This window comes from Actinomadura sp. KC216, assembly GCF_004348535.1.
Lineage (GTDB): Bacteria > Actinomycetota > Actinomycetes > Streptosporangiales > Streptosporangiaceae > Spirillospora.
Map to the genome: position 1 here is coordinate 1 of NZ_SMJX01000008.1, position 57671 is coordinate 57671.

54 protein-coding genes and 3 pseudogenes are annotated in these 57671 nt (G+C 65.6%); 9 read left to right on the forward strand and 48 right to left on the reverse strand.

The window, feature by feature from the left end; all coding sequences use genetic code 11:
* Positions 1 to 110 precede the first annotated feature (110 nt).
* Entirely contained in the window at positions 111 to 1898 is a 1788-nt protein-coding gene (locus tag E1264_RS02425) for a BTAD domain-containing putative transcriptional regulator (RefSeq protein ID WP_132169090.1), read from the forward strand.
* Positions 1899 to 1988: 90 nt separating this feature from the next.
* On the opposite strand, the gene E1264_RS02430 is transcribed toward E1264_RS02425, so the two are convergent.
* The 4 genes and pseudogenes from E1264_RS02430 to E1264_RS02445 form a co-directional block, all read right to left on the reverse strand.
* On the reverse strand, positions 1989 to 2486 hold the full coding sequence (locus E1264_RS02430) for a hypothetical protein (protein WP_132169092.1): 498 nt from the start codon (positions 2484 to 2486) through the stop codon (positions 1989 to 1991).
* A 1143-nt stretch (positions 2487 to 3629) separates the two neighbouring features.
* A complete protein-coding gene (locus E1264_RS02435) occupies positions 3630 to 4106 on the reverse strand; it encodes a hypothetical protein (RefSeq protein WP_132169094.1) in 477 nt (158 codons plus the stop codon).
* 14 nt (positions 4107 to 4120) lie between these two features.
* A complete protein-coding gene (locus tag E1264_RS02440) occupies positions 4121 to 5014 on the reverse strand; it encodes a phosphoadenosine phosphosulfate reductase family protein (protein WP_132169096.1) in 894 nt (297 codons plus the stop codon).
* Between the two features lie 572 nt (positions 5015 to 5586).
* Positions 5587 to 5985, reverse strand: a pseudogene (locus tag E1264_RS02445) (transposase family protein); the annotation flags it as partial.
* An 84-nt stretch (positions 5986 to 6069) separates the two neighbouring features.
* On the opposite strand from E1264_RS02445, the gene E1264_RS02450 reads away from it, so the two are divergent.
* Positions 6070 to 7296 carry an IS30 family transposase gene (locus tag E1264_RS02450; protein ID WP_132169100.1) on the forward strand — a complete coding sequence of 409 codons (1227 nt, stop codon included), beginning with the start codon at positions 6070 to 6072 and terminating at the stop codon, positions 7294 to 7296.
* A 138-nt stretch (positions 7297 to 7434) separates the two neighbouring features.
* Here the strand turns inward: E1264_RS02450 and E1264_RS45050 are convergent.
* The 14 genes and pseudogenes from E1264_RS45050 to E1264_RS02520 form a co-directional block, all read right to left on the reverse strand.
* Positions 7435 to 7761: pseudogene (locus E1264_RS45050) on the reverse strand (transposase family protein); the annotation flags it as partial.
* A gap of 532 nt (positions 7762 to 8293) precedes the next feature.
* On the reverse strand, positions 8294 to 9040 hold the full coding sequence (locus E1264_RS02460; RefSeq protein ID WP_243710704.1) for an alpha/beta hydrolase: 747 nt from the start codon (positions 9038 to 9040) through the stop codon (positions 8294 to 8296).
* Between the two features lie 407 nt (positions 9041 to 9447).
* Positions 9448 to 10491 (reverse strand): 3-oxoacyl-[acyl-carrier-protein] synthase III C-terminal domain-containing protein, encoded by a 1044-nt coding sequence (locus tag E1264_RS02465; RefSeq protein WP_132169106.1) that lies wholly within the window; start codon positions 10489 to 10491, stop codon positions 9448 to 9450.
* Positions 10492 to 10516: 25 nt separating this feature from the next.
* Positions 10517 to 11590, reverse strand: coding sequence for an alcohol dehydrogenase catalytic domain-containing protein (locus E1264_RS02470; protein WP_207935673.1), 1074 nt, complete (start codon positions 11588 to 11590; stop codon positions 10517 to 10519).
* Positions 11591 to 11687: 97 nt separating this feature from the next.
* Complete coding sequence (locus E1264_RS02475; protein ID WP_132169108.1) at positions 11688 to 12473, reverse strand: SDR family oxidoreductase; 786 nt, start codon at positions 12471 to 12473, stop codon at positions 11688 to 11690.
* A complete protein-coding gene (locus tag E1264_RS02480; protein ID WP_207935674.1) occupies positions 12470 to 13726 on the reverse strand; it encodes a beta-ketoacyl-[acyl-carrier-protein] synthase family protein in 1257 nt (418 codons plus the stop codon). The genes E1264_RS02475 and E1264_RS02480 overlap by 4 nt, the downstream gene beginning before the upstream one ends.
* Positions 13726 to 13986 carry an acyl carrier protein gene (locus E1264_RS02485; protein ID WP_132169112.1) on the reverse strand — a complete coding sequence of 87 codons (261 nt, stop codon included), beginning with the start codon at positions 13984 to 13986 and terminating at the stop codon, positions 13726 to 13728. The genes E1264_RS02480 and E1264_RS02485 overlap by 1 nt, the downstream gene beginning before the upstream one ends.
* Before the next feature lie 11 nt (positions 13987 to 13997).
* Entirely contained in the window at positions 13998 to 14738 is a 741-nt protein-coding gene (gene fabG, locus E1264_RS02490; protein WP_132169114.1) for a 3-oxoacyl-ACP reductase FabG, read from the reverse strand.
* A gap of 79 nt (positions 14739 to 14817) precedes the next feature.
* Entirely contained in the window at positions 14818 to 15816 is a 999-nt protein-coding gene (locus tag E1264_RS02495) for an ACP S-malonyltransferase (protein ID WP_132169116.1), read from the reverse strand.
* Positions 15813 to 16055, reverse strand: coding sequence for a DUF5988 family protein (locus tag E1264_RS02500; protein ID WP_132169118.1), 243 nt, complete (start codon positions 16053 to 16055; stop codon positions 15813 to 15815). Before E1264_RS02500 ends, E1264_RS02495 begins: the two co-directional genes overlap by 4 nt.
* Entirely contained in the window at positions 16052 to 17155 is a 1104-nt protein-coding gene (locus E1264_RS02505) for a hypothetical protein (RefSeq protein WP_132169120.1), read from the reverse strand. Before E1264_RS02505 ends, E1264_RS02500 begins: the two co-directional genes overlap by 4 nt.
* A 369-nt stretch (positions 17156 to 17524) precedes the next feature.
* Positions 17525 to 17782, reverse strand: a complete 258-nt coding sequence (locus tag E1264_RS02510; protein ID WP_132169122.1) for a hypothetical protein — start codon at positions 17780 to 17782, stop codon at positions 17525 to 17527.
* 145 nt (positions 17783 to 17927) lie between these two features.
* Positions 17928 to 18872, reverse strand: coding sequence for an aminotransferase class V-fold PLP-dependent enzyme (locus E1264_RS02515; protein ID WP_132169124.1), 945 nt, complete (start codon positions 18870 to 18872; stop codon positions 17928 to 17930).
* Between the two features lie 22 nt (positions 18873 to 18894).
* Positions 18895 to 19665: an AfsR/SARP family transcriptional regulator gene (locus tag E1264_RS02520; RefSeq protein ID WP_165963925.1), complete on the reverse strand. Its 771-nt coding sequence runs from the start codon at positions 19663 to 19665 to the stop codon at positions 18895 to 18897.
* Positions 19666 to 20078: 413 nt separating this feature from the next.
* Here E1264_RS02520 and E1264_RS02525 point away from each other — a divergent pair.
* Positions 20079 to 20848: pseudogene (locus E1264_RS02525) on the forward strand (transposase family protein).
* Between the two features lie 898 nt (positions 20849 to 21746).
* On the opposite strand, the gene E1264_RS02530 reads toward E1264_RS02525, so the two are convergent.
* From E1264_RS02530 to E1264_RS02600, 14 genes are all read right to left on the reverse strand, one after another.
* Positions 21747 to 22040: a hypothetical protein gene (locus tag E1264_RS02530; RefSeq protein ID WP_132169130.1), complete on the reverse strand. Its 294-nt coding sequence runs from the start codon at positions 22038 to 22040 to the stop codon at positions 21747 to 21749.
* 469 nt (positions 22041 to 22509) lie between these two features.
* Positions 22510 to 23025 (reverse strand): DUF4192 family protein, encoded by a 516-nt coding sequence (locus E1264_RS02540; RefSeq protein WP_165963927.1) that lies wholly within the window; start codon positions 23023 to 23025, stop codon positions 22510 to 22512.
* 73 nt (positions 23026 to 23098) lie between these two features.
* Complete coding sequence (locus E1264_RS02545; protein WP_132169134.1) at positions 23099 to 23752, reverse strand: hypothetical protein; 654 nt, start codon at positions 23750 to 23752, stop codon at positions 23099 to 23101.
* 468 nt (positions 23753 to 24220) lie between these two features.
* Complete coding sequence (locus tag E1264_RS02550) at positions 24221 to 24832, reverse strand: hypothetical protein (RefSeq protein ID WP_132169136.1); 612 nt, start codon at positions 24830 to 24832, stop codon at positions 24221 to 24223.
* A 178-nt stretch (positions 24833 to 25010) separates the two neighbouring features.
* Complete coding sequence (locus tag E1264_RS02555) at positions 25011 to 26570, reverse strand: YifB family Mg chelatase-like AAA ATPase (RefSeq protein WP_132169138.1); 1560 nt, start codon at positions 26568 to 26570, stop codon at positions 25011 to 25013.
* Between the two features lie 197 nt (positions 26571 to 26767).
* Positions 26768 to 27745, reverse strand: coding sequence for a DUF3560 domain-containing protein (locus E1264_RS02560; RefSeq protein ID WP_165963928.1), 978 nt, complete (start codon positions 27743 to 27745; stop codon positions 26768 to 26770).
* Between the two features lie 348 nt (positions 27746 to 28093).
* Positions 28094 to 28576: a DUF3085 domain-containing protein gene (locus E1264_RS02565; protein ID WP_132169142.1), complete on the reverse strand. Its 483-nt coding sequence runs from the start codon at positions 28574 to 28576 to the stop codon at positions 28094 to 28096.
* A 755-nt stretch (positions 28577 to 29331) separates the two neighbouring features.
* Complete coding sequence (locus tag E1264_RS02570) at positions 29332 to 29982, reverse strand: hypothetical protein (RefSeq protein ID WP_132169144.1); 651 nt, start codon at positions 29980 to 29982, stop codon at positions 29332 to 29334.
* 283 nt (positions 29983 to 30265) lie between these two features.
* Positions 30266 to 30712, reverse strand: a complete 447-nt coding sequence (locus E1264_RS02575; protein ID WP_132169146.1) for a hypothetical protein — start codon at positions 30710 to 30712, stop codon at positions 30266 to 30268.
* A gap of 204 nt (positions 30713 to 30916) precedes the next feature.
* On the reverse strand, positions 30917 to 31192 hold the full coding sequence (locus E1264_RS02580; RefSeq protein ID WP_132169148.1) for a hypothetical protein: 276 nt from the start codon (positions 31190 to 31192) through the stop codon (positions 30917 to 30919).
* 1 nt (position 31193) lies between these two features.
* Positions 31194 to 31598 (reverse strand): hypothetical protein, encoded by a 405-nt coding sequence (locus E1264_RS02585; protein WP_132169150.1) that lies wholly within the window; start codon positions 31596 to 31598, stop codon positions 31194 to 31196.
* A 111-nt stretch (positions 31599 to 31709) separates the two neighbouring features.
* A complete protein-coding gene (locus tag E1264_RS02590; protein ID WP_132169152.1) occupies positions 31710 to 32159 on the reverse strand; it encodes a hypothetical protein in 450 nt (149 codons plus the stop codon).
* A gap of 507 nt (positions 32160 to 32666) precedes the next feature.
* Positions 32667 to 32894, reverse strand: coding sequence for a hypothetical protein (locus tag E1264_RS02595; protein ID WP_117404327.1), 228 nt, complete (start codon positions 32892 to 32894; stop codon positions 32667 to 32669).
* A 41-nt stretch (positions 32895 to 32935) separates the two neighbouring features.
* The gene (locus tag E1264_RS02600) at positions 32936 to 33538 is read right to left on the reverse strand and encodes a hypothetical protein (protein WP_132169154.1); all 603 of its coding nucleotides are present in this window, start codon (positions 33536 to 33538) and stop codon (positions 32936 to 32938) included.
* Positions 33539 to 33690: 152 nt separating this feature from the next.
* Between E1264_RS02600 and E1264_RS02605 the strand changes: the two genes are divergently transcribed.
* From E1264_RS02605 to E1264_RS02615, 3 genes are all read left to right on the forward strand, one after another.
* Positions 33691 to 34824, forward strand: coding sequence for a tyrosine-type recombinase/integrase (locus E1264_RS02605; RefSeq protein WP_132169156.1), 1134 nt, complete (start codon positions 33691 to 33693; stop codon positions 34822 to 34824).
* Positions 34821 to 36908, forward strand: coding sequence for a tyrosine-type recombinase/integrase (locus E1264_RS02610; protein ID WP_132169158.1), 2088 nt, complete (start codon positions 34821 to 34823; stop codon positions 36906 to 36908). The genes E1264_RS02605 and E1264_RS02610 overlap by 4 nt, the downstream gene beginning before the upstream one ends.
* A 289-nt stretch (positions 36909 to 37197) precedes the next feature.
* Positions 37198 to 38784, forward strand: coding sequence for an RNA-guided endonuclease TnpB family protein (locus E1264_RS02615; RefSeq protein WP_165963929.1), 1587 nt, complete (start codon positions 37198 to 37200; stop codon positions 38782 to 38784).
* On the opposite strand, the gene E1264_RS02620 is transcribed toward E1264_RS02615, so the two are convergent.
* Together E1264_RS02620 and E1264_RS45835 are read right to left on the reverse strand one after the other, a co-directional pair.
* On the reverse strand, positions 38767 to 39279 hold the full coding sequence (locus E1264_RS02620; RefSeq protein ID WP_165963930.1) for a DNA cytosine methyltransferase: 513 nt from the start codon (positions 39277 to 39279) through the stop codon (positions 38767 to 38769). The genes E1264_RS02615 and E1264_RS02620 overlap by 18 nt on opposite strands.
* A 46-nt stretch (positions 39280 to 39325) precedes the next feature.
* Positions 39326 to 39451, reverse strand: a complete 126-nt coding sequence (locus E1264_RS45835; protein WP_279489600.1) for a hypothetical protein — start codon at positions 39449 to 39451, stop codon at positions 39326 to 39328.
* 193 nt (positions 39452 to 39644) lie between these two features.
* Here E1264_RS45835 and E1264_RS02625 point away from each other — a divergent pair, with 193 nt between their 5' ends.
* Positions 39645 to 42791 (forward strand): tetratricopeptide repeat protein, encoded by a 3147-nt coding sequence (locus E1264_RS02625; protein ID WP_207935675.1) that lies wholly within the window; start codon positions 39645 to 39647, stop codon positions 42789 to 42791.
* On the opposite strand, the gene E1264_RS02630 is transcribed toward E1264_RS02625, so the two are convergent.
* From E1264_RS02630 to E1264_RS42945, 6 genes are all read right to left on the reverse strand, one after another.
* The gene (locus E1264_RS02630) at positions 42753 to 42902 is read right to left on the reverse strand and encodes a hypothetical protein (RefSeq protein WP_207935676.1); all 150 of its coding nucleotides are present in this window, start codon (positions 42900 to 42902) and stop codon (positions 42753 to 42755) included. The genes E1264_RS02625 and E1264_RS02630 overlap by 39 nt on opposite strands.
* A 206-nt stretch (positions 42903 to 43108) precedes the next feature.
* Complete coding sequence (locus tag E1264_RS02635) at positions 43109 to 45535, reverse strand: site-specific integrase (protein WP_207935677.1); 2427 nt, start codon at positions 45533 to 45535, stop codon at positions 43109 to 43111.
* Positions 45528 to 46724, reverse strand: a complete 1197-nt coding sequence (locus E1264_RS02640) for a tyrosine-type recombinase/integrase (RefSeq protein WP_132169164.1) — start codon at positions 46722 to 46724, stop codon at positions 45528 to 45530. The genes E1264_RS02635 and E1264_RS02640 overlap by 8 nt, the downstream gene beginning before the upstream one ends.
* Before the next feature lie 58 nt (positions 46725 to 46782).
* Entirely contained in the window at positions 46783 to 46911 is a 129-nt protein-coding gene (locus tag E1264_RS45840) for a hypothetical protein (RefSeq protein ID WP_279489602.1), read from the reverse strand.
* Positions 46912 to 47110: 199 nt separating this feature from the next.
* Positions 47111 to 47377 carry a hypothetical protein gene (locus E1264_RS02645; RefSeq protein ID WP_132169166.1) on the reverse strand — a complete coding sequence of 89 codons (267 nt, stop codon included), beginning with the start codon at positions 47375 to 47377 and terminating at the stop codon, positions 47111 to 47113.
* 67 nt (positions 47378 to 47444) lie between these two features.
* Positions 47445 to 47621: a hypothetical protein gene (locus tag E1264_RS42945; protein ID WP_165963931.1), complete on the reverse strand. Its 177-nt coding sequence runs from the start codon at positions 47619 to 47621 to the stop codon at positions 47445 to 47447.
* Between the two features lie 627 nt (positions 47622 to 48248).
* Here E1264_RS42945 and E1264_RS02650 point away from each other — a divergent pair.
* Both E1264_RS02650 and E1264_RS02655 read left to right on the forward strand, forming a co-directional pair.
* Positions 48249 to 49856, forward strand: coding sequence for an SDR family NAD(P)-dependent oxidoreductase (locus E1264_RS02650; RefSeq protein ID WP_132169168.1), 1608 nt, complete (start codon positions 48249 to 48251; stop codon positions 49854 to 49856).
* Between the two features lie 49 nt (positions 49857 to 49905).
* Positions 49906 to 51411 carry a pyridoxal-dependent decarboxylase gene (locus tag E1264_RS02655; RefSeq protein ID WP_132169171.1) on the forward strand — a complete coding sequence of 502 codons (1506 nt, stop codon included), beginning with the start codon at positions 49906 to 49908 and terminating at the stop codon, positions 51409 to 51411.
* A gap of 266 nt (positions 51412 to 51677) precedes the next feature.
* Here E1264_RS02655 and E1264_RS02660 read toward each other — a convergent pair whose 3' ends face one another.
* The 8 genes from E1264_RS02660 to E1264_RS02695 all read right to left on the reverse strand — a co-directional run bounded on the left by E1264_RS02660 (position 51678) and on the right by E1264_RS02695 (position 57667).
* Complete coding sequence (locus E1264_RS02660; protein ID WP_132169173.1) at positions 51678 to 51929, reverse strand: hypothetical protein; 252 nt, start codon at positions 51927 to 51929, stop codon at positions 51678 to 51680.
* Between the two features lie 175 nt (positions 51930 to 52104).
* On the reverse strand, positions 52105 to 52623 hold the full coding sequence (locus tag E1264_RS02665; RefSeq protein WP_132169175.1) for a hypothetical protein: 519 nt from the start codon (positions 52621 to 52623) through the stop codon (positions 52105 to 52107).
* A 243-nt stretch (positions 52624 to 52866) separates the two neighbouring features.
* Positions 52867 to 53958, reverse strand: coding sequence for a DUF932 domain-containing protein (locus E1264_RS02670; RefSeq protein WP_132169177.1), 1092 nt, complete (start codon positions 53956 to 53958; stop codon positions 52867 to 52869).
* A gap of 213 nt (positions 53959 to 54171) precedes the next feature.
* Positions 54172 to 54960 (reverse strand): hypothetical protein, encoded by a 789-nt coding sequence (locus E1264_RS02675; RefSeq protein WP_132169179.1) that lies wholly within the window; start codon positions 54958 to 54960, stop codon positions 54172 to 54174.
* A gap of 90 nt (positions 54961 to 55050) precedes the next feature.
* Entirely contained in the window at positions 55051 to 55527 is a 477-nt protein-coding gene (locus E1264_RS02680) for a hypothetical protein (RefSeq protein WP_132169181.1), read from the reverse strand.
* 54 nt (positions 55528 to 55581) lie between these two features.
* A complete protein-coding gene (locus E1264_RS02685) occupies positions 55582 to 55932 on the reverse strand; it encodes a ParB N-terminal domain-containing protein (protein ID WP_132169183.1) in 351 nt (116 codons plus the stop codon).
* A 121-nt stretch (positions 55933 to 56053) separates the two neighbouring features.
* Positions 56054 to 56572, reverse strand: a complete 519-nt coding sequence (locus tag E1264_RS02690; protein WP_132169185.1) for a hypothetical protein — start codon at positions 56570 to 56572, stop codon at positions 56054 to 56056.
* Between the two features lie 474 nt (positions 56573 to 57046).
* On the reverse strand, positions 57047 to 57667 hold the full coding sequence (locus E1264_RS02695; RefSeq protein ID WP_132169188.1) for a hypothetical protein: 621 nt from the start codon (positions 57665 to 57667) through the stop codon (positions 57047 to 57049).
* Between the last annotated feature and the right edge of the window lie 4 nt (positions 57668 to 57671).

Genomic DNA, 57671 nt, shown 5'->3' on the forward strand with positions numbered 1-57671 from the left:
CTCCAACCCCTTCGGAAACGGCGACATCATCTGGAACTCCGTCCGCATCGGCCCCATCGCAAGACTCGCCTCCCACGAGCCCGCCCGCCTCCACAGATCACCCATTCACGGTGGATCTCCCGTCCGGTGCCGTCGTCGGACTCTCGTTCGCCGCCGGTGTCGGCTCCGCGCTCGTGATCACCCGGCTGCACCGGCGCCGTCGGCATCGCACACCCGCCACCGGCCCTGATCTGGCCCGGAGCGAACCGCCACCGTCGCCGACCATACGACGACTACGGCGCGTCGACCTCGGCCGCGAGGCCTCAAGGCCCGATCCTCAACAGCCGCCCGATGAGCCCACCCGGCTCCACCTGTTTCCGCTGCCATCCAGCGGTCGGATCGTCCTGGGAGTACGTGACGACCAAGAGATCACGGTTCCGATCGGCGGACTCGTCGTCGGACTGAAAGGGCCCGGCGGGATCGCGACCGCCCGAGCACTGCTGCTGACGCTCCTGATGCACGCGGGCGACCACGATGTGGAGATCATCATCCCCCGCAGCGACGCTACCCAGGTGCTCGCACTCAACCCCGACCAGGTCGACGAGCTCACCCAGTACGCCCGGGCCCTGCACGTCACCGCTGACCTGAGCGCGGCACTGCGGCTGCTGGAGTCCGAGCGCATCCATCGTGCCCGTCTGCTCGACACCGCACCCGACAACCAGGACCTGGCGGCGGTCCGCCAGGCCGACCCGACCGAGCCCCTGCCCCACCTGGTGTTGCTCGCTACCTCCGCCCCGGAGCAGCAGCGCCGCTTGGAAACCGTAACGGTGGCTGCCTCCGACTACGACATAGCCATCATCACACTCGGCGAGCACCCCGCCGGCCCCACTGTGAATCTCGACAACGCGGCGCAGGTCACCTCCTCAACCGGTGCTGGCAGCGACATCTGGGACGGGCTACGCCTGTTCCACGTCGAGCAACAGGATGCCGACCAGGTCCTCGAACTGATCCGCAGCGCCCACGGCGCCCCAGAACCCGAACCAGAATCCCAGCCCGCGGCGCAGACGACGACGGCCGCGCGCTCCCCGGTGTCCGTGGCGCGGTCGGCGCCACCGGCGCCCCAAGCAGCACAGGCCAGCGGGCACCGCCCCGTCCATTTGCAGGTCCTTGGACATCCGACCGTAAGAGTCGACAGCCAAATCCTGGAGACCGGTATTCGTGGCAAGGGCCGGGAGCTGCTGACCTACCTGGCCGTCCACGCCGAAGGCGCCAGTCGCGACGCGATCGTGGCGGCGCTATGGCCGGACGTCGACCACAAACACGCCGTGATGCGCTTTCACGCCCTGCTGCACGAGACCCGCCAAACCCTCAAACGCGCTACCGGACGAATCGATGAGAACTTCATCGTCCGGACCGCGGATCGCTACGGCATCGATCCCGAGCTCATCAGCGTCGACCTGTGGCGTTTCCACACCGCCCTGCATGAGGCGTCACAGGCCGATCGCGACCAAGACCAAGCGGTGCTGCTGCAGGAGGCCGTCGACATCTACCAGGGGCACCTAGCCGCTGAGGCATCCTATGAGCAGGCATACGAATGGATCGAACCCGAACGGGAGACGCTACGGCGCCAAGCCGTCGAAGCCTTGATCCACCTGGCCATCCTCTACGAGCGTCACGAACCCGAGCGCGCTCTCACCATCCTCGAACGCGCACGATCGCTCGACCGCTACGCCGAAGAGACCTACCAGCACATCATGACCCTGCAGGCCAAGCTCGGCCGGCCAGATGCGGTACGGCGCACCTACCGCCTCTTGGAGACCTCCCTGGAGGACCTAGCAGTCGACCCGAGCGAGGAAACGCAACAACTCCTCTGGCGCCTTCTCCACCCTCGTGGCCGGTCACAAACTGGCCAGCACTGAAAGTGATCGGGCCGCGCGGACCTGGAGTTGCCATCGATCGGTTGCTGTCGGCAATTGCGAATGAAAAGTTAGAGTGCGGCCCGCTGGGCCTCAGGCTTCAGCCGAGGATTCGTCATCTAGAAGGGTGCGCAAAAGTGTGTGCCCCGGCATGAGGTCACCGGGGATGAGCGGGACGTTGAACACCTTGGGCTCGGCGAAAACGGGTTCGCCGCTGGGGCGGCGTGTGTAGGGCACGAGGCCGTAGTCGATACCGTCTTCTTGATCAAAGCCCATCCAGGTGATGCCCTCCTCTTCACCAGCGCGCAACGGGTGGGGGGAGGGGGACCGGGCGGCCACGTCCCGTTCGTTGATCACCCAGACCTGCGGGACGGCCATGACCCATCGGACTGCCACAACGCGGCGGGCGTGGGTGGCTGCTCGTTGCTCGAACGCGACTGCGGAGGCGCGGTCTCGCAGGTAGTCGTAGTCACTGAGGATCAACCTGCGTTCCCCGTCGAGTGCGGCGATCGCCAGGTACTCGTCAGCCCGGATGTGCTGCTCCTGGCGTTCTACGACGTCGAAGAGTACTGCCGCAAGGTCGTCGTTCATCTGGCACCACCCTTCCACCCCATCCATGCCGGAGCAAGGTTCCCCGTCGGGGCTGGCCGCGGAAATGAGGGAACCAAGATGGCCTACCGGCATTCGGCTCACCCATCCCTTCTGGCCTCGCTAGTGAGTAACGAATCTGGCTCAAGCTCTATTGCGCCCTGGTGTTCACCAGATCGTGTGGGTGGCCGTGCGCCAGGCGTGGGAGCCTGATCGGGAGATCAGGGATCTGCGCTCTTGGGCGTTCAAGGTGGTGGGGCATCAGGTGTGCCGGGCGGCCGATGGGCGCGGTATGTTCCCCGCTGGTCGGCATTGCACGGCTAGGATGCGGAGGCCTGCCTGCTCGATGCCGCTCCGGCTCACGACCAGTCGGCTCCGGACCGGGTCAACACTTCGGTGCTAGAGGGTGCAGTGCTGGAAGGGGAGCTGGCCGAGCCGTCGGGCGATGCAAGGCCGCGCTGCAGGTCGGAGTCAGGGCCGGTCGGTGGCGCGGGCGTCCAGGCGGCAGGTGCCTCGGTCGTCGCGAGGAACCTTTCGCGGAGCCCCTAGTAGATCGGCCAGGCGCTGCGCGGCACATTCCCAAAGAGCCAGGCCGGAGCCCCGGCGCACGAGGTCATCTACCAGGCGATTTACCTCCCACACCGCGGTGGTCAGGAGCGCAGGGCGACACGTTGCGCAGCGGCCACCCAGGGTCCAGGCCCGAGGCCCAAGACCGGCGCGTCGGCCAACGCGCCACCCGCTTCATCGACCCCTGCGCGCTGATCAGCCAGCGGCCCGCCGATGTCGACGACTGCCCGGGTATCCGCCACTGGGAGGATGTGCTGGTCGTTAAGGCATGGCTGCGGGCCCACAAGGTCAAGGACGCGCGTGGGCCCTGGCCGTCAACGGGGTCCAAGCGGCACGGTCCCGAACCACCAATGATCGCGTGTGGCAGTGGCCGGATCAGCCTTACCGGCTCTGTGTCCGAAGGCGTATCATGAGGGAGCGATCGGTCTCCTGCTGTGATCTGCTATCTAGTATGGGATTTGATCAAAGGGGTCGACCCTCGCGTGCGGGGGTCGGCCCTCTTGCATCCGGTCACATGGTGAGAACTCGCTTTGGCGGTGGACGCTCCTGGCTTCCTCGCGCGTGTCCATCGTGGACGCATTAAGTGTCGGGGGTCATCGCTGTGACGAATGCGTTGAGCTGTCTGAGGAGCGAGTTTGCAGACTGCTGGGCTTCACGGAGGATCCCAAGCGCTGCATCAACTCCGCACACTGCATCCTCGCCGAGTTGACCCACCTCCATCGCTGGGCCAGCGAGAGTCACCGCCACAGGGGCGCTGACGTGCAGTAGGAATCGGTAGCACCAATCATTGCCGTCGTCGATGAACTCAATAGCAGTCGTGGCGTGTTCGGAATTGGATAGCACATCCTTCTGATCATGGGCTTGCTCGATCAAGCAGGAGACAGCATCCTCCTGGCCCGGCTCGCGGGGCTGCCAAGCAAGATGGACTTGCGGTCCTATTCTTGCCCCTCGGTTCTCACCTGGGTCATCCAGATCAGCCAGCTCGTGTGCGACGACAAGCTCGCTCAGCCACTCCCGCGCTGCCTCCTCGTTGAGAGTAAAGGGCTTCATCACCATTCTCCGATTTCGATTCATTTCGGGATCTCCAGCCCATCAACGGCTAGCGGCCCATCGACCCGGTTGATCGCCTCAGCTTCGGCGAGAATCTGTGCCATGGACACATCGGGCCTGAACTGGTGTCCCATCGCTGCTTCCAGCCCCGCACGGCGGCGGGCGCCAGCCGGGTCGAGCCGGGCTGCGGTCACCAGATGCCGACGACCCGCCAGAACACAGAACCGGCAGGAGAGCCGGGGCAGCACGGCATAGATTGGATGAATGCGGGTACGTGCTTTGGCGAGTCGTGCCCAGACCTGCTCCACTTTCCAATCAAGCAACGGTAGCCATTCATCGACCTCACGCTTGGTTTTGTTGGAAGCGCGGGCATCGTTTCTATAGGGGGCCATGGCTGCCCGATCGATACTCTCCTCAGCCCGCATGCCCATAATATTTAGAATCCGCACTCTGCGGCCGACGACGCCCTGGGCTCGCTTTTCGGCCACGAGCCGGGTCATGAGTTTGTGCACAGGGGCCCGCTTCATGTCACTTGTGCAAAATCTACGAGCTTTATCTGGCCATTTTTGCTGTTGTCGAGACTCGATATGCTCAGTCAGCCCTTGCTGACGTATCGCTCCTGCACCGTCTGACACCTGACGGAATACGATCTCATGGCGTACGCAGTAGTGTGCTGCGTGTTCGGCCGCTAGCTGTTTGGTTCCCGGCCATTCATCATCATCGCCAAGATCACAAAATACGGTGACGACACGATCGCCGATGCCAGCATCCTTTGCGGCTTCTACGACAACGTCGAGCATTGCTTGAGAGTCTTTTCCGCCAGATATGTTGCAAAGAAGTATGTCGTAGGCATTCAAATCCGGTGGTGCGCTGTAATCGGCAGATATGCGTGCGACGTTGTTTGGCTCGGTCATGTCCGCACCTGGTCTTGCGAGAAAATTCGCACGCCCGTAATCCGGGAAGGACGCCGCTGAATCATGGGCGCTGATAGCCGTGAGAAGTACCGCTCGACTCGGCCTGCGGCGGTGTGGGCCGGTCATTGCGCAGAGCGGCGGCCCTGCCCCGTCACAGGGCGAACTCGTCCTGGCTGGCAGAGGCCAGCAGCCGTTTCTGGCGTGGAACAGAGGCGGGGAGCGTCACGCGGTGACCGCCAGTTACTGCTGTGTATGGGGCTGCGCGGCGAGAGGGTTTGAAAGTATTGGCATGGTGCCAACCGTTGACGGCGTCGATCTCAGATGACCCGCACGACGCGGGCCAAGCGACGAAGACGTCGTCGGAGCGCCGAGCCTTGGAGGTTTTAGACCGTGGTCAAGTGAGTGAATACCTCTTGCGCGATCTGCTGGTTCGGGAAAAACTTCGTGCGAAGTCTTGGGGTGTTCGGCTTGGGTTCCAAGAGATCGCGGACGATGAACCACCGACTGGCACTGCCCTGAAGCTGGTAGCGATATCCGCTTGCCTCGGCCACATCAATGAGCTCTTTCCAACCTCAGTTGGTGTGATGGTGCAGGGCGAGAATCGCCTGGACGATGGCGGTCAGCCGTGCTGGTGAGCAGCGTGCGTGGCGGAGGATGTGCCAGCGTTTGAGGGTGGCGGCGCCCTGTTCGCCCAGTGCTCGAATCTTGGTGTGGTGGCGGTTGAACAGCTTCTTGCGCTTGCCGAGCTTGCGGCCGTGGCGGCGGCGGTAGGGCGTGCCGATTGCGCCGCCGGCGCCGATGTAGCCCTTGTCGGCGTAGCAGGCGATCGCCTTCCGGGTGAGAGCGTCGATGATGCCGTGGAGGCGGGCGGCGGTCAGGTCGTGGGTGGAGCCGGGCAGCGCGGCCGAGGCCCAGATCAGGCGGCCGTGCGGGTCGGTGAGGAACTGAACGTTCACGCCGTGCCGCCGGTGTGGCTACGACGTTCGTAAGTGGCCCCGGCAGGACGTCTTGGGTTCTAGAGGTGATCGCAACACCTGACCCTGAGGGGTGTTGCAGTGACCCAGGCGCGTCGCGGACGTAAGAAGCGCGGACCTGCTCCGCTTGCGGACAAACGTGATCAATACCTTCGGCTCATGGCGCAGGGGATGAGCAACTCGGCCGCGTGCCGGGAGGTCGGGATCAACCGCAAGACCGGCAACCGCTGGAGGTACGGACGCAAGGAGGTCGACCGCACCGGGCGGGTGCGCGTCTACGCACCGATCACCGAGCAGCCCGACGACAGCGCTATCTCGGCGCGGTTCCTGTCGGAGGATGAGCGGATCGTCATCGCCGAAATGCTTCAGGCCAAGAACTCCCTGCGTGCGATCGCCAAGAAGCTCGGCCGTGCCCCGTCCACGATCAGCCGGGAGGTGCGCCGCAACCGCGATCCGCGCACCGGAAAGTACCGCCCGTTCCATGCGCATCGGCGCGCAGCGGTACGGCGGGCGCGTTCCAAGGACGGCAAGATCCGGCGCGACCCGGAGCTGAAGACCTTCATCCAGCAGTGCCTTAACCAGCGCTGGAGCCCGGAGCAAATCAGCCAGGCGCTGCGCACTGCCTTTCCCGACGAGCCGGACCGGCACCTGGCGCACGAGACCATCTACCAGGCGATCTACCTCCCGCACCGGGGCGGCCTAGAGCGCCGGGCCGACACGTTGCGCACCGGCCGCCAAGCCCGGCGCCGACGCCGGCGCGTCGACCAGCGCGCCACCCGCTTCATCGACCCCGGCATGCTGATCGGCCAGCGCCCCGCCGACGTCGACGACCGCCTGGTGGCCGGGCACTGGGAGGGTGACCTGGTCGTTGGCCGAGGCAACCGATCCGCGATCGGCACCCTGGTCGACCGCACCACCCGCTACGTCAAGCTGCTCCACCTGCCCGACGGACGCACCGCCGAACACGTCCGCGACGCGCTCCTGCACGCCTTCGCCGACCTGCCCGCCGAACTCGCCCGCTCGGTGACCTGGGATCAGGGCAGCGAGATGTGCCGCCATGACGAGTTCACCCGCGCCAGCGGCATCCCGGTCTACTTCTGCGAACCGGCCAGCCCCTGGCAACGCGGCTCGAACGAGAACACGAACGGACTACTGCGCCAATACTTTCCCAAGGGCACCGACCTGTCCGTCCACACCGCCGAGGACCTCGCCAACGTCGCCGCCGAGCTCAACAACCGCCCACGCAAGATCCTCGGCTGGCAAACCCCCACCACGCTCTTCGCTAAGCTCGTCGCAACAGTCGAATGACCGCGTGTTGCGACAAATTCTGGAATCCGCCGTCCGCGACGCGCCTGGGTCACTGCAACACCCCTCAGGGTCAGGTGTTGCGATCACCTCTAGAACCCAAGACGTCCTGCCGGGGCCAGTTACGAACGTCGCAGCCAGCCGGTGTTTGCCGGAGTAGACCCGCCGATCATCGGCGCCTGCGAGCCGGTCGATCGGCACCAGCGTGCCGTCCAGGATGACAAACGCCTTGCGTGCGGCGATGCGCATCGCAGCTCGCAGGTCGGGTGCCAGCGCGGCGAGCAGCTCGATCACTTCGGTGACGTAGCGGTGGGCGGTCGCCAGGCCGACGCCGAACGCGGCGGCCAGGGCGGGGAAGGTCTCGTTGCGGCGCAGGTGCACCAGGACCAGCAGGGCTTGGCGCTCGGACGGCAGTGCCCGCCAGCGTGAGCCGATCCGACGGCGGTGGTCGCGGACGAGGCCGGCCACGTATCTGCGGACACGGGCGACAGATCTTTGTGACACCGTCCAAGAGCCACCAGAATCGTCCTACACCCGACTCGGCGCCGCCGTCACCACGGCCGACGCCGAGCGGCTGGACACCGCCCAGGACCAGCGCTGATGTGGCGAGTAAGGTCAGCGATGTCGGGCGGGGGCGGAGGCTTCGGTACTGCTCCGAAAAACCGGCGGCGTCGCATCGCCCCAAGATCCCGCACCGGCAACGACTCCGACGAAAGAGGAATCTCACAACCCGTCCGGTCAGGTGCCACCCCTACGTTGCACAGCCAAGGGCAGTAGATGGTCGGCGCCTTTGTGCGCTGCTTGTTAGGAAAGTTCTCGATAGCGCCAGTACGTGCGTAAGAGTCTTGGCAGCGTAACGCGTGGCCGGGTTCGGGCCGACCAACCAACTCGATGCACGAAAATCGGTCCTGTGATATATAGGATGGACGGCCAGGAGTTTTATAAAACCGATTGCGTTCTGATTGGAATTTACGAGGAGCCTACCCTTGGGCTCGGCACTTCATGGGGTCGGCTTCTCCGCGAGTTCGGCGGCGAAATCCTGCAGGAGGCCCACGAAGGCATCAAAATGGGAGAAATGAAGCATGTGAGCCGCACCCGGAAACTCCTCCACTCGGCAGTTCGGCGGCACGACCGTCCGCTCGGCCGTCCACTCCGGCTCGCGCAGCATGCCACCGTGCCTGGGGTCAGCACGCAACAGCAGCACGGGCACAGTGATCTCGGCCAGGAGCGGTAGTAGTCGCTGCGGAGTGGAACCGTCTTCCACCAGGCTACGCACGACCAGCGGATCCGCCTGCGCAAACCCTTCGATCATGCTTTCGACGTCCCGCGGGTCCCAGCCCGGATGCTGCGAGTGAAGACTCCTCCGTAGGACCTCGCGCGGCAACGTTAAGGACCGCTGAAGCCGGCGCAGTTCGATCTCGTGACCCATCATCCCCGCAGGGGGATCGACCAGCACTAGCCCAGAGACGGACGGCGTGGGCAGGATCGCCTCGGCACCGCTGGCCAGGACCAGCGCCACGGCCGCCCCCCAGGAGTGGCCGACAAGCAACGGCTCGTGCAGCCCCAGCGCCCTCAGGAGTTCCTCCACGTCGTCGGCGACGGCGCGAAGCGCGTATCCACCTGGTTCAGGTCGCACACTCGCACCATGCCCACGTAGATCAGGCGCGATGACCCGGGCCTCGGTCGCCAGTACCTGGCCCACCCGCGCCCAGGTCGCCCCGGAACCGGCGTTCCCGTGGAGCAGCATCACCGGCCGCCCGCCACGCCCGTCTCCCCAGGCCCGATAACGAAATCTTCCCGCAGGAAGCTCAACGAAATGCGCCGGCTCTCGCTCCCCTGAGTGGGCCGCCGAGCGTCCCACCCCCCGAGGCTCCCGGCCACGACGAACTTCCGGTCCGGCCATTGCAAATCCTCCGTTTCTGGTGCAGACACCGCTGGCGGCGCTTTCGGTGCTCACGGGCCCCGGCTCGCGGGCTCATTCGTATGAGTGAGGCCGCACCCGGTTTTGGTCTAGCTGGCCGCACTTGGCCATGTGCTCGGCAGCGGTGACGCCGTGCCCAGCCGCTCCTTGAACTCGTGGTAGCGCGCCGCTGCGACGGCCGCGACGCTGTGAAGGCCCATCAGGTCGACAATCCGCCGCCAACGGCTCGCGGCTCACGGCAGTGCGGCGGAGTCACCGGTGGTCCGGCGGAGCACGACTCCTGTGATGTGCATGCCGGCTCCGATGCCGGCCATCACCAGATACTCCGTGGATATCTGGTCGAAGAAGTGCGACAAGTTCACCGGGTAGGTCGCGGTGATTAGGTTGCCGAACAGGGCCAGCGTCTCGAGATGCTCTTTGGGCTGAATACGCTCCCTCCAGTGATCCAGCAGAGGCCGGATGCCTTGATGGGTGATCAGCATGGTCTCGTCCGGTCGTATCCCATTTCGATCGAGGAGCGTGCGCACCAACTCGGGCAACCCGTCCTTGATCACGCTGCCCAGGGCCTCCACGCCCGACTGGTTGATGTCGATGGTGGCGAGCGGCAGGAGGGTGGCCGGGTCCACCGGCAGGTAGGATCTGCCGGTCAGCTCGATAGGGCGGACGCCCAGAGTGAGGGCGTGGTAGTTGGAGCTCAGCGTCCGAGATGCATGATCGATGATCGCGAAGGTGGGTGAGGGACCCACGATCACGCTGCCGGCCGCGTCGCCGACACTGGTGGCATGGCCCTGGGTGTAGTCGAGATGCTGGGACCAGTTGTTTCCCACGGCGACTAGGCAGTGCTGTGCGGTTCCGGAGTTGATCGCTTCCGAGGCCTGAATGAGCCCGGAAATGAAGTTGGTGAACTCTGTGTTGATGGGCATGACCGCCGCGTCCGGACGCAGCCCGAGCAGATGATGGAGCTCGTAGAGCGGGTTCGGCGTGAGATACCGCGGTGCCGTGGCGTACCCGTAGAGCCGGTCGACCGCAGCGGGTTCGAGGTCCGCGGCGGCCAACGCGCGGCGGCAGGACTCGGCCATCAGCTCGGTGAGAGACTCGCCCGGCTTAAGGTAGTACCGCCGGTCGAGGCCTCGGAAAAGGTGGGATTGGTAGATGCCCTGTGGGTTTCGGCTGCGGTCCATCCCCGCGAACACCGGATCGTCATTGCGCCGGACGTGCTGGGGCAGGCTGTGGCCGCAGCCGAGGATTCCCGCCTGCTGCCGTTGCGCCTGGTTCATCGGTCCTCCGTAAAGCCAAGAGGCTTCAGTAGGTGATCAACGGCTTGATGATGTTCTCTTCCTTGGTGCACATGAGCCGGAAGGCGCGCTCCACCTCATCGAAACGCATCCGATGGGTGGTGAGCGGCGTCGGATCGACGCGACCGGTCTCCAGGAGACGGAACATCCGTTGCAGGTGCTCCCGGCCTCCGGATGCGAGGACCGCGCGGATAGTCTTGTCGCTGAGGCCCATACCGAAAGAGACGATGGGCACCGGCAGCGGCGCCTGACTCGCCCACCCGTGGTAACCGACGTTAACGATGGTGCCTCCGGGCTTGGTCGCCCTGATGCACTCTTCGAAGGTCTGATGCGAGCCTAGGGCCTCGATCGCGGAGTCCACCCCGGGTTGGCCCACGACTGCGCGGATCTGCTCCACGGCGTCCTCCGCCCGCGGGTTTATCACCACGTCCGCCCCCAGCCGACTGGACAAACGAGCCCGGTCAGGCCGCGTGGCCGTGGTGATGACCAGCCCTGCCCCCAGCAGCCGGACGCCGATCGTGGTGCACAGACCGACCGGCCCCTGCGCGAAGATCGCGACAGTCCCACCGACGGGGATCTGGGCATTCTGCGCTGCCACGATTCCGGTGCTCATGACATCCAGGGCGTACAGCGCCTGCTCGTCGGAGACCGCCTCTGGGACTGCGACCAGGTTGTAGGCCGCGTCGGGTACGCGGAAGTACTCCGCCAGGTTCCCATCGCGCTGCACCGTCCATTTGTAGCCGCCGAGCATCCCGCCGCACTGGGTCGGATGCCCCGACTGGCAATAGTCGCAACGGCCACATGGAGTGACGCCGCCAACGGCCACGCGGTCACCCTCACGGAAGCCCTTCACCTTTTCCCCCAAGCGGTGAACTATCCCCACGCTCTCGTGGCCGAGCACTTGGTCGAGTGGGATGGCGACCGCTCCAGAGATGGTGTGGATATCGCTGGTGCAAATGCTCGACATGGTGGTTCGCACTACGACGTCGTCGGGGCCTGGTTCCGGAATGGGTTTTTCGATCAGTCCCACCCTATTCGTTCCGAGGAACGCCAGCGCCTTCATGCGCGCCCCAGTGGCCATCGTTTTGCTCCTCTCAGGTGGACATGTCGCACTGCGCGGCATGCGCCGTTTTGAAGTTCGGCAAGGACGAAACTTCCGTCGATCCGTGCCTGTGTGGTTAACGCGGCGATGCCTCGGGTCCGAGCGGCGCGGCGAGGAAACCTCCGTCGGCGATCACGGTCTGGCCGCTGATCCAGCTCGCTTCCGAAGAGGCGAGGAAGATCGCCACGTTCGCGAGTTCAGCCGGGGTTCCCAGCCGGCGCAGCGGTGTCACCGACTCAAGCGCGGACCGCAGTCTGGCGGCGTCGGGGAAGCGTTCAGCCGCCTCACTGTCCAGTGGCCCCGCGGACGCGGCGTTGACCCGGATGCCCTTCGGGCCGAACTCGGCCGCCAAATAGCGGGTCAATGCCTCTAGGGCCGCTTTGCTGGGGCCGACCCCGGCATAGCCTGGCAGGACGAAGTTGGCGCCGGTCGCCGAGATGTTGACGATGGCAGCACCGGGCGGCATGGATCGGACAGCTTCGGACGCGCACCACAACGGCCCCAGATAGTTGGTCGTCACCGCCCGCATCAGGTGCTTTTCGGTAAGGGACGTGAAGGGGGCCATTGCCCCAGACGCCGCGTTGTTGACCAGAATATGCAAGCGCTCGTGTCGCTCTCGTACTCTGTCGAACATCGCCACGACCGCTTCGTGGTCGGCTACATTGGCGCGCACCAGCTCCGCTGACCCGCCGTCGGCGATGATCTGCTGCAGCGTGGCCTCGGCTCGCTCGGAATCGCGGCAGTAGTTGAGGATGACATGTGCACGCCCGCTCGCCAGCCGGGCGGCGATCAGCGCGCCCATGCCGTGGCCTGCGCCCGTTACCAAGGCAGTTTGTCCAGAGAAGTCGTAGCTGACAGTCATGGCATCTCCGGTGGCACGATGACGACGCTCGCATTCTGGCCGCCGACTCCGAAGGAGTTGGACACCACCGGTCCCGAGTCCACCCGGCGCGGAGCACCGGCGACGACGTCGAGGCCCGCGCAGTCGTCGGACAACCGGTCGAACCCGCCAGTGGGCGGCACCAGCCCGTCGCGGGCGGACAGCACCGCGACGATCGCCTCGACGGCTCCCGCCGCCCCGACCGCGTGGCCGAACACGCCTTTGGACGCGGTAACCGGGGGCGGCGCGCCGTTGAACACCGTTAGCAGAGCGCGAGCCTCGGCCGCATCGCCGACCGGGGTCGCCGTGGCGTGGCAATTGACCTGTGTGATGGCCGCGGGTGTCAGGTCCGCATCGCGAATCGCCGCACGCATGCATTCCACGACCCAACGACCCTCTGGGTGAGGCGCGGTGATGTGGTGGCTGTCGCTCGTGCGACCACAGCCTGCGATCTCCCCGTAGATCCGTGCTCCGCGCGCTGCAGCCAACTCGTATCGCTCGAGCATCAGATACGCGGCACCTTCCCCCATGACATAGCCGTCCCGGTCGGCGTCGAATGGCCGGGATGCCTGTCCCGGATCGTCATTTCGACTGGACAGAGCACCGGTTTGCCCAAACGCCGCCAACATCAGAATTCCTACACCGTCGGTATCAACCGCACCGGCCAGCACAGCGTCGGCCTCACCTTCGCGGATCATGCGGGTACCCGCATTGATCGCATCGGTGCCGGTCGCGCAGGCGGTGGTGGTGGTGACCGATGGGCCGTGCCAGCCCAGTTCCGGGCCGATATAGGCGGCAGGGGAGTTGGCCATGTGCATCGATGCTGTGAAGGGAGACACGAACTGTGGCCCGCGCTGTGAAATCACGAGTGACGTCTCGTGACAGACCTGGGTTCCGCCGAAACAGGATCCGGAGGAAATGCCCGCCCGGAGCGGATCGATCGATGGACTTCCGGCGTCCACATATGCGTCCAGCGCGGCAGCCAGGCCCATCTGGGCGAAGCGGCTCATCCGGCGCCTCATCTTCGCAGAGGCGTACGTGTTGGGGTCGAAGTCCTGGATCTGGCAGCCGATCCGGGAGGGTAGACCTGTGGTGTCGAACCCGGTGACGAGGGCAGCGGTTGGTCGCGCCGAGCGGACCGCCTCGGTGAAGGACTTCAGATCGCACCCCGCCGGGCTTTTCACCCCCATGCCCGTGATGGCCACCCGCCAGCGGCCGACATGGTCACGCGCCATCACGACGATGCCATTGCGTCGGTGGCCAGCGTGATCAATTCGGCCGGTGTGGCGACCTGGAGGATCGCGGACTTGGTGAGCGGTATGCCCCGTTCACGCAGAATAACAGCGACCTCTGCGGAATCCAACGAGTCCAGGCCCAGGTCCTCCACGAGGTTCACCGAAGGGGTGACCTGCTCGACGTGGATGGAGAGCACTTCTGCGAGTGCCCGGCGGATAGTGGTGTCAAGCTCTGTATTGCTGATGTTTTCTGCGGTCATGGGAGTCTCCTTTACATGCCGATGGATGTGCCGCCGTCCACGGGGATGGCGGCTCCGGTGATGTAGGTGCCGTCGGCGCCGCAGAGGAAGCAGACGGCGGCGGCGATCTCTTCGGCTGTGCCGAAGCGGCCGAGAGGCACCTGGCGTCGCAGCTCTGTGTACCGCTTGTCAGATAGGTGTGAAATGATCTTCGTTTCGACGAAGCCGGGAAGTACCGCGTTGCAGGTAATGCCGCGTCCGGCGAGTTCACGCGCCAGCGACCGTGTCAGGCCGAGCAGCCCGGCCTTGGCCGCCGCGTAATTGCCTTGGCCGGCAGGCCCGATCAGCGCTGTCACCGAGGAGATGTTCACGATCCGGCCCCACCGGGCCCGCATCATGCCGTGTGCGACCTGGCGGCAGCACAGCAGGGGGCCGGTCAGATTCACTGCGAGGGCGTCGTGCCATTGCTGGTCGGTCATCTCTATGAGCAGTGCATCGAACAACGCACCGGCCGAGTTGACCAGGATGCCCGTTGGGCCGTGGGCTGCCTCGGCCGCGGCGAACAGTGCCGCCACGTCGGTCGGCTCTGTGACATCGGCACGGACGGGGAGGCAGCGCCCGCCACCGGCGATGATTTCCTCGGCCACAGCGGTGGCCGCTGCCTTGTCTTGACGATAGGAAATGGTGACCAGGTGCCCTTCCCTGGCAAGCCGCCGGGCCACGGATGCGCCGATTCCACCGGACCCACCGGTGACCACTGCGGCGGCAATCATGACAACGCTCCTTCGAATGCAGGGGGGAGCAGCATTGCGTCCGTGCTCGTGCCCGGTGAATGCACGTGGTGTAGCCCTCTCATCGGGCGCCGACCCGGTTCGGTGTTCTGGACAGCTGCCCGGTGGGGGTGGGTGATTTGAGCCGGGCGGTCTTGGCGACGCTGCGGGGGGAGCTCGCGTTGTGCAGGAGCAGGCCCGGCACCGATCGTTTGGCTAGACCGGTGAGGGTGCGGCCATAGCCGACCTCGACGATGGTGTTGGCGCCGAGCTCGGCCAGCGCGAGCTGGGTGTCAAGCCACCGGACCGGGGTAACCAGGTCGACGGCGACGTGGTCGCCCCAGGGGGTGGAGTCGAAGGGGGGTGAGCTGGTTCCGTTGTGCACGATCGTGGTGCTGGCCCGCCGGAACCTGACGGCCTTCAGGCGTTCGGCGAACTCCTCGGCCGCCTCCCGCATCAGCGGGCTGTGGAAGGAGCCGGCGATGTCGAGGCGGATAACGTCGCGGGCACCCAGCAGGGAGGCCTGGGTCATGGCCAGGCGCAGCCCGTCGACGGTGCCGGAGATCACTGTTTGAGTCGGGGCGTTGTCGTTGGCCACCCAGCAGGCGGTGTCGGCGCAGGCGGCCTCAGCGATTGCGGCCGAGGCCAGCACCGCGGCCATGCCGCCAGGGGTCCGCTGGCAGGCTCGCTCGCAGATCTCCGCGCGGGTCGAGACCACCGTGACCGTGTCTTCGGCCGAAAGTACCCGGGCTGCGTACAGTGCCGAGACCAGGCCGAGCGAATGACCGGCCACCGCGATCGGGGTGAAATCGGGGCCGAGGGTTGACCACGCCATCATTGAGCACAGGACCACGGCCATGTGGGCGTCGACCGTGCCCTGCGGCGGGTGGCCGGGATCCAGCAGCATGGTCGACAGATCCCGCTGCAGTTGCTGTTCCGCCCGCCTGACCAGGTCCCACGCGGCGTGGGCCTGCCAGGGCACGCCCATGCATGGCGCCTGCGACCCTTGGCCAGGAAACACCGCGGCGGCCGTGGCCGGAGCGCCGGACGTGGGCGGGGTCGCCGACGGCAGGGCGCTCATTCCGCCACCGCCGTCGCGTAGATCCAGCCGAACGCGGGGAGGTCGTCGCCGCCGTCGCGTACGCACTCCCCGGTAAACTCGAAATGCTGGTGCTTGCCGTAGTAGTCGACCGTCACTCGTTCGCCGACTGGCGGCCGTCCGTCCGTCACCGTGATCGGAGCCCGGCAGCGGGTCGGCATCCCCGCCGGGCCGCCGCGCAGAGCGATGATCCGGTGTTCCGTCATCAAGCCCGTGTTCATGTCCTCTCCTCTTCGCCGCTGCTGCTGGTGGATCGGCCGTCACGCCCCATCAGCCGACGTGGTGGTCCGCCACCGCCCGCACCTCGGCGGGCGCAGTCTCGGCCCGTCCATCCCGGTAGCAGCGGCTCGGGCCACCCGGATCGGGTCGCGTTCGGCGGGGTCCACGCGTGCCCGTTCGGCACCGTTGTGACCGCCGCAGTCGTTGGCCGCGACGTCATCTCATCTCCTGACGCAGCGGTCGGCGGAATCGTGCGTGGCCAAGGCAGGCGCCTCGGCGCGCCGGCCAGGCCGATGTAGCCGGCGTCCTCACCCTCGATCTGTCCGACGAACTCTCGGTCCGGTGAACACGCGGTTCGGGTTGTGCTGTACTGATCAAGCCACTCACGACCAACTGAGGCACGCGCCTGCCCGGTCGTGATCCGTCGTCTCCATAGCTTCATTTCTCCCGACTTCTGCCTGCGGGGCGAGCACCGATTTCCAGTAATGGACGACGCACTCGTCCATGAGGCCGCCGACTTCGAGAGCCTGGGCGCGTTGTCGCCCTTGTCCAGCCCTTCCTGGACGAAATCCAGGACTTGCTCGGACAGGCCATCGGGCGTTTCATCGGCGTGGTATTCGATGATCTCGCCGGCGATGGCGGCCGGCGCGGCAGCGAAGGCTTCGGCGACCCGAAGGGTGGTGTGGTCGTACCGGTGAAGGTCGGCGAAGATGGCCATGCCGAAGTCGGCCTGGCTGCCGTGCAACGCGGTCCAGCACAGCAACCCCGGGTAGGCGGTGGACTCCTTGGTCCAGGGTGGGGCGGGCAGTGCGGTGCTGCTCAGCCCTACCGAGGACTCAATGGCGGGCAGTTCGCGCTGCGCGCTGTAGGCCATGGCACTCAGCGGCTGGGACATCGCGTGGGAATAGCGCAGGGCGCCGAGGGCATAGGCGGTGACCTCGGTGTCGGCCGCGCTCGACTCCAATCTCACCAGATCGCGAAGTCTCTTCTCGGTGGCACCGTCGCAGCGGATGTGTTCGTACACGCAGTCCAGGTGCCGATCGGACTCCCGGTTTCCGGTCAGGTCGTCGGCGAGGGATCGCGCGTCCGTGCTGGTGAACATGGAACATCAGTGCCTTCGAATATCGTTCCCTGCCTGCTCGGGCAACGTTACCCCCGGACTTTGAGATAAACCCGCCATTTGCGAGCTGGCGTGCATGTCAGAAGTTTGTCAGTGCGATGTCATCGAAAAATCAGAACGATAGAGATCAGCGGGAGAGATGACAGTGGGCAACCACGAAAGAAAGGCCGCCGATGAAAAGTGTCGGCGTATCCCGTGCCTCAAAATCGGCGGCGGCCGGACCGTCGAGGAGTCGGGGCCGCCGGGTCCCGCGGACCCGCAACGACCCCCGGTGAAGATCACCCGCCTCCACCATCCCCAGGGAACCGGCGGGCCGGCAAGGTCCGGGGCCGCGCTCGGCGCGGCCATGGCTCAGGACGCCAGCAGGACCTTGCCCGTCCGGCCTGGCCGCCCCGCCTGCTGGACGGCGTCCCTCACCTCCGGCTGGGGGAACCGCCACGTCCGTCGCGACGTCACCGGACCGGGCCGTCGCGCTGACCTCGTCACCGAGCTCGGCACGCTGCGCGGCAGTGAGGGTCCGCACGTGCTCGGGAGCCAGAAGCCGCTCACATGGACGGACCGGAACACCAGGTCCGCGACCGGTACGACAGCGGGGTCCTCGGTCAGCATGCGTACACGGTGAAGCTGACGACAGGCCCGCGCAGTCCCCCGTGCGAGGGCCGATGATCCGGATGCCGGGGACGTCCGCAGCTCGCGGAGGGTGACCTCGGTGAGCCGGGACTCGTGGGCCGTCAGCGCATGCCGGTCGAGGCGCTCAGGGTAGCGGCATGCCGGCGGCGAGCGCGAGCGCCTGGGCGACCATCGGCGTGCCCGCCTCGAACCGCGCGGGCGGCGGCGCGTACGGGGTCTGCCGCGGTGTGACGGCGTCCTCCATGTGCGCCCCGCCGAGGTACGGCGGAAGGTCCGCCAGCAGCGCACGCCGTCCCCAAATGGCGCCGATGCCCGTCGGCCCGTACATCTTGTGGCCGCTGAACACGGCGAGGTCGACGTCGAGGGACGGGAGGTGGAGGGGCATGTAGGCGATTGACTGGCAGGCGTCCAGGACCGTCAGCGCGCCCACGGCCGTGCCCTCGCCGCCAGCGGGGCGGGGGAGGTGATGGTGCCGCACACGTTCGACTCGTGGCACAGTGCGAGGATCTTCGTCCTGGACGTGATCATCTGGTCGAGACCGGCCAGGTCCAAACGGCCGCGATCGGACGGCCGGACACTGACGGGGATGTGGCGCAGCGCCGCACCCGTCCGCTCGCCGAGCATCTGCCAGGGGATGAAGTTGGCGTGGTGTCAGCTCAGTGATCACGATCTCGTCGTCCGGGCCTGTCACCCGGCCCGAGTCCTGGCCGACGCGGGCCACGGGGTTGAGCGCCTCGGTCGCGCTCTTTGTGAAGACGATCTCATCCGGCGCGGCGCCGACGAAGTCCGCCACCGCCCGGCGGCTGTCCCGCAGGATCTCCGTGGTCTTCCGGGCGAGCCGGTGGCCGCCAACATGCGCGTTCGCGTTATGGAAGACATTGAAATCCTGCTCGGCATTGAGCGCCAGCGACTGCTTGTGCGTAGTCGCCGCGTTGTCGAGGTAGATGAGTGGGGGCCGGTTGATGAGCGAAAAATCACGGCGGATATCCCAGGGGTCGTACCGGCCTTCGGCCGTGGCGGCAAAGAACATATCGTGGACCCGGCACGTACACTTTTCTTTGGTCTTCATGAATTATCTCTGAGGTCACGGATCAGTCGGTACGGCGCTCATTTGTCATCCGTTCTCCCCAGAATCGAATGCATCCGCCGCTCGAGTGCCGGCGATGGCGGAAGGCCGAGTTCGTGCGCCATTCGCGACGTAGTTCCTGATATATTTCGAGCGCCTCTTTGGGATGGCCGGCGCGGTCGAGGGCGACCATGAGCTGACCGTAGAGACGTTCATGCAGCGGATTGCGGGAAATCAGCTCCTCGAGCACGGGAATGATCTCTTCCGGGCGGTACCCCTCGTCCAGGTTGATCTCGATGACCCGGGTCGCGACCAGAGTCTTCATGCGATTGAGGCGGGCCGCCTCGGCGTCGCGAATCGGCCCGCAAGGGACGTCCTGCAGCGCGGGGCCACGCCACAGGCCAAGCGCCTCCCGGTAGAGGGCGAGCACCGGCGACGCGCCCTCCCCACGGCGCTGGCGGGCTTGGTTGCACAGTTCCTGGAAGCGCGCGGCGTCGACTCGGTCCGGCGGGACGTCGAGTTGGTAGCCGGGGTCTCGGGTGAGAAGCGGGAAGTGCGAGCCGCTCCGGTCGTACAGCATCCGGCGCAGCCGCGAGACATGTGCCTGTATGGCGTTCTCCGCGCCTTTCGGTGGCTCCTCCGGCCACAGTTCCTCACTGATTTCGCCGATGGAGACGATCTGCCCATTCCGGATCAGCAAAGTGGCGAGTAGTTGTCGCTGCTTGCGTCCGGGGATCCGCTCCGCCCTTCCATGCACCTGAATCTCCAGTGGTCCAAGGTAGGCAAACGAGATCATCAGGTGTGCTCCAACGGGTGGATCGTGCATCGGATGCTATCCGAAAAAAAAGGATCTTCCCAGCGGTGCGCGCCATGTCTGATACCCGAAGCCTGCTCACTGATTCACTCAGTTCACAATGGCAACTTCGCAATACCGGGATTTCAAGCCCGCGTCAGATCGATGTCAGAGGCTTGTCGATACCTCGGGGAAGACGAGGTTGGACCGCAGTCGGACAGGCCAAAACATGCCCAAGGGTCCGCGCGCCCGTTGCGGCGACACCGCCCCATTGGGAAAGTTTGAGAATGAGCCGTTTCCCTCCCGGGAGGACTGGTCACGACCTGGATGCGGTTCGCCGATTGTGATCGCCAAGCAGTGAAGCTCCCGGTAGATGCGGAGTCGACCAAGACTCGACCGCACCACCAGGAGCTTCAGTGCTGTTCTATCGCGCTACGCTGGATCTGTCGCCCGTGTCCGCAGATACGTGGCCGGCCTCGTCCGCGACCACCGCCGTCGGATCGGCTCACGCTGGCGGGCACTGCCGTCCGAGCGCCAAGCCCTGCTGGTCCTGGTGCACCTGCGCCGCAACGAGACCTTCCCCGCCCTGGCCGCCGCGTTCGGCGTCGGCCTGGCGACCGCCCACCGCTACGTCACCGAAGTGATCGAGCTGCTCGCCGCGCTGGCACCCGACCTGCGAGCTGCGATGCGCATCGCCGCACGCAAGGCGTTTGTCATCCTGGACGGCACGCTGGTGCCGATCGACCGGCTCGCAGGCGCCGATGATCGGCGGGTCTACTCCGGCAAACACCGGCGGCACGGCGTGAACGTTCAGTTCCTCACCGACCCGCACGGCCGCCTGATCTGGGCCTCGGCCGCGCTGCCCGGCTCCACCCACGACCTGACCGCCGCCCGCCTCCACGGCATCATCGACGCTCTCACCCGGAAGGCGATCGCCTGCTACGCCGACAAGGGCTACATCGGCGCCGGCGGCGCAATCGGCACGCCCTACCGCCGCCGCCACGGCCGCAAGCTCGGCAAGCGCAAGAAGCTGTTCAACCGCCACCACACCAAGATTCGAGCACTGGGCGAACAGGGCGCCGCCACCCTCAAACGCTGGCACATCCTCCGCCACGCACGCTGCTCACCAGCACGGCTGACCGCCATCGTCCAGGCGATTCTCGCCCTGCACCATCACACCAACTGAGGTTGGAAAGAGCTCAATGACGCGGATAGGCCTGAAGGGTGTGCTCTCGGGAATATCGGGCCACCAGGACAGAGCATCAGGGATCCAGCGATCTGCTCGTTCCCAGAGCCGAAGCAGTTCATCGGGCGTGTGGGGGACTTCCACGCCGTCGTCGGTGCGGATCGTGGTCCACCTGGAGTTGAGACCGAACAGGGTGCGCTGCTCGATTCTGACGACCTTGCCGTGGTTGCGCGCCCGCTCGGCTACTCGGTGTCCAGGTTTTCGCGTGACTCGGTCGCCAACTTGCACGCCTTTCCTCCCTTCTTCTGCTTGGGCTGCCCACGAAGGGCGTCCTTCTCGGTTGCCGCTTTTGGTCGTGGTCAGGCACTGCGGACTGCGGCGCGTGGGGACGGGAGACGCGAGGCCCGGTGGGTGGACTGCGACCCGAGTGGCCCATCGAGAGACTCGGGCACGGAGGCCCTCCCATGGGGATGTGGCCACCCGACGCCCATCGATGCGAACACACGTTCGGCCTGTTGTGGTAGATCGGGTAGAACAGGGGCTATGCCCGTGATCGCACCCGTCGTCTTCTCGGCCACCGCAGGGGGAGCCGTCTTCCTTCTGCAGTGGCAGCAGGCACCAGACGGGGCATGGGGCGCCGAGGTCGCGTGGATGGAATGGAGCGGACTTCAATGGCAGGGTCGGCGGCGACAGGTGATGGCCGACGACCTCACCCGCATCGAAGGTCAGGACTACAGCCGAGTGCCTCGCCGACGAGCCAGATGGCCGCGCTGAGCATTCTGGTAACGATCACTGCGAACCGCGCGTGTCCCGGTCGTCGGCAGACCGGGAGGCGGCAGACTCGGCTGCTTCGACCGTGGAGACCGGGACAGGTCCTGCGGTCAGGTCGGGGATCTGGTCAAGGCCGAGCGGCCGCCCCCTGAGCGTCCAACTCGACCACGCGGAACGTCATAACGATCTTCTTGTCGAGGCATACGTCGAACCGTCCGCTCTTGACGGCCTCGGCGGCCTCGCGCAGCGCTAACATCCGGCCGAAGCCGGACAGGCCAGGCAGGAACGACGCCAGGGATTCCAGCGTAAGCGCCAGGTCAGCGCAGGCATCCCCGTGGTTGGTATAGCTCAGCTTGCTGAGGCGCGCTGGTTGGTAGGCGTGCTGAGAACGGATAACCCAGCGAGGAAGCTGGTGAGACACAGCGACACCTCCCTTCATCTGCGATGGTTGACGGAATACACCCCGAAGTGCGGTTCTCGAAATACAGAACTTGAGGTCGGCTGTCTAGTGCGAATTGATCTAGTGCCTTTGAAGGGACGCTCAATGATTTGTTTTCCCACGACCCAGATATCGAACGGTAGCTAGCGGAGCCGCGCTCGGACCGGCCCTGCCCAAAGTTTGGACAGGGCCGGCAGTTGTCACTTACGCGCGTCTCAGGACGGATCGGCGCGCTGGTGAAGGGATGCACGATGACGAATGAATGGTGGTCCGGAACTAGGATGGACTGTTGGAACCATCGTGGCCTTGGGTGTGCCTCTGCTCGGCGTAGCCAGTGGCAAGTTCCTCGGGTGTAATGTTCAATCGCACATGTTTTGGTGGAATGCCCGCCACAATGACGTCACGGAGCAGATGCGCCATCGAGTAGGCCGGGTCGGCTGCCTCGGCGCGGTCAAGGGCGACATTGGCCACTCCGCCGTCGGCAGCAGCCGGGGTCCTGGCAGATGTAGGACCACCACCGATCCTGGTCGATGCGCAACGCTACCCACACCGGCAGTTCGGCCTGCTCTGCGGCTAGCAAAACGCTGTTCATCGCGGGAGTGACCAGCTCCTCGGGTCCGTAGCCGAGCAGCAGCACCGCGGACATCTCGTTGCGTTTCAGCATGGACATCAAGCATTCGTCGACCGATTCGGCTCCCTCATCACTGCTGAGATCGCTGGCATCGACGTCGGCGACCTGATGTACCGGCGTAAGATCGCGCCGCATTACCATCACCCCTTCCTGGTCGGAGATACCGACGACCACCAGGCTCAGCGAAGGGTGGAAGCCCACCAGGTAGGCCGCCACAGCGATCGCGTCCTCAGGAGAGCTGACAACCAGGCGTGACGGCTTGATCCCGTCACCCACATTCTCTGCTGTGTCCTCCGGTCCTGGGGTATTCGGCATCGGGTCACGCTCGCTCGGCATTAGAAACCACATCCCTTTGTGTCAATCGGAAAAGGTGTCAAACAATGGGGGGAGGAGAGCGCGCGGATCCGTGTTAACCGGAACCCGGCACCTGCGCCGAGGTGCGATCTCCCGCAGCCCGGATGTCGCGGAGTTCCACGACAAGTTGCTTGGCCAGCATCCGACGCAAGGCACTGTGATTGGTCAGCGGCACCATGACATTTCGGGCGCAAGGTGCGGCCTGTCCAAGTCGGTACAGATCGCCATGAGCGGCGGCCGGCACTGCGGCCGCCGCCGTCACGGGGACGGAGCCGACTGTCCGCAGATGCGGGCAAGAACTCGCTGCCAGGGACCAGCAGGCACGACATGTGGGCGGCGTCGGCACCAGGTTGGATTCGGTCGGAGCGGTCAGCAACGGCCATTCATCACCCGGCAGCAGCCAAGCGATTCGACCGTCAGTCTCGGCTGCATCCCCACCACAGACCTGGCAAATACCGCTGGTCATGCAGGCCAACTGCCGTCCTGTATGGATTTCGGCGAATTCCGGTTCGCCTGCCCTGCCGGTACGGTTGCGATACCACAACGCTCCGAAACGCCGGTCGGTGGACAGCTCACGGCGGTAGGCCAGCCGCCCCTCCCGCCAGCCGAGCCGCAGCGAAGGGTCGACCTTTTCTCCGGTCCAGCGGACCACCCATGGAACGGGCAAGCCTCGCCAGACCGCAGGAGTTGGCATGTGCATATCAGGCATGTTGCACTCCTTTGTTGCTTTCGGTGAAAAGGGGCGGCGACGGCAGAATTGGCAATCGAAGGTGCGCTGCGTGCAAGTCACTCGTCCCGGGGGTTAAAGGCGAGCGTGAACAGCTGGTCGCACTCGTCCTAGCCGACTATTTCGTCGAGTTCCTCAAGGTGGCCCACCACGCGCACAGCGTTGCTGCTGGCCGTTTTGGGGTTCAGCTTGGTAAAGCGGAGATCATCGAGGTAGCGGGCCTTGGGTGGTGCTCGATGACGTATTCGTCGCTGCCTTCGTAGGCTCGCTTGGCGACGTGTGTGAGCGCGGCACCTTTGTCCGGGTCTTTCATGTCGTCCCAGCCCGGGGCATGACCACGTGGTGGGCGTTTGATGCCTGCGGTAGCACCGCGCCGCGCTCTACAGAGCTCATTGAGCGATTGCGTCAGGTGCGCTGCGCCTGAACATCGAGCAGGGCAGGTCGGCACGGTCAGGCTGCTGTGTCATTGATGTCGTCGAGCCAAAAACAGCGGCGGCAAAAGCGTGAGGTCGAAGCGTTGATCCGACCGCTGATCAACTCCAGAACTACCTGAGTGATGTTGAAGGGCTGAAATTGTTTAGAGGGCGACGCTCTCCCGACTGCGTCCGGGCACATCGGGTCGACGTGCCAACACCACGACTCGACCAGCGTCTTACCCGCGGACCACAGGTGCTCCCAATTCTTGCTGACCACCACGGGGAAGAGCCGGCCGAACCGGCGCAGGTTCTCGGCCCGCCGCAGGTTCTGCCGGTGCATGTTGTGCCCGGGGACGACGTCCAGCAAGGTTCGGCTGGTGAGGACCGGACGTTGATTGATCCTCACCACGACCGCATCGCCGCCGTCGTTGGGTACCACCCACCGGCTGTTGCCGATGCGGGGCGGTCCCAGAGACCACACCTGTCCACACCGTAGGACGATCTTGTCGTCACGGCTTTCGGCGAACGTGACCCAGGCACCGACTCCGTATTCTTTGGGTTCATACAGCTTTCGAGTCCGTTGCGGGCGCCGCCAGGTGCGCGCTTTCGGGGTCCGGGGTTGGGTGCGCCCGTGCACGTCCGCCATGTGTCCAACGAACTCAGCCGGGACGTCGAACTTTGTGTCGCAGAGCCGCATCTGGTTGGTGTCGTCCCGGTAGGCGAGTCGACACCGCGCGAAGAATCTCCCGACGGGCACACCACTTTCACACATGCGTGAACACCCCCCTTCAGGGCGATGGAAAAACGGAACTGGCCTGCTTGAGTCAGCTGTTCGGTGGTTCGCTGAAGCCGTCCCACAAACGCAGAGCGGTGGTGATGTCCTCGGGGCTCGGCGCGGTGCTGCCGGAGAGGTCAGCGAGGGTCCAGGCCAGGCGAAGCACCTGGTCGAGGCCGCGCGGAGTCAGTTGGCCGCCGGTCAGCGCGGCGTCGAGTATCGCGGTCGCCTGCGCTGGTGGGGTGAAACGGCGCCGCAGTTCCGGGCCTGGGATCTCGGCGTTGGTGCGCCATGGCGTGTCCGCCAGCCGACGCGCGGCGCGGTCACGGGCGACCTGGACCCGGTCGGCGACGCGTCTGCTGGACTCGGCCGCGGCCAGATCACGGCGAAGCTCGGCTGGAGATGCCGGGGCGAGCCGGACCTTGATGCCGACGCGGTCCAGCAGTGATCGCGGCAGCCGGGCCAGGTAGCGCTGGCGGACGCCGGGCGGGCACGTGCACGCCTGCGCGTCTGGTGCGCCGCACGGGCACGGGTGGGCGGCCAGCACCGCGATCGGACGAGCGGGAAAGGTCACGATCCCTTGGGCTCCGCTGACGGTGACCGTCCCGTCCTCCAGCGGCCGGGCCAGCGACTTCAGCGTCTGGACGGAGAATTCGGGCGCGTCATCTAGGAAGAGCACTCCTCGGTGGGCGAGGGCGACCGCCCCGGGGTGAACGGTGCGGCTGGTCCTGGCGCCGAGGACGGCGCCGCGCGGATCGGTGTGGTGCGGCGCGCGAAACGGGGGCCGGACTATCAGGGGCTTGTCGGGTGGGAGGATGTTCGCGAGGGAGTGCAGGGCGGTCACCTCCAGTGCGGTGTCGTGATCGAGGTCGGGCAATAGGCCCGGTAGCCGCTCGGCGAGCATGACCGCACTCGTGCCGGCGGGGCCGACCAGAGCGAGGTGGTGACCGCCCGCGGCGGCCACTTCGACCGCCTTGCGCCCACCGGCTTGCCCTCGTACCTGAGCTAGATCCAGATCGCCGGGCAGCCCGATCGTGGGGTGGGCGGTGGGGTGGTAGCTGTCGTGCGGATCGTCGCCGCCTTCGTCGGGCGGTGACATGCCGCGCAGCTGCGCGATCAGCGTGCCCAGCGAGGTGACGCCGATCACGTCGATGCCGGGCACCAGCGATGCTTCAGCGGCATTGGCCTGAGAGACGACCACCACGCTGACACCAGCTTCGACGGCCGCCAGCACAGCGGGCAACACGCCGTGAACAGGCCGCACCTGCCAATCCAGCCCCAGCTCTCCGATCAGCGCCATGCTCGCGCACGCTTGGGCCGGGATGACGTTGTTGGCAGCGAGCACGGCCACGGCGATGGCCAGGTCGAAGACGCTTCCCTGTTTGGGCAGGCTGATGGGGAACAGGCTGACCGCGATATGGCGGTGAGGGAACTGCTGGTCGGAGTTGATGATGGCGGCTCGAACACGATCGCGGATCTCGTTACGGACCGTGTCCGAGAGCCCGATCAGGTGCAAGCCGGGCGTCCCATCAGTGATCGATCCTTCGACGTCGACCACGATGGCCTCGATGCCAAACAGCGCGATCGCGCGCGTACGGGCTATACCCATGGCACGTCAACCTTTCGTCGGGATTGAGGCGAGCAACGACAGCCAGACGGGATCAAGCCCCGTCCAAATAAGTGGTTCTCCGCTCGGGAGAACGCACGTTCAGGATTTGCGAAAAATCCGGAGCCTCGCAGGAACCCACGGGCATCAGCACGAAAGAGCGCGGGCGGTAGCGATCCTGATCCTCAGCCCTTTGTGGGCTAATTGCCGCTATCGGAATGACGGTTCTCGCTATTGGCGTGCGTCATTGCTTCGCGGACCTCCTGGGCCGAAGCACGACCCTCGACCTTGCTATAGGGGATCGTGTCCGTGCTGACCTTCTTGTCCTGTGGGAACTGCCGACGGGCATCGGCTACGGTGTAGATCCCGCGAGTGACTCCGCCGATCATCCACGGCACCGTGACCGACTTGTTGTTGACCCGCATGACCTCGAACCAAGTCCCATGCCGTTTCACGAAATCACCCACGCTGAAATCGTCCTTGCTCCAGACCTTCTGCCCCGCCTTCTGCCTGTCGGTGACAACGTCTCGCCAGTAGCCCAGCTCCCCGTCGAGATGGATGAGGTCGGCGGTCCACCGGCCCGCATCGGCCGGGGCAGGGGCGACCTTGCGGTAGATCTCGCCGCCGCGGCGCATAAGCGCGGGCCCGCCGTCGTCGTGGACCCACCGGTACTCGCCCTCCAGCAGCCGCACCAGTCGCCGGCGCTGCTGCTCCAGCCGCTCGATCCGGCGCAGCACGGTCGCCAAAGCCTCCCGATGGCGCTGGTGGGCTTGGGCGGCCCGGCGTCGGCCCGCCCAATACCGGACCTCGTCCTGTTCAGCCATGGAGGCGTCGTGGGCGCTCATCATCCGGCGGTGCGCGGCGCGCGCCGAGTTTGAGATGAGCGGTTGCCCCAAGGGCCAACTGTCGGCGGATTGGCGGTAGCGCGCGTACGCCGCCTCAGAACGCGCTGCCGCCTTACCCGCGTAGTCGCCGTAGCGGTCTGCACGCTGGTCGGCGCGTTGGACGCGCTCAGCTTCCTGCTCGGCGAAGCCAGTCGCGGGCAGCGTCGTGTCATCGATGTCGACCTGGACGTCGTGCCCCGCCGCCCGCAATGCCCGCGCGGCTTGCTCGATCTCATATCGCTTGGCCGCCTTGAACCGGCTACGCTGCAACCCGATCGTGCCGATCGAGCGCATCCACCGCCATCCACACCGCAAGTCGCGCAGTACCTCATAAACACCATCGCCCTTTTCAGATCCCTCGATCAAAGTGCCGTCGTCACGGGTATGCCTGATTACAATTGGCATACCAATCCCTCCAAAGTCCAAAGAGTCGAAGCTGGGCATTTCCTGGGCAGGTGAAGAAACTTCTTCAATCTCCGTATATCTGGCGCCAGCGTATAGATCCGGAAACTACCCAGACCCGCTCCACTCCCTGGAGTGGCCGTGGACCTTCTTGGCTGATTCTGGAGCCGGGCTGGTTCGCGGAGGATGTTAGGAGTCCAACAAAGTCTCTCCCGTGCCTCATTCGGAATTTCGATTCACTTACTCATCCAAGGAAGCCTGATTGTTGGGCTTCGGTGGGAAGCCGCGCTCGAAGTTAAGGCTGAGGACCTCCTCGCCCAAAGTGATGACAAACCAGTGATAGCCGCGCTCGGCCGCTACACGCAGATCATCTAGCAGACCTGATTCGACCAGCTCCAGGTACTCGGCGAAGTCGTCGCCGGGCAGCCCGGTGCGGTTCCACCGGCTCCACCAGTCTCCGCATCGGGGATCGAAACCACTGGCATAACAGAGCGGTACGCGGCCCTCAGTGTCCCTCGGTGCGTTCTTGTCAGTCGACATTAAGTAGACGCCGTCGTCGCGGACCAGGATCAGGCAAGGTCCGGCATCGACCTCGAAACCAGGGTGACTCAGGGCTGGACCGGGTTCCCAGCGTGTGGTGTGCTCATTGGCCGCAGCGGCATCTTCAGCCAGCCGCAAGACCGCGGCCAAGTCGAAGCGCAATTCGACCGATGGTCTGGGCATGCCAATGCACTCCTTTCATCCTGGGAGTGACGCTTTCATCGTCGCCGTGAGACGCGAGATGGTGCGTGAACTGATTAGCGATCAACCGTTAATGCAGGGTAGGCGGAAGTGGAGCCCTATTCGTTGGCGCGGCTACGAAATCAGAGATCAGGGGGTGAGCTGGGCGCACTGGCTTGCTACTCGCTGCCACGCAGTCGCGCGTCCCAGCAGCACTCGCCGCCAACCCAACCGCCGTCATGCAGGTGAGCAGTCGCCTTGTCGGCGAGTTCGCCACAGAACTTGCAGCGGACCGTCTCGGGGTACAGCGAGCAGCTCGATGCATGGTCGACGCTGAGCATTCCCGGGTTGGCGTCATTGATCCACTCGCTACATTCGTCACAGAGGGTGGCGTTGCTAGGGCTAGGATCGAACCCTTTCGCTTGAGCCTCGGTCAAGACATTTGGAGCTGAGGCGGGCACCCGGTAAGAAGTGGCGGTTGGCTGGCCCGCTTCTCCTTCGTGTTCAAAGTGAACCAGCCGGTTCCTTTCGTGCATCGTCCTCGCTTCTCACTAAAATTCTGGCGATATGCTCTTGACTGCGAACCCAGTGATCGACTGCTGGTTTTCATCGCGGCGTCATCGACGGCACAGCCATCTCTGGAAGTGTGAATGGCGGTGTCTGATGGGCCGCACTATTTGCAACCGAAGGCTGGGCGCCCCGGCGGCTCGCTTGCTTGCCCCCGGGCAGTGCTTGGAAAACGATGAGCAGAAGAGCGTTTACGGCCTCTGAGTCGATCGCGACGGAGCCGACGGTGGGTATTCGTAGACGAACACGGTTTTTATCCCATCGGCCATCGTGTTCGCTCTGGAAGGGTTACTCCAAGTGCCCCCGCCAGCCCAAGGCTTGCACACTCCGGCTTTGCGCCATCCGTCAAATCGGTAGAGGTTCCCGGTCTTGCCGGGCAATGCGTAACTGACCGCGGCCCGGACGGGCCAGTAGTCCCAGCGGGGCGCCAGGTAGTCACGCCAGAGCCGGAGCATGACTCGCATGATTCCCGGATGCTGCGGGTGGCGCGCGATCCGGGCGAGGTCGACGACCTCGCGGCGCGCGAAACCAGCGGCACGCGCGCCGACCGTCGAGCCGGACACCGCGACGGCGACTGCCTGGCCGTCGATCGCCAGACCCCACGCCTGATAGCCGAAGGGGCGGGTGAACGGGCCGAGTGGGTGACTGAAGGCCGCGAGGAGCTCGTTGGCCTGCTGCTTGGTGACCGGTGCGAAGAACAAAGGATCGCTTTGACCACGGTCACAGCCCGCCGGCCATAGCGTGCCTGGCAACGTGAGCTGTTGCTGCTCGCCAACGACGTGAATTGGGCTGGCGCTGTCCGTGCTGGCCGGATCGTGGTCCGATCGGTCTCGGTTGTCCATGAAGCTTCCCCCTGTTGTAGTCGGAACGGGGGGATCTTGCATGCATGGAATTGGTGAAGCTACATGCTGCTAACTTGAGGGAATGCGCGAATTGTTCACCCAGGTGTCAACCGGGTTCGGCCATGGTTACGGCGGCGGTGCCTCAGATGGGTCGGTGTCGTCGAAGATGACCTCGTCCCCGCACATCACGCGCAGCGGTACCGTCTGGTCGGGCCGTAGGAGGGCGGCGTCAGTGGTGTCGAGGCGATGAGGGGTAGTTTCGCTTGCGAGGATTAGCTGGTATTCACCAAGTGGTCTCTTCTGGTGGTGATGTGGGGAGGTCGTAGCCGAGTTCGTTCAGTCGGTCGATCGCGCCGACCAGTAGGCATGTTTGTGGCGTGGCGTAAATCCAGTGCCAAGCGAATGGGCAGCGACACGATGTCGGTTCCACAGTCGCGTCGCGGTGGCAGCGATCCGTGCACTGCGAGGGCGTTCCCAGGTGGCAGGGGAATTCAGGGCAATCGATGACCACCACGTCGGCGTTTTGTGCGTGGGCGTCCCACCAGTTCGGCTGATTCGGGATCGTTCCGTCGAAGGCCACCAATCCCTGCTCCGACTGGGCAAACCAGAGGTGATACAGCCATGCCGCTGCTTTTGCCTCGGGAAGGCTTCCGGCGTTCAGTACGTAGGTGTAGGGCTTCTCCCCGTCGTGCCGCTCTGAACCGGACACGTTGATGGTGTATGGCTGCATCGGCGGTTCTCCTTGCCCTCTAAGATTCATCTCGCTTTCGCATAGCCGGGCCTGGAATATAAGGAGTTGCGTGACCACGACGGCGGCGCAACGTAGGGTACGGCGGGTCGCCCGAAACGTGGCCCTTACTCGGGCCCGGGCATCGGGGCCGTCAGGGACGCGCTGTCGGTTGGCGTCACGCCCTCGCTTGCGCGGTGGTGGGTTTCACAGTTCCGGTGTGTCTCCCGGCGCGGGGCGTGCGCCTTGCCAGGTGCCGTTGGGCAGCAGTTCGTCCAGGAACGCGCTCAGGCTCTTGTGCAGGACCGTGGTGAGGTTGTTGTGGCTGTGCTCATCGCAGATGATCTCAGCTGCTTCGTCGCCGACTCCGTAGACCGACCAGGTTCCGTCGGCGTGCAGACTGAGCCACAAGGGCGCCCATGCCTCGATCGCGCCCGCACAACCCGGGTGACGGCAGCCGACCCGATCGGGCTCTCGCGGCATGTCAGGTCACCTCGATCCTGCCGGTGAAGACATCGTCCAATTCCAGGCTCAAGCTGGGAACGCAGCGTTCCGCCAGTGCGATCTGGATCATTGCGTCGGTGAACCGCTCGGCCTCGGTGCGGGAGATCCATTGCCGGCCCTCGTCGTCGTACCCGGCGGCAACCCATGCCTCGATCAGCAGATGCCGCGCGGTGTCGGCCTTGGACCGAGCGGTGCGGGCCTCGTCCTCCAGCTGCTTTCGCCTATAGGCCATCGGCCGTTGCTGGTGGTTGGTTTCCGTTTTGTGCAGCATGGTTGCCGAACGGGCCGCGTCGTCCTCGCGCTCGCCCGCCAGCCGGGCGAGTGTCTTGAGCATTTCCCGGACTGCCCGCGGCGAGTCCTCGGTGATGTGACTCTTATGGATCATCGACACTCCTCCCAGTATCTCGGGTGCAGGAGCGGGCATCCCGGGGCACTAAACCGCTAGGCCGGAGCCCCATGAGGCTCGCCTTCGTGAAAATTCGTGCGCCGCCCTGCCTCATTGTTCGTCGGCCTGGAATCCGGGGTGGATTTCCTGGCATTCAACGCATTCGGGATCGCCCGCGTGTGCTGGGTTGACGAAATGCCCGGTGTCGGCGTGATGCTGGTCCCGACGCATGCACACCAGGTCGTGGTGGGTCAGCCCGGTGCGGGTGCCGTCGCGCAGGGACGCGCGCAGCACCTCAACGAGCTTGGGGACGCTGCGGTCTGGCACATTGCAGACCGGCCCTGCGTAGTCGCCGTCGGGGTCGATCAGTTCAACGCCCCAGCCGTGGTTGCTGTCGCCCAGCGGTCCGTGCATGTCCCCGACCGACAGAACGCCCATCCCTTCGATCGGGACGTAGATGGAGAAGCAGCCGCCACCGGTGTGCTCGACGTAGGCAGTTCCGAACGCCTTGCGCAGTGCCGCCACGGCCTCGTCCACGCCCGGCCATTGCTCGTGGCTCATGGCGGGTCCAGCGTGTCCAGGGGCCGCCAGTGCCGGTACCGGACCACCGTCCCGGGCGTCGGCTTGGCCCAGTGGTCATCGGTGCCGCGCAGCTCGGGGTTGAGGACGTGGAACCAGTCCCGATGTATTCGGCGACCGGTTCACCGCAGCCGCACACCGCGACGGCGGTCTGCCCGGCGGTGACATGGTCCAGGTGAGCGCCCGCCAGACGCACTGCCGCACGGCAGCGCCAACCGGCCAAGCGTTCGCCATCCCAGACCATCCGTAGCAACGGACTCAAGGTCGCTCGGAGACTCGTTCGCAACGTCGACAGAAACATGGTTGATCGCCTCCAGCGGGGCAACGATGTCGTTCAGGCGGTCAGGAGGAGCCACGCCGGAAACCACTCGATTCACGGAGCGATACCGGGTGGCTGAAGTGCGTGCCCCGGCGCCCGGCTTTAAGCTCTTCGCTTGGCTATGAACCGCCTTGGTGGCCGAGCCGTCGAGCCGCGAGCTCTTGCGGCATTCACCGGACGCGCACCAGCGTGGATGCGTCGAAGATGGCGGGTGAGGCTCCATCATCGGAGACGTGGTAGAGGTAGATCTCGTCGCCGTGTTGGACAGGATCTTCCAGCAGTTCTTGCCAAGCGCCGGGACCATCCATGTACCAGGGCGCGTAGCTGTCGCCAGCCGTCAAATCAGAAACGAAAGCGCTAGGCTGGTCGTCGTTTTCCCCAAGCGTGATCGTCCGCACAGTGACCTCCTTTCACATATCACAGGAGCCGGATTTGGCGGTTAAGCAGTGAGAGCGTATTTGATGCGCCCGCCCGCCCATTCGGCGATGTTCGAGGGGACGGCATTGCCAGTGAGTAGCCCACCTGGTGTGGCACCGTGGGGGACTTTGTCCCGGTCGGCCTTGGGAAACCGGGTGACGAATTTCCAGCTGTCAGGGAACCGTTGGGCGGAGGCTTTTTCGTGGGTGGTGAACATTCGCACCCGGCAGCCGTCGATGGTCCGGTCGCCACCTGGCTGGACCAGCATGTGGTGGGTGCCCGCGGCGGTGATCGTGGCGACCGGGCCGTCCAGCGATTCCGACAGTTTGTGCCGCCGCAGGATCGCCACGAAGGGGCGGCCGTCCCAGCGGGTCAGGCCGTGCCGGATCCGGGCTCGGGTGGCGGGAGCATACGGTCCGCGCCGGTGCCCGTCGGCGACCAGCCGCATCGGCAGCGACCAGTCGATTCTCGGGGCCATCGTGGTCGTGGCCGGTTCGACCCGGCCATGCCCGGCCGGGCAGAGGTAGTAGTAAGCGCCGTGCCTGCCGGTGCCGGTGTCGTAGGCGCCGACCAGGTGGCCAGCGATCCTGGTCGCGGTCGGTTTCCAGCACCGCACGCCCTGCACACGCGGCACCTCGCTGCGGGGCGCACCTCCAGGTCGACTTCGATACCTCGCCTGGCCAGCACGGTGTTATCTGGACACTCTTGCCTTGTGCGCTGTTCAGGAGCCGGTGACACCTCCCGGTCTTGCCCTGGTGGGTGTACTACGTTCCGCCCATGCGTGTTGTGAAGGTTGTCGGTCCAGAGCCGGGTGAGCCGAATGTCGTCCTGGTGGACGAGGACGGCGCTGAGGTAGTCGAGGTGTCGGAGTTCCTTCGAACGTTGACGGTGCGGCGGTACTCGCCGAACACCGTGCGCGCCTATGCCTACGACCTGCGCCGATTGATGCTGTTCCTCGACGAGCGCGGGCTGGTTCTTGGCGAGTTCACACCAGCTCGGGCCGTGGACTTCCTCGCAACTTTGCGGCGAACGCCGTCCAGGCGTCGTGCTCAGCGGCTGGACTTGGCGGTCACGGTGGACGATGGCCGGCTGCTGTCGCCGCGGACCTGCAACCGCATCCTGGGCGCGGTCTCCTCGTTCTACGAGTATCTGATCACTATCGAACGTTACAGCGGACCGGATAACCCGATCACCCAGCGCACAGACCACGCAGCGGCGCGGGTGCCGGGCCGGTGGAAGCCGCCGCTCTTGACGTCGCGCAGCCAAAGGCCGGTCCGGCGGACGCTGCGGGTCAAGACCACCGACCCCTTGCCCCGGCCGATCGGGGACGAGACCTACCGCGCGCTGATCAAGGCGATGCGCACGCGGCGGGACCGGGCCATGCTCGAACTCATGCACGAGGGCGGCCTTCGCCCCGGCGAGGTGCTGGGCCTGCGGCTGGAGGACATCTCCTACGGTCGATGCCGCGTCACGATCCGCTGGCGCGAGGACCATCCACGCGGAGCGCGCCAGAAATCCCGCCGCGAACGCGTCGTGGACCTGTTGGAAGGCCGGGCCTTGCCCGCCCTCAACGACTACGTGCTGCGCGAACGCCCGCAGGATGCCGAGACCACCCTGATATTCCTAGTCGGCGGCCGCGGTCTTCGCCACTGCGAACCCCTCAGCTACGACGGTCTGGTCCGCATGTTCGCCCGGGCGGCCGAGCGTGCCGGAGTCAGAGACGCCTGGCTGACCCCCCACAGCCTCCGGCACACCCACGCCACCCGCATGTTCGAGGGCGGCATGCGTGAGCTGACCCTGATGACCCGGCTCGGACACGCCAGCCCCGACTCCACCAAGATCTACACACGAGTCGGGGCCCCGGAAGTCCTCGCCGATTACCAGCGGGCCGTCGAGGGAGAGAAAACGTGACCCACCTGCGTGCGCTCTCATCAGGCAGCCCCGGCCACGAGTTCGTGCCGTCGCACTGCCCGCAGGAGGAGTACACGGCCTTCCTGGTCAACCCCGACCTGGGGTCGGAGTATCGCCGCACCCGCCTGCTTCGGGGCTATCGGCGGTTCGTCGCCCATTACCCGGACCTGGGGGCCTGGCAGCACCGTCCGCTCATCGAGCGGATCGGCTGGCGCAACAATGAGGTGCAGAGCCGACGCAGCGCCCCGGATGAGGGCTTCGACGTCACGACCGGTTGGATCAACTTCAACGCCCGGCAGTACCTGTTCTATCTGGGGTTCACCGGACGGCTGCGGCTGGACTGGGGCTGGTTGCTCGGCGTCGGCGTGCTCAAGCCTTGGGGCATCGCCGAGGCCCTCGGCCTGCCGCTGGTCGCGCAGACCGACGCGCTCCTCGCCCGCGCCATCGAGCTGGGCTTGGTTATGAAGAACTGTCGGCAACGGGTCCACTGGACGATCGCTCGGCTGGTCCTGCATCGCGGCGATCCGAACCTGTCGGCGCTCACACTCGACGACATCGAGGAACTACGGGAAGTGCTCCGCACGATCGACACGATCCCACAGATCTGGGACGTTCTCAGCGAGCAGAAGCTGCACCGCGCCCAAAAGAACTGGCGAACCATGGTCTTCCAGACCGGCGTGGTCTTGTTCCACGCCGGAGTGATCGACCAACTCCCCCAGCGACTGCCCACCAAGGAACGGCTGCCGCTCAGCACCCTGCCCCGGGTCCTGCCGATCATAGAGCGCTACATCGCTGAACGATTGCTGTTCGACCGGCCCGCCTCCGTCGAGCACGCCCGGCAAGCGTTCCGGCGCCTGTCGGCCTGGCTCGCCCAGGAAAGGCCCACTGTCGTCAGCCTCGCCGAACTCAACCGTGCTGACCTGCTGGACTTCCTGACCTGGTTGCAGCGACAACGCAAGATCAAGCACCCCGACGAAGAACTCTCCCTGAGCTATCGGCGCTCGATCGCCTGGCAGATCACCGCGTTCTTCCGCTACGCCTCGCAAGCCGAGTGGAGGAACGTCCCCGTCCGGCCACCGCTCACCACCGGAGATGTTCCTCGCGGGACCTTCAGCGTTCCCCGCTACATTCCCACGCACGAGCTCGACCCGCTGATGGAGCACATCCGGCAACTGGAGTGCCCGCTGCAACGATGCGCCCTGCTGGTCGCCAGATGGAGCGGCGCCCGGCGCACCGAGATCCGCAAGCTGCACCTTGACTGCCTCGACGCCTATCCCGACGGCACGCCACGCCTGCGGCTGGCAGCGGGCAAGTCCCGCAAGGAACGCACCGTCCCGATCCACCAAGAGGCCGCCGACGCGATCGAAACCCTCATCGCGATCCGCCAGCAGCAACCCGACCGAGGTGTCTACGACCCCGAACTCGGGCGCCCGGTCCGCCGCCTGTTCCTCAACCACGGACGGCTGGCCAGTAACGACTACCTGTTCGCCGACCCGCTCCAGCACGTCTGCGCCGAAGCCGGCCTCCTCGACGAGCAGGGCAAGGCGCAGGTCCACCCGCACCGCTTCCGGCACACCCTCGGCACCCAACTCGCCGAGAAAGGCGCCAAGACCCTGACCATCATGAAGGTCCTCGGGCACGTCAGCGCCAACATGTCGATGATCTACGCCCACATCTCCGACCCGGTCGTCCTCGCCGACTACCAGGCCGTTCTCCAGCCGGGTGCGATCCTAGCCGGCCCGCAAGCCGACGCGATCCGCGCCGGCCGCCTCGACCAGGAGGCCCTCGACTGGCTGAAGACGAACTTCTACAAGACCGAGCTTGAACTCGGACACTGCCTGCGGCTCCCGCAGGAAGGCCCCTGCGAGTGCGACATCTACCTGACCTGCCCCAAGTTCCTCACCACGACCCAGTACGCCCCTCGGCTCCGCGAACGCCTCTGCCTTGAAGAACAGCTCACCGAAGACGCCGCAACCCGCGGCTGGGACCGGGAAGTCGAACGCCACCAACGCACCGCCGAACGGCTCCGTGCGCTCCTGGACGACCTCGGCGAGCCTATCGATATCCCGCCGCCAGAGGCTTGAGCCGCAGCGAAGGGCAACAGCGGCGCCACTCCATCGCCCCGGCAGATCGACGACAGAATCACCAAGAGCATCAACGGCTTGAACGCCTTAGTGGATGCCTGCAAGTAACGGCCGGCTTCCTCGCCCTCACGCTCCTCGATCTCTCCGGCGTCCTCCCGGTTTTCAAAGAATTAGCAGGTCGGAGGGGTATGTCGAGATGCTCGATAATTTGTCGGAGGTTCCCGCTAGAGTAACGACACTTGGGCGACGCGGCCCATGGTGGTTGGAGAGCCAGAGGAGTCAAGGCGCGGTGACAGGGGCAACGGTGTTCCGGCGGGCGTACCGCTACCGGCTTGATCCTACGCCTCGTCAGGCACGTATGTTCCTGCGAAGTTGCGGTGCGCGACGCTATGCCCACAACTGGGCCGTCGACATGATCTACTCCGCTTTCGATGAACGGCGTGTCCGAACCGCCGCCGGTATCCCAGTCGAGGATCTGCCGAGGGCATTAACCTTCGCTACCTTGAACAATGCCTTCAACGATTGGAAAAAGGGTCGCACCGGTCCGGAGTCGCGACTGCCGAAGTGGTGGCTTGACCGGCATCCCGATTTGGAAGCACCCGAGTGGCTGGCAGACCATTCGTGGGACGTCTACATGTGGGCAATCTACGAGGTCTACGACGGATTGCACCGGTGGTTCAATTCCCGCACTGGTAAACACGGCGGAAAACCGCTCGGTTTCCTCAGTTTTAAATCGAAGAGACGCGACAGCCCTCGGTTCAAGGTCGCGGCCCGTCCTAACGGGGCCCGGCCGATCGACTATCGACACGTCCGACTCCCCAAGATCGGGGCCGTGCACACACGTGACCACATGAAGCGGCTGGTACGGGGGATCGAAGCGGGACGGGTAAAACTCAAACAGGCCACCATTAGGCAAGACCGTCGCGGAGCATGGTGGATCGCTTTCAGCGTGGAGGAGTCCGTTGCTACGCCCGTGCAGCCTACTCGCCGAATGCGTCACAATGGTGCCGTTGCGATCGACATCGGCGTGAAGGCTTTGGCCGTCCTGTCGTTCGGTGAAACGGTACTTAACCCACGGTTTATGGACAGTGCCGACCGTGCATTGCGGCAAGCGCAGCGGGAATTGGCCCGCCGTGTGAAAGGATCGAAGGGGCACGCGGCAGCGCAACGGCGGCACGCTCGACTACACGTCAAGGTTGCGGGGCTTCGACGCAACTACCTTCACCACCTCACCTCGGTGCTCGCTCAGTCATTCGCGCACATCGCGGTCGAAGACCTCAACGTCAAAGGCATGGTCGCCAGCGCTCGTGGCACCAGAGCGCAACCAGGCCGTCAGGTCCGGCAGAAGGCTGGGCTGAACCGGCGCATACATGACGCCGCCTTCGCCGAGATTAGGAGACAACTGGACTATAAAACCCGCTGGTATGGCGGGACCATGGCGGCAGTCGACCGGTTCGCACCGACGTCGAAAATCTGCTCCGAGTGTGGATGGCGAAACCCAAACCTTACGCTCTCGGATCGGACATTCCACTGCGGCGGGTGCGGTATCAGTACCGATCGAGACCTCAATGCCGCCCGGAACATTGCCCGGCTTGCGTCCGAGCACACCGACCACGCCTTCGCTCAAGGCGTCCAAGCCGTGAGGTTGCGTAAGCCCTTACCTGGCCACGGCCAGATGAGGCACTTCCATCGAGCGGCGAACCTCGCACCACGACACGGCCACAGCACGATCGAGGCTGCCCTTCCGGGCTTGGTGGGTCAGACGAGGAGACCGGGATCGCAAGGCCCCGGCGTCCCTGATCCCCACAAACCATCGTCTTGGCAACAAGGCGCTCAGGTTCAAGGGCCGCAATTGCAATCAGGGACGGCACACTAGACGGAGGTTGCCCCCGACACGCCCGAGTAGGTAGTCGGGAAGAAATTCTTCCCGACTACCACCAGACCCATGTGGCCCAAAAGCGTCCAGATAAACGAACACCAGGCGCTCACGCACTTGCGGGGCGGCGGGGTTGCCGGGCGAGGAGACGTGCGCGGCGTTGACCGAGACGATCTGGGCGGTGTAGTTCATCGCCTCGAAGACCTTTAGCCACGGCTCGAACAGGTCCCAGCGTGCGAACCGCAGGACGTTCTCCCCGACGATCACGGCCGGACGGTGGATCTCGGCGTAGCGGATCAGGCACCACGCCGTCGCCCGCGTCGCCGCCCACGGCTGCTGGCGCTGTTGGCGGACGGCGTTACCGCCGGCAGGTGCCGCCTCAGTACAGATCGGGCTGGCGACCAGCACATCGGCGCCCGGCACGCTCAGCATGTCCAGCCGCGAGACGTCCTCAACAATGCCGTGCACCGGCCGGTTGAGCAGAACTGTTTGCACTGCTTCTCTGCACCTGTCAAGCCGGTTGCGGGCATTGGTGCGGGACCTAGTGATGAGTGATCCACCAGCAGGTGAGGTGGATGAGGGCCGAGCCGGTGGCTGTGGCGGCGCCGCGGATGACGGCCTGGATGGCGATGTCGGTGAGGTGGCGCAGATAGGCGCTGCGGGTCATATCGGGATCCCTCGGTGAGCGGCCGCTGCGGCAGTGCGTTGGCCTGGTGCTGCCGATTGACCTGTTCCGGCACGTTTTCCGGTTGCCCTGTCAGCTGGACCGGTAGCGGGGCAGGCTGGTGACCTCGCCCTTTCGGGTGCGTGCGGGGTTTCCGAAAGGGTTCCGGGCCGGATCCGGTGGAAGGAGGCTGGCGGTGGAGGAGCCGCTAGGAGCGACGAGGGCATGGGCGGAGGCGTTGCGGGCGCTGTGGGAGGCGGCGGGTCGGCCGACCGGTGCAGCGATCACACGCCAGGCCGGTAAGCAGAAGCCGCGGCCGTTGAAGGTGACCAATCAGTCGTGGAGCGACTGGCGCAACGGCAAGAACGTGCCTTCCGATCCGGTTATCGCGCGGTGGCTGGTGGCGCATCTTAAAGGCCAGGCCCGCCAGAAGACGCCGTCGTTTGTCGCCGAACCGGACAGTTGGTGGGAGCAGCTCTGGCGGCAGGCACGAGCCGAGCGTCGGCGCCTGGGCGGCCGTCCTCCGCTAGCGCATCCGGGCAGATCTCGCTCGTCGGCTCCGTCGGCGGAGGGCCGAAGGGTCCGGGTCGGAGTGATTCCGCGGCCGGCAGATTGTTTCCAGGACCGTGAAGTCTTCGAACGGGTGCAGGCGATAGCAGGCGTGGGCGGGACTCTGGTGCTGGCGCAAGCGGGGTTCGGAGCGGAGGCCCCGGCGGAGACGCAGGTGCTGGCAGGGATGGGCGGGGTTGGTAAGACCCAGTTGGCCGCCGCTTACGCTCGTCAGGCATGGCGGCAGGGCGTCGAGGTCCTGGTGTGGGTGAACGCCGCCACTCGCGACGGCGTGGTGTCCGCCTATGCCGACGCGGCCTTGCGTCTGAACCTGCCGATGGTCGGCCGGGACGATCCCGAGCAGAGGGCGCGGGAGTTGCTGACCTGGGCGGAGGACACTGACCGGCGCTGGCTGATCGTCCTGGATGACGTGCACCATCCGGGCGACCTCCAAGGATGGTGGCCGCCCGCGGCGGCTTCGCCAGCGGGGCAAGTCCTGGTCACCACTCGGCTGCGGGATGCGGCCTTGGCCGGGGCGGATCGCCGCATCCTCGACGTCGGCACCTTCACTCGCGCCGAAGCCCGTTCCTATCTGACTGCAAAGCTCGGCGCCCAAGGCCCGGTCGCCGATATGGACGGGCTCGCCGCCGACCTTGGGTTTTTGCCGCTGGCGCTGGCGCAGGCGGCGGCCTACGTCCGCAACGCCGACATCACGTGCGCGGCTTACCGGCACCGGCTGGCGACTCGGCTGCTGGCCCACTCGGTCCCCGGCCGGGACTACCTGCCCGACGACCATCAGCGGATCGTGACCGCGGCATGGGAACTGTCCATCGACCACGCCGATCACGCCGACCCGGCTCTCCCTGTCGGGCTCGCGCGGCAGGTGCTGTATCTGGCCAGTGTCCTGGACCCGGCCGGCATTCCCCAAGCGGTACTGGCCGGCCCGCCGGCTCTGGACTTCCTGACTGCCCAGCAGCGGCCCAGTTCCCCAGCCACCAGGCTTATCGCAGGTGGAGTGGGAGTGGATGCGGACATGGTGGATGCGGCGTTGCGGGTGCTGCACCGCCACAGTCTCCTCGACCACAACCGGGTGACCACCCACCGGGAGATCCGTATCCATCAGCTCGTTCAACGCGCCACCCGCGAGAACTTGCTTACGCAGCCCGATCTTGGCCCAGCGCCGCTTGCTGAGATCGCGCGCACTGCGGCCGACGCGTTACTGCGCTTGTGGCCACAGATCGAACGCGACCAGGCCACCCAGCAGCTCGGTCAGATCCTGCGCGCCAACACCACCGCACTACACGACTGCACCAGTAGCGCCCTCTACAGTCCGGACTCCGGTGCACATGCCGTGCTGTTCCAGGCTGCCACTAGCCTCGCCAAGACCGGTCGGACCACCGCCGCTGTCACCGCGAACACCGACCTGCACGCCAACTGCCTGCATCACCTGGGGCCCGACCACCCCGACACCCTGACCACGCGCAGCAATCTAGCGATTCTGCAGGGCGTTGTGGGTGATGCCGTTGGTGCGGTCGCCGCCTTTGAGGAGTTGCTCGCTCACCAGCTACGGGTCCTGGAGCCCGACCACCCCGACACCCTGACAACCCGCCATCGGCTGGCCCTATGGCGAGGCAACGCAGGTGATGACGTCGGCGCGGTCGCCGCCTTCGAGGAGTTGCTTGCCGATCGGACACGAATGCTGGGCGCCGACCACCCCGACACCCTCATCACCCGTTCCAACGTGACTCGATGGCGGTACGAGGCGGGCCACGTCTCGGGCTCAGCCACCTACTCCACGTTGGAGGAACTACTAACTGACTTCTTACGAGTGCTTGGTCCCGACCATCGAGCTACTTTGAGTGTTCGCCACCTCATGGCATGGATGCGAGACGGGATGGGCGACGTTGACGGGGCGGCCGCTGAGTACGAGAAGTTGCTGACCGAATATCTACGGGTTCTAGGTCCCGACCACAATCGCACTCTGATCACGCGTCGCAACCTGGCACGATTGCGCGTTCTTGCGGGTGACGCCACCGGGGCCGTCACCGCCTTCATTGAAGTACTCGCCGACCGGCTGCGAGTGAATGGATCCGACCACCCCGACACGCTCTTCGTCCGTCACGATGTGGCCTGGGCGCAGGGTGAGGCGGGAGACGCCGTCGCCGCGGTCACCGCCTTCGAGCAGGTGCTCGCTGATCAGCTGCGAGTGCTGGGTCCTGATCACCCCCACACCCAGTGGACTCGCGGCGCCCTGGCGTACTGGCGGGGTGAGGCGGGAGACGCCGTCGGCGCGGCCACCGCGTACACCGAGTTGCTCGCCAACCGGTTGCGAATGCTTGGACGCGACCACCCAGACACGCTCTCCGCGCGTCACGAGGTGGCTTGGTGGCGAGGTGAGGCGGGAGACGCCGACGGGGCGGTCACTGCCTTCGAGCAGTTGCTAGCCGATCGGACACGAGTGCTGGGCCCCGACCACCCAGACACTCTCGCCAACCGCCATGACTTGGCGTGCTGGCGAGGTGAGGCGGGGGACGCCGCCGGTGCTGCCACCGCATTGCAGGAGTTGCTGACCAAGGTCGGCGAAGTGCTGGGGCCTGACCACCCCGACACTCTCCTAACGCGCGGCAATCTGGCCTGGTGGCATGGCGAAACGGGAAACGCCGTGGCTGCGGTTACTGCATTCGAGCAATTGCTGACCGACCGTATACGAGTGCTGGGCTCTGACGACCCACAAACTCTTTCCACCCGCGACGACCTAGCGCACTGGCGAAAGAAGGCGGAAGCTGCAGAATAGAGATCTGTCATGCTCGGCCAGCAGCGTTCCGGCTACGACGGGCTTGGCGTTGTCGGCGTCGATCAGCACCGCGAGCTTCGCGATGTTCTCGCCAGCGTTGTCAGCGGCCATGCGCTCGGGCTCCAAGTGGTGGAAGCAGTCGGTTCCCTAGGCGGCAGGGCGGCGAGACGACTCTGAAAAGGGATGGTCGGATCGGCGGTAGTGTTGATCTTTGTTTGTCGAGGAGTTCAATCAACGTCACTTTCTTGATCAGTGCGCGGTTCGGCCCGGCAGGACAGACTCGCATCCCTGGGCCCGACCTAGACAATCGTTCCCTCTCAGGCTCGTTCACTGGGAGCCTCCCGGCGTTTGGGTATGCCGATGTCAACCACTGGGAGGCGGCTGAGCCGTAGTGCTTCCTTACGTTTGCCCTTGAGGAAGCTAAGAGTCAAGTCGATGCCATCTATTTCACCGAGCCAGTTTTCGGTTTCGGCGCGTGCCCGCTTGGCGAGGAGATCGGTTTCGATTTCAGCCAGCCGATCAAGCATCCTTGGGTCGACGCGGAGCATTGGGCATCGGATGCAAGCGTGCTCATGAGAGCATGGGGTGGAGTAGGGGCGTCCGCAGTTGCCCAGTTCAAGCCTGCGTTTGTCAAAATGCTCCTCGAACTGGGTCCACTCGATGTCAGTGACCGGCCGGTACTCCTCCTGGGGCCGCATTGCGCGGCGACGGGCAAGGTGGCTTTGGTAATGGCGGACGACTTCCTCCTCGAAGACAGCGACGTACCCGCGAGTAGTCTCTAGATTCAGGTGTCCTAGCAATGCCGCACCGATGTGGATGGGCAGCCCGTTGTTGACCAGCTCGGTCGCGAACAGGCGACGAAAGTCGTGCGGTGCAACCCTCAGGTCGGCAAAGCCTTCGTCGTATTCGGCGAGCTGTCGGCAAACCCGGTTAAGCATCCCGCGAACCGCTCCGGCGGCCATGACCTCGTTGCGCTGCCCGATGTGGCGTTGGAACAGAAAGGGCTGAGGCTCGGTGGTAACGCGCTCGTGCTCGTCCCAGCGGATGGCCAGGGGAACTGTCGAGCACCCCAAGGTCAAACGTCTAATAATGCACGCCAGTACGTGGAACAACTCGGCCGACACGGGGACGACGCGCTCGCGATCAGCTTTGGAAGGTGCGATGACCAGCAGCGCGATGACCTCCCCGTTGGGACGCTGGTATTGGCGGATGCTCAGCTGAGACAGCTCCAGCAGTTCCTCGATTCGCACTCCGGTGTGCCGCAGAGTCTCCACGACCGCCCATTGCCAGAACGTGGTGTCCTCGGTGAGGGTGGCGTTGATGGCCTTGCCGGTGGCCAGGTCGAGGAACCGAACGTTAGCGGCGCCATGCATGCGGGCCCGGCGATGGTCGGCGGGGGTGAACAGGCGCCGGTAGGCGCGGGAGCCGACCGCGACGATCTCCCCAGGTAGGGTGTCGGCGGCGGCCAGCAGGCTGCTCATGGTGCGGTGGGCTTGCTCGACATGACGCGCCAGGACCGGAAGGAGCGGTTGGAGGCGTCGGGTCTGATCGGCGATGCGTTCCCGGTTGCGGCGCCGGCGCTTGGCGCCGGCACGGATCTCGCGGTGCGGGATCGGGCACGGGGCGGACCACTGTGCCCACCGCTCGGGCTCGTGCGCCGACCACGCCTGGATGTCGTAGTAGAAGGCGCGCACGGTGACCAGCACGCTGTCCACGTCGCGGCGGGGCCTTCCGCTGTCGCGAGTCTGGATCGCCTCATGCCACTGCTGGTAGATGCTCTCGGACAGCCGCAGGTCTCGCTGGTCAGGATTGATGTTCTCGATTTTCTTCCAGAAGACGTGGCTCAGCGTGTTGGTCAGAGTTTTCAGCGTGCTGTAGTCCATGTCGTGGCTGCGCCGTTCAAGGTATTGCACGAGCAGATCGCTGACGCCTTCGTTGCGCAGATCGTGCCGCTCGACCAATTGGCGGCAGGTCAGCTTCGGAGAGCGCAGCACGGCGCGCAGTGTGCTGGGCACCGACGGCAGAAAGTGCCCCATCTCGTGCATCACTTGCCAAGCCAGGTGCCCGACATAGGTGGAGTAGCTGTAGGCGGCCAGGCCGCCGTCGCGAGTGATGCGCGCGTGGTGCAGGAACGCCTCAGGTGTCAGATCAGCGAACGCGATGCCCTGGGTGGTCAGCGCGGCCGACACATCGAACACGGCGCGGCGCTTCCAGTGCCGGGCGACGTCGGCGGCTTCGACGGCGGCGAAGAATCCCTCCAGCACATCGTCCTGCTGAGCGGTGCGGAACGCCTTGGGGTAATCGGTGAAGTGGTTCGAGCGAAACGCCTCCAGGGTGGGCTGCAAGATCCGCAGGCAGAACAGGGCCTCCAGCCCCTGGGTCATCCAGGCCCGAGGCCCGTCACCGACGGCCAGGTCGCGGACCGGCCTGGCGCGGGCGTTCAGACCGCTGGACTCGAACCGCTCCTGCCAGGTCTCGCCCGGCTGGGTCGCGAGACGGCCAAGGAGTCGACGCAGCCCAGAGGCACGGCTGCGGGTACGGGAGGGAGCGTCCGTGGACCGCCAGGTCACCGTGGCGACCTGGCAAATCTCCTCGATGGTGGCGGCGTCGAGGATGCCGCGCGGGCGCGGAGGAACCGCTGGCGCTGGTGCCGGTGCGGGAGTGATCGCGGTGCGGGTGAACTTTGTCTTGGGGATTTCGGGTCGGGCCGGTCGCAGCTTCGGCCGGGACAGCGTTTTAGACACCGAACACCGCCTTGATGTCGTCGGCGTCGTACCCGGACGTGAAGCTTGGTGTCGTAGCGGGGCGGGCGTAGTGCTCGGCGAGCTTGTCGAACAGTTCCTCAGCCCGCGGTTGCAGGTACCGCTCGGTGGTGGACAACTGGCGGTGACGCAGCACCGTCTGGACCTCCACGAGTGTCATCCGCGGGTCGGCGGCCATCCGGGCGGCGGCGGTGTGTCGTAGGTCGTGCAGGGTCCAGTTCGTGCCGAGCCGCTCGTCGGCACGCTGGATCACGCGGCGCATCGCCCAATAGCTCAAGGGCCGCACCGGGCCACGCAGCGTCCGCCAGACCATCTCGTCACTGCCGACGGCGCCGTGCCCGTCGAAGTACCAGGCCAAGTAGCGGAACGCCTGCGGTGATGCGGGCAGTGGATCAAGTGTCCGAGTGCCCTTGGAGATCACCCAGATCCGCTGGCCAGCCCAGTCGACGTGGCCGCCGCGCAGCCCGAGCAACTCGCTGGCGCGGGCTCCGCTAGAGACGTAGAACGCCAGCAGCGCTCTATCACGATGGGTGCCCATCGCGGCGAACAGTTCCTCCCACAGCGGATCGGGGATCGAACGCGGAAGACGGTCGGCGGTCTTCTGCCGCAGCGGTGCCCGCCGTATGACTCGGTTCGGCTCGATCGGGCTGCGGTGCGCTACCAGCATCCGCCGTTCGCTGGCCTCAGGCACTGGATTGATCAGCGGTCCCCGCCCGAAGTGCAGATGGAAGGTGTAGAACGCCGACAGGACCGACAGGGCATGGTTGATTGTCGAGGGCGCATACCCCGCCCGCAGCACTGGCTTGCCGGTCTTCGGGTTGACCGAGCCCGCCGGTTCGGTATCCGGCCGGCTCCGGCGCCGCTGCGGGTTGGAGGCCGAGCGCAGCCATCCGACCAGCAACTCAACCTCCGTCCGCGTTGCCCTGTCCCACCCCACCTCGACCAACGCCAGCATGCGCCACCAGCGCAGCAAGTCGTGGCCGTACGAGCGGCAGGTCAGCGGGCTTGCGTCACCGAGCACGAGTTCCCGTAGGAAGACGGTGAAGTACTCGATTGGGTCGCTGGCACCGTCGACCACCACGAACGGCAACAGGTCGTCTTCGGTTGCCCGTACTTGCCCGACACGAGGCAACTCAGCCCGCCCCTCCAACAGCGACCGTCGGATGTCCACCTGCACAACCTCCCACACAGACAGCCCACGGAACCGGGGCCGGAGATAGTGCAGTCAACTAGACGGCCTGGAGATGGTTGACCGCCGCCAGCGTGTCGTAACCGGCCAGCGCGAACCCGGCCAGATCACCTCCACCACCGGCCATCAGGTGCACCGATGTCAGCACGCCGTCCTCCCCCGAGTACACAAAAGGCTCCGCACCGGTATCCCGCAGCGCGAATTGGTTGGGTCTGTCATCTCAGGGAGCGCGACCGCATTCACGCAGAGCGCCGCACCTTCCAGCTAGCGTGAGTCGGCGCCCTTTAGCGCGGTCGGCTTCCCCGTCGTGGCTGGAAGACTCGGCGGCGTCCAACCTCTGCGGGATGCGGTAGTGGGCCCGCCGCCTGCTAGGCGATTTGGGCGGTGATCGGTTGGCCGCACACGTCGCAGATCAAGTCGTCTTCGGCGGTGCCGTCGGGGGTGGTCCAGGGGTAGACCTCACCGATCGCGTCAGACCATTCGGGGAACCGATCCGACAGTTCCAGCCCGGTGCCGATCGGCATGCATGACACGCAGATCAGCTGACCGGCCTGCCATTGCCAGGCGACGAGGTGCTTGATGGTGTCGCCGTTAGTGGACTGCCATCCCGATGCCGCAGGCCAGCCGAGGGTCATTAGCGCCTTCCTCCGTTTCGTACGTTGCCGTTCGTGGCCGCGCGGACCGACCTGCGTCCCGACGCGATCAGGGTCTCCACGGTTGGGTGCCGTGTTCGCCGTCGTGGGTGGCGGTGATGTCGTTGGGGGTGTGATCGGTGATGGGCTGCCAGCCGGCCGGTTCGCACGACAGCCACAGCAGCCCGATCTTGACCAGGTCTCCGACGCTGAGTTCCCTCGCAGGTCTGAGCGTGTTGTTGATCACTGTTAGTGATCGGTCATCTACAGTTCTCGCGCCGGGCTGGAGATCCCGCTGGGCACGACAAGCTGCTGGATGGGGGTCCCCCGGCGTTGGTGAGCGGGAGCGGCGTTGGAGATAGAGCGGGAGTGGCCGATCTTGATCGATCCTGCGTGTCGAGTGGATTCACCCGCTGGCCGCGTCCTTCGAGCTGTCGCAGTTTGCGTTTCTTGCCCGGGTCGCGGCAGTCGTATGTGAAGGAGAACTCCGGCTGGGTTCACCTTCATGTGGCAGCGCGGCAGATACCGATGAGGCTGGCTGCTTGTCGGCACGCGGACCGCCGAGCGCCCGCGATGCCTCACAATGAATGTAAGTTCTCCTCGGTTGTTAATGAAATGACTATTGGAAAGCTCTCGATCATCCGGTCTGTCTGGGATCAGCAGGGGGTGCGGTTGAGCCCGTTCTCGTCCACTTTTCGAGTGGCAGATAAGTGAGTTTGGCCGCTGCTTCGCCGGGTAGTTGGGCGACACCGGCCCCAAGTACAGAAGCAGAGCGAAGGTTCGGAGATCTCTTAGGTGCCCTCCATGACGAACCAGGGCCTGCCGGGTCCAGGGATGCCTATCGCACATCGATCCTCCTCCGTTGGGAACTCCCGTGGCAATCACGCCGTATGAGCAGTACCTGAACTTGCCGAGTCTCATGGCCCTGCAATCGCCGGCCACTCCACCTTCCGAGCCGACAACCCGGGCATCCGAACGGCATTTCATTGTCGTGCACCAGGTCGCAGAGCTCCTGCTCAGCCAGCTCCTGCTGGATTTGAATGCGATTCGCGACGTGATCGACAAGGAGCCGGGCAACGGTTGGGATGGCGGTGAAAGCGGCGACCAGGCCGCCGTTCGCGCCGCCCAGCGCGCGGAAGGGCTCACGGCGATGCTGGTGCACAACCTCGCATTGCTAGACCATCTGCCACCTGATCACTTTGATGCCTTCAGACCCCGGCTGGGCGAGGCCAGCGCCGGCCAGTCCCCTCAATTTGCACGGCTGTTCGCCATCGTCCATGACGCTGTGTCCCAGCTGCAGCCCAAGAGTAAACCTCTGCCACCGCAGGCCGCGCGAAGCGTCCGGGAGATCCACCATCTACTGGGCCAGTGGCAGACCAAGCATCTTGAGATCGTCAAACGAATGATCGGAGACGCGCCCGGTACGGGCGGCACCTCTGGTATCGGATTCCTACGCGATCGGATACGGCACCACGCTGAGCGGGCCGCTGCGCTCCAGAAGGTCGGAGGTAGGCGGCCTCGGTCTGCCATGCCCCGAACCGCGATCAATACCCTCCAACAGCTGTCCCTGCGCCGACCTTCGTATCCATCTGGGCGCCGCGCCACCAGCGGCTCGGCGAAGGATCCCCCTCTCGCCACCGCCCGTGCAATGTCCAGCCGCGATGACTTGTCTGCGGACGTCGGCCGCATGGGAAGCAGGACAGTGCTGGTGACTGGGGGGTCGAGTGGTATTGGCACCGCGGTGGCGCGTGCAATGGCCGCTCAGGGCGACCAGGTATGGATCACCTATCACCGTGCTCCCGACCGGGCCCATGCCCTGATTGGCGAACTCCCCACGCACGATTTGGTCCGGCACCGAGCCTTCCCGCTCGATCAAGGCTGCTGGACCCGGGTGAACGAGCTGGTGGATCGCCTGCCGGGGCCGGTCGATGTTCTGATCAACAATGCCGCGGTGGGTTCCAAGACCGTCGAGGCCCAGGGCGGAGGCTCGCAGCCGCGCGAAGATGAGTTGTTCATGCGCATCAACGCCCTGGGACCGCTGTGGCTGACGAAACTGCTGCTGCCAGGCATGCTGGAGCGCGGTTATGGAAAGATCGTGATGGTATCCAGCGTGGGCGGCGGCATCACCGCCTTCCCCACCTTTCGCGAAGCCGATGAGATGAGCAAGGCCGCCGTGGCGTTCATGACCCGCCAGTTGGCCGCCCAGCTCACCCACAGCCCCGTGGACGTCTACTGCGTGTGTCCGGGAGCCACTGACACACCGATGTTCCATGCCAGCACACTGAACAATCTGTCCCCCTCCGCTCGCCATAGGTTGATCAATCACCTGCCCGCAGGCAGGCTCATCGATCCCAGTGAGATCGCGCACATGATCCGGTGGCTTGCCTCACCGCAGGGCGAGGTACTGCATGGAGCCGTTATTGACGCCTCACTTGGGCTGGGCGCCCACCCCGGCCTGCTGACAGGACCAGCAACGGCGTGACCACGAAACCGCATCTCCAGAGCCACCCTCCGGCAAAAAGGTGGACGCGATGGATGAAACAGCCTCCCCGGAGAATTCCTGGGACATGGCCGAGTTCGAGCGCAGTTCACAGGCATTGATCCGCCACCTGCACGCCTACGTCGCGGGCGCCCAAAGCGGCGAGGGTCCTGTGGCGCGTCGCCGTCCGCCCCACCAGGTACGCAACCGCCTGAAACTGGACCGTTGGATCCGCGACGGCGGCATGAACACCACAGCCTTTGAGGAGTTTCTGGACGGCTACCTGGACGAGGGTACGCGGCTGCACCACCCGGGATACCTTTCCCACCAGTGCGCAGTGCCCGATGTCCCGGCCGCGCTTGCGGACTTGGTCCACGGCACAACCAACAACGCGATGTCCCTCTACGAGATGGGAGCCGCCGGCGCCACCGTTGAACTGGCCGTGATCGACTGGATGCTGGAGAAGGTCGGCTGGAGCGCCCAACACGCCACCGGCGTGTTGGTGCATGGCGGCTCGCTAGCCAACCTGACCGCACTGCTGGCCGCCCGCGCTCGCGCCCTCCCTTGCGCCTGGCGTGCGGGCATGCCATCCGGCGCGGTGATCCTGGCGCCCCCCTCAAGCCATCTGTCGGTGCCGCGTGCCGCCGCCATCCTCGGGCTCGGCACCGATGGAGTGATCGAAATGCCCTCCGACCGGCTCGGACGCATAGTGGCAGACCAACTTCCCAGCATGATCCGCAAGATCCGCGACAGCGAGCGCGTCATCCTCGCGATCGTCGCCAACGCCTGCGCACCCGCCACCGGACTGTACGACGACCTCAACGCCATCGCCCGCGTCTGCCGCGACGAACGAATCTGGCTGCACGTCGACGCCGCCCATGGCGGCTCGGCCTTGCTGGTCCCCGAGCTCAAGCACCTGATGAACGGCATCCAAGGAGCCGACTCGATCGTCTGGGACGCACACAAGATGCTGCGTACCTCCACGCTGGCCGCCGCCGTGCTCGCCCGCGACGCCACTGACCTGGCTAGCGCCTTCCAGCAACACGCCGACTATCTGTTCTTCGATGACGACCGCGCTGGCCCCGACCTCATGACCCGAACCGTCGAAGGCGCCAAGGCCGAGCTCGGTCTCAAGCTGTTTCTCAACCTGGCCTGGCGTGGCGAAGACGGCCTCGGCCGCTACGTAGCCGGACGCCACGCCATCGCCCGCCGGCTATGGGAACTGCTCCGAACCCAGCCGAACTTCCAAGTGCTGTGCGAGCCCGAAAGCAACGTGGTCTGCTTCCGTTACGGCCGAGACGACCACGACCAGCAACACCTGGATCGCCTGCAGATCACACTACGCGATCGGCTACTGGACGACGGCCTGTTCCATCTGGCCTCCTCGGTCGTCGACGGCCGCCGTTGGCTACGGGCAACGGTGATGGCTCCCTCTACCAACGAACCGACACTGAGGTCGCTGCTGGATACGGTCCAGCGCTACGCAGCTGAGTCGGCATCCACTGGACCATCCGCTATATCACCACACTCTGCGAATGATCACCGTTGCTCACCGTAACGAGTGGATGCTTCACCAGCGACGCCATGGTGATCTGATGTGTCCCGGGTTGCGTGGTGTCGGGAGGACGCCCGTCGTTGAGTCCGGGCCCGCCAGCGCCCCGGCCGAGCGCGGTGACAAATGAGCAGTTGATCGCGATGCCGATGGATTGAATCCGCTCAGAGGGCCTGCACGTGACCAGGGACAGCTTCGCCTGGCCGGGCAGCATGTTCTCCGGGAAGCACACAGCAGGTCACCGACCCACAACACAACCAGTCGCAACACAACTAACTTCTGGGGAAGCTGAGCGAGCGAAGGCGGCGGCGGTAATAGTCCGCGCTCAGTTCGTGGAACTCGTTGCCGATCTCGAACGCTGTCTCAGCGAAGAGAACCGGCTCGGTGGCTTCGTTGGCTTCCATTGGAAATTCGAACACCTTCACCACAGGATGGCCTTGCTGGTAGCCGTCGAAACCTAATGGTCTCCCCGCTGCATCCTTCGATACGTTATGGAAAACCTCGACCGTCACGGTGACATTCACAATTTCCCCCTTTTCTGAAGCGATAACTCCCGGCAGCGATACAGAGCGTCACCGGCTGCGCCTTTATGCGGCCATATGCCCGTGAGGGGGCCGCGATCTCGGCCTTATGTGATCCGCCTTGGCGACGCCCGGCTCGCCTCGCCACCGCCTCCACGCGGGCGGTGCATTGTGCGGGTTACAGCGGGGGTAGGGCGGTGACGGTGGCCTTCGGATGGGCGACCCGCGCCCGCTCCAGGCAGGGAGCGCAGAACGCTGCGTCCGTCAGGGCGGGCTGTGCGCCGGGCCTGCTCTGGTCGGGCTCAGCCCAGGTGAGGATCGCTACTGGGGTGGCCAGGTCATCGGGCTCACCGGAGTGGGTGTCGCCCTGGCACCACACCTCCGACCAGGTCCATGCCTTCCACCCGATCGCGTACATGCCGTCGGGGTCGGGCTCGATCCGTTCTGGCTCGTACCCTTCCTGGCCTTCGGTTCCCGGGACCCGGCAGATGATCACGTCACCGTCCCAGAACAACTCCTCGGCGTCCTCGTAGGGCGCTCGCTGCTTGGTTTTGGTGACGGCTTCGACGACTCGTTCGGCGACCTGTCGGGTGAAGCGCGGGCATGCGGCGCCGTTCCATGACGTCCAGGTCGCCACTTCGGCGGGAAAGACATCGTGACCATCGATCGTCACATATGCCTTGGCCCAATCGCTCATGACGTCACTCCTCACTGCTCTCTCCAATCGGCTGCATACGGTTGATCGACATGTCGCTGAGACGCCACCGCACGGGTAACCGAAACGGGCGCACATGCGCCCTCAAAGCGTTGATTTGCCACCGCGTGATTCGTAGCGCATATTCCTTCGCATCAGGGTGCTTGCTGTTGTTACGCGGCTTCGGATCGGTGGGGTGCCGTGTCAGGCACGGCGCCCCACCGAGACCCGGCCCTGGCCGAGGAGCTAGGCCGCCAGGAGCGCCGGGTCGTTCTGCACGGTGGCCAGGGTGTGCAGGGTGGTGTGGTCTAGCTCGTCGACGCCGCCGGTGACGGCGCGGAGCATGTTCCGCTCGGCGCGGACCGCGCCGCGGACGGTCTGCTCGTGGTGGGTGTAGGTGTTGACGGCTTGGACGACGCCCCAGGCGGTGCCCTTCCAGGGCGCGACCCGGTTGTCGTGGTTCCACAGCCGGGCGAGGGTGTCGCGCTTGTTCTCGGCCATGGTGCGTGAGCGTCCCGGCTCGTCGGGCATCGGCACGTGGGCGTCCAGGAAGGCGTTCCACTCGGTGTCGCTGACGCTGGTGCGGCAGAGCGCGGTGACCTCGGCGGCGAAGTCGTCGGCGACCTGGTAGATGATGTTGAGTGCCTCGCGGGCCTCGCCGATGCGCAGCTTGGAGTGTCGCGAGTGCTTGATCTTGATCTGCTGGCCGGCTTCGCCCAGCCCGGCGGCCATGGTGTTGTCGCACACGATGCTGGTCACGGCCCGTTTGAACGTGGTAGCCAGCGACCCGTCGAAGGAAGTGGCGCCGAACAGGTGGGGACGGAACTCCACTCCTTCGGGGGTGGTGACGTTGTCGGGGACCTCGACCGACACCCACGCGACTGCGCCGTTCTTGAGCAGCCCGGCGGACCCGATCGACAGGTCGTCGTCCAGCAGCGTGGCGATGGTGTTGATCAGCCACTCGTTGTATTCGTGCGGCTGGTAGGAATCGGTGAAGATCCCCATGGTGTGGCCGGTGTCGGAGCGCTGGATGGCCTTGCGATCCGGGAGCGGGGCCAGCTTGAGCACGCCGGTGTCGGTGACCGCTTCCACCGTGCCGGGGATCGGGACGTGCCCGTTAGGGGCCCACTCCATCCCCGAGGAGGGGACGTAAATCGGCTGCTCGACCGGTTCCCAGTGGAACAGCCGACGGCTGACATCGCCGACCGGGATGGCGCCCGAGTAGTGGTTGGGTTCGGCGCCTTGCAGGTCGGCCCGGTAGTGCCAGGCCGTGCCGCGCTTGTCGGTGAACCCGATCAGCGTGTTCTGGTTCAGCCATTGCAAGGTCTCTTTGGACATGCGGGACTCTCCCCTTTCTGCGGGAACGGCCCGGGGCGCCGCTGACCCAGCGTGGGCAGGGGCGGTCGGGCTGCGTGGGCGGCCCGTGTGCGGGCAGCGACGCCCCGGGGAACAAGCACGCCCCGAGGACCCAGCCCTCGGGGCGTTAGCAGTCAGCCGGTGCGGCGCAGGACGGGTTGTTCGCGCCGCTGGGCCGCACGTGTGGACGCGCGGTCAGGAATGGAACTGCCAGATGCCCGGGTGGGGCGCGTCCAGCGGGTAGGACGGTGCGTGGTCGCCGTCAGGGCATTTCGGGTCATCGCACAGGTAGGTCCAGGCGTGACCGTCGTCGTTGATCACCGCGCGGCACCCGTCCCGGGTACACCGTCGCTGCACCGGGTGGAAGACGATCCCGTAGACGAACCCACGCTCGCAGCGCACCAGCAGCGACAGCTCACCATCGCGGGTGACGTAGGTCCGGGCACCCAAGCCCATCGCGAACAGCCGGGACAGGCCGCGCTGCCAGGACGTGACCGCCTCCCGGTATTCCGGCGAGCCGACGCCGAAAGCGGCGCCGAGCCGGTCACAGTGCGCGCTGGCGGCGGCGATGACGTCGGTGGCCTCCCGCGCGACGGTTAGCACATGCTCATACGGGCGCTGATCGACCCGCTCTACCGGTGGGACGGGCGCGTCCGGGTCCTGATAGGTGCACGGCATCACGTCGATCAGCTCCAACGCCAGCAGGGCGCGGGCGGCGAAGGCGTCGGCCCGGTCCAGCGCCGCGTCGCTGATCGCCTCCCATTGCGTCTGCGGGATGGCGAACTGGCCGGGAATGAGCTGACGGTCGCGGTTGTAGTCGTCCAGCGACTCGCCCAGTGGCGCCAGCAAGGCGGTGAACACCGCGCGCACCACCGTGGCGACGATCTCCGCTGGGCTACCGGCGGCCTCGATTTGATTCCTGATCGCGGTCAGCTCGTCACCGGTCAGGGCCCGCTGTGCGCGATAGGTCGTGGTTGAAGACATTGGCGCTCCCTTTTTCCGAGCTGGACCTAGGACGGTCCATGGCTGGTCATTCGCAGAGTTGGCGCGACGGGAGGAGTCGCCTTCCTCCCATCAACGTGACGTCACGTCCCGGGCTGTCCACACCTGGTGAGCGGTCACCGGCTCTGGTTCGCCCTGGCGGCGAGCGCGCCGGTGGGCAACAAGGAAGGCCAGCAGGCGGGTGGCTTTGGTCTCGGCCTGTTCGCGGACCTCGTCCGGGCACCCGGTGACGATGCGGGTAGTGCGGGCCCGCAGGTCGATGTGGATGCGGACATCCACGACGATGGCACCGAGCCCTTGCGGACGGCAGTGCAGCGTGGCCTTGGCCGTCACGCCCGCGTCGGTGCCAGGGCGAAGCGTGACGTATTCGTTGCGCCAGGCGCGGTAATCAGTGTCGGGACTGACCCGGATCCCGCACGGGCGCCCATCGCGGTAGAAAGGCCACCAGCCGGGGCCATAATGGACACTGAAGTCGTCCAGAATGTAGTTCCACTCACCAGGCGGTGGGGACTGTCCGTAGGGGTCAAAGTACGTTTCGGCGCTACTCATGAATGCTTCTCTCGGGGCGGAGCGTTACTGGTCTCTCTTCACCGCATTTCCGATTCACGGCGAGCAAGGGACCTTGTCGCCGCCGAAGATCCGCACCTGGTATTCCTGGTCTTCATCCAGAACCACGATCGGCAGCTCGGTGACACCGTCGCGCTGAGCGCGGGCGACGCGATGCCACCCGTCGATGATCATTGCCGCCCCGTCGGCCTCGCGGAGCCGCACCGCGATGATCGGGCGATCCAGATCCACGGCGGGGATGTGATCCTCGTCAAGGGCGACCGCGGCGAGCCATCCGAACCACGGCTGCGGGTCGCATCGGTGAACCGGCAGGTCGGCTGCGATCTGCTGGGCCTTGGTGATGTCCCACCGGAAGGCCAGGAACTGAAACACTTCGCGATCGCTCATCGGTCTCCCTCCGTCTGTCTGCTGGCGATCGATAGCGGCGTCTCCTGGACGCTCGCCAGGCCACGGGTGCGCCCGGCACCGCGCGGCTATGGTCGAACGAGGTGTCAGTAGGTCTGATCGGTCACGGTGTCTGGCCGGTCAGGGTGGTCCAGCGGTGCCCGTCCCAGATCTCCCAGCGGGCACCGTCGGGCACGGGCACGTCGGCAAGATGCGCAATCAGGGCAGCGCGCTGGGCATCTGTTGCCGGCGGGTCGACCTCAACCACGTTGGTCGGGTAGCGGTCCATGACGACCGCGCGGATTAGGGTCCGCCCCAGCCGTGTCGCGGTGGCGATGCGCCGGGCGAGGTCGTACTCATCGACCAGGCAGTCCAGCACCCCACCGACGTCCACCGGTTCGCCGCCATGTCGGCACTGCGCGGCGAAGTCTTCCATGTCCCGCCACGTGAAAACGTTGCTCGCTCCGGGCTGGAAGCTCGTCGGACCGCCGCGCCCGTCGTTCTCGGCGACGCCGACGACTCGCTGGCCCACAGCAATTACGGCGGTGAACGAAACGCCATAGGCGTGCATGGCTTCACGAAGGCTGACAACATGCAGGTCGGTATGCGGCACGCTAAGGCCGCTGTGCGGTAGTTCGATCATCAACAGGTCACCTCCTGTCCTGGGGTGTGGTGTCGGCCGCGCCGAGGGCTGTTCAGTCGGCTTCACAAGCCGCCCGGGAGGCTGGGCTCACCAGCACCAGCGGTTGATGCCGGGCACGATCGTGGCGACGGTGGCGCGGTAGTCGTGGGCCCGGCGTGCGGTCATCGCGTCCTGGAGCCGCCGGGCGGCGACCCCTTCTGCCTCACAAGCGCGCGGCGTTCTCGATCGGTGACGTATCTCTACGCACAGCCCGATGGCTCCTCGGTGACGTTCAGCGTCACGGTGTACTCGTTCACGGACTCCGTCTTTCCTGCGGGCGGCAAGTGCGTTGCGTAGGGACGGGGGGAGTTGAACCCCACCTTCAGGGCATCCGCCCAGGACCACGTTCCCGACAGCGGCTTTCGCCCCTTCGAGTTCCGTCCCCATGGGGCGCTCCACCGAGGGAGCGCGCCTGCTCGGCTAAGGAAGTCCGGGCTAGATCCACACCTCGACGGTCAGCGGAGCCTGGCAGCACGGGCAGAACAGCCCGTCGCGGGTCCAACCGTCCTCGTCGATGCGGGTCAGGTCGGTCCAGGTGATGCGGTCGTGTCCGGTGTCCAGCGCGAAGTCGCAGGCGGTGCAGCCGATCTCGACCTCGGTGGAGTTGACCGTGATGACGTAGGCCGGTTCCTCGCACGTGATCGCGCGCACCTCGACGGCGGCTTTCATGAACCCGCGCTCGCCGGATTCGATGGTCAGGTACCGGCGGCCGTCGGCGACATCCCACAGGGTGCCGCCGAGGTCTTCGGACAGGTGGTTCTCAAAGTTGCAGGTGCAGAAGGAGTAGTCGGTGGACACCTCATCGGCGTCGATGCCCAGCGCGGTTGCCAGTGCGTGGTGCAGCACCTTTCGTGAGTCGCGTTCGTGGAGCAGGCTGTACCACCGTTCGGACTGGTAGTAGGCGTGCTCGTCGACGTAGGAGTCCAGCGCTTCGTTCAGCGCGTCCTCGACCTTGCGGTCGACCGGTCCGATCGCCTCCAGGAACTCGCCGGTGTCGACCGTGAAGGTCACATCGTCGGTGCGGTGGACGTCGATGCTCACCGCGATCGTGGTCATGTAA

Coding starts and splice junctions, on each gene's coding strand:
- E1264_RS02475 (WP_132169108.1), bottom strand. CDS start 12,473: ATGACTGTCAGCTACGACTTCTCTGGACAAACTGCCTTGGTAACGGGC.
- E1264_RS02585 (WP_132169150.1), bottom strand. CDS start 31,598: ATGATCCATAAGAGTCACATCACCGAGGACTCGCCGCGGGCAGTCCGG.
- E1264_RS02430 (WP_132169092.1), bottom strand. CDS start 2,486: ATGAACGACGACCTTGCGGCAGTACTCTTCGACGTCGTAGAACGCCAG.
- E1264_RS02480 (WP_207935674.1), bottom strand. CDS start 13,726: ATGGCGCGTGACCATGTCGGCCGCTGGCGGGTGGCCATCACGGGCATG.
- E1264_RS02590 (WP_132169152.1), bottom strand. CDS start 32,159: ATGAGCCACGAGCAATGGCCGGGCGTGGACGAGGCCGTGGCGGCACTG.
- E1264_RS02495 (WP_132169116.1), bottom strand. CDS start 15,816: ATGAGCGCCCTGCCGTCGGCGACCCCGCCCACGTCCGGCGCTCCGGCC.
- E1264_RS02555 (WP_132169138.1), bottom strand. CDS start 26,570: ATGGGTATAGCCCGTACGCGCGCGATCGCGCTGTTTGGCATCGAGGCC.
- E1264_RS02515 (WP_132169124.1), bottom strand. CDS start 18,872: ATGAAGACCAAAGAAAAGTGTACGTGCCGGGTCCACGATATGTTCTTT.
- E1264_RS02685 (WP_132169183.1), bottom strand. CDS start 55,932: ATGAGCGATCGCGAAGTGTTTCAGTTCCTGGCCTTCCGGTGGGACATC.
- E1264_RS02540 (WP_165963927.1), bottom strand. CDS start 23,025: ATGCCGAGCGAGCGTGACCCGATGCCGAATACCCCAGGACCGGAGGAC.
- E1264_RS02440 (WP_132169096.1), bottom strand. CDS start 5,014: ATGACCGAGCCAAACAACGTCGCACGCATATCTGCCGATTACAGCGCA.
- E1264_RS02435 (WP_132169094.1), bottom strand. CDS start 4,106: ATGGTGATGAAGCCCTTTACTCTCAACGAGGAGGCAGCGCGGGAGTGG.
- E1264_RS02580 (WP_132169148.1), bottom strand. CDS start 31,192: ATGCCGCGAGAGCCCGATCGGGTCGGCTGCCGTCACCCGGGTTGTGCG.
- E1264_RS02670 (WP_132169177.1), bottom strand. CDS start 53,958: ATGTCCAAAGAGACCTTGCAATGGCTGAACCAGAACACGCTGATCGGG.
- E1264_RS02655 (WP_132169171.1), top strand. CDS start 49,906: ATGGATGAAACAGCCTCCCCGGAGAATTCCTGGGACATGGCCGAGTTC.
- E1264_RS02565 (WP_132169142.1), bottom strand. CDS start 28,576: ATGCCCAGACCATCGGTCGAATTGCGCTTCGACTTGGCCGCGGTCTTG.
- E1264_RS02605 (WP_132169156.1), top strand. CDS start 33,691: ATGCGTGTTGTGAAGGTTGTCGGTCCAGAGCCGGGTGAGCCGAATGTC.
- E1264_RS02500 (WP_132169118.1), bottom strand. CDS start 16,055: ATGAACACGGGCTTGATGACGGAACACCGGATCATCGCTCTGCGCGGC.
- E1264_RS02545 (WP_132169134.1), bottom strand. CDS start 23,752: ATGCCTGATATGCACATGCCAACTCCTGCGGTCTGGCGAGGCTTGCCC.
- E1264_RS02510 (WP_132169122.1), bottom strand. CDS start 17,782: ATGCTGACCGAGGACCCCGCTGTCGTACCGGTCGCGGACCTGGTGTTC.
- E1264_RS02505 (WP_132169120.1), bottom strand. CDS start 17,155: ATGTTCACCAGCACGGACGCGCGATCCCTCGCCGACGACCTGACCGGA.
- E1264_RS02570 (WP_132169144.1), bottom strand. CDS start 29,982: ATGGACAACCGAGACCGATCGGACCACGATCCGGCCAGCACGGACAGC.
- E1264_RS02460 (WP_243710704.1), bottom strand. CDS start 9,040: ATGCTGCTCCACGGGAACGCCGGTTCCGGGGCGACCTGGGCGCGGGTG.
- E1264_RS02645 (WP_132169166.1), bottom strand. CDS start 47,377: ATGACCCTCGGCTGGCCTGCGGCATCGGGATGGCAGTCCACTAACGGC.
- E1264_RS02690 (WP_132169185.1), bottom strand. CDS start 56,572: ATGATCGAACTACCGCACAGCGGCCTTAGCGTGCCGCATACCGACCTG.
- E1264_RS02695 (WP_132169188.1), bottom strand. CDS start 57,667: ATGACCACGATCGCGGTGAGCATCGACGTCCACCGCACCGACGATGTG.
- E1264_RS02470 (WP_207935673.1), bottom strand. CDS start 11,590: ATGGCCACTGGGGCGCGCATGAAGGCGCTGGCGTTCCTCGGAACGAAT.
- E1264_RS02575 (WP_132169146.1), bottom strand. CDS start 30,712: ATGCAGCCATACACCATCAACGTGTCCGGTTCAGAGCGGCACGACGGG.
- E1264_RS02675 (WP_132169179.1), bottom strand. CDS start 54,960: ATGTCTTCAACCACGACCTATCGCGCACAGCGGGCCCTGACCGGTGAC.
- E1264_RS02665 (WP_132169175.1), bottom strand. CDS start 52,623: ATGAGCGATTGGGCCAAGGCATATGTGACGATCGATGGTCACGATGTC.
- E1264_RS02485 (WP_132169112.1), bottom strand. CDS start 13,986: ATGACCGCAGAAAACATCAGCAATACAGAGCTTGACACCACTATCCGC.
- E1264_RS45835 (WP_279489600.1), bottom strand. CDS start 39,451: ATGACCCGCAGCGCCTATCTGCGCCACCTCACCGACATCGCCATCCAG.
- E1264_RS02560 (WP_165963928.1), bottom strand. CDS start 27,745: ATGCGCTCGATCGGCACGATCGGGTTGCAGCGTAGCCGGTTCAAGGCG.
- E1264_RS02550 (WP_132169136.1), bottom strand. CDS start 24,832: ATGGCGGACGTGCACGGGCGCACCCAACCCCGGACCCCGAAAGCGCGC.
- E1264_RS02520 (WP_165963925.1), bottom strand. CDS start 19,665: ATGATCTCGTTTGCCTACCTTGGACCACTGGAGATTCAGGTGCATGGA.
- fabG (WP_132169114.1), bottom strand. CDS start 14,738: ATGATTGCCGCCGCAGTGGTCACCGGTGGGTCCGGTGGAATCGGCGCA.
- E1264_RS02465 (WP_132169106.1), bottom strand. CDS start 10,491: ATGAACCAGGCGCAACGGCAGCAGGCGGGAATCCTCGGCTGCGGCCAC.
- E1264_RS02680 (WP_132169181.1), bottom strand. CDS start 55,527: ATGAGTAGCGCCGAAACGTACTTTGACCCCTACGGACAGTCCCCACCG.
- E1264_RS02630 (WP_207935676.1), bottom strand. CDS start 42,902: ATGGCCGCTGACAACGCTGGCGAGAACATCGCGAAGCTCGCGGTGCTG.